This is a genomic window from Halosimplex halobium (genome assembly GCF_051414055.1).
Classification (GTDB): Archaea; Halobacteriota; Halobacteria; order Halobacteriales; family Haloarculaceae; genus Halosimplex; species Halosimplex halobium.
On the sequence record NZ_JBLKNX010000015.1, the window covers coordinates 54,455 to 110,314 of the forward strand.

At 69.9% G+C, this 55,860-nt stretch carries 51 protein-coding genes and 1 tRNA gene (2 of these 52 only partly in view); 26 read left to right on the forward strand and 26 right to left on the reverse strand.

What is annotated here, in order from left to right; genetic code table 11:
* A protein-coding gene (locus ACMGFG_RS16100; RefSeq protein WP_436931343.1) for an MBL fold metallo-hydrolase crosses the window boundary here: on the reverse strand, positions 1-856 show its 5' portion. 95 nt of this gene lie to the left of the window's left edge; only the first 856 of its 951 coding nucleotides appear in the window; it begins with the start codon at positions 854-856; its stop codon lies beyond the left edge, outside the window.
* Between the two features lie 232 nt (positions 857-1,088).
* On the opposite strand from ACMGFG_RS16100, the gene ACMGFG_RS16105 reads away from it, so the two are divergent.
* Positions 1,089-1,358, forward strand: a complete 270-nt coding sequence (locus ACMGFG_RS16105) for a DUF7553 family protein (RefSeq protein WP_436931344.1) — start codon at positions 1,089-1,091, stop codon at positions 1,356-1,358.
* A 51-nt stretch (positions 1,359-1,409) separates the two neighbouring features.
* Positions 1,410-1,484: transfer RNA gene (locus ACMGFG_RS16110), tRNA-Val, on the forward strand.
* 300 nt (positions 1,485-1,784) lie between these two features.
* Here the strand turns inward: ACMGFG_RS16110 and ACMGFG_RS16115 are convergent.
* Entirely contained in the window at positions 1,785-1,961 is a 177-nt protein-coding gene (locus ACMGFG_RS16115; RefSeq protein ID WP_167837428.1) for a hypothetical protein, read from the reverse strand.
* A gap of 326 nt (positions 1,962-2,287) precedes the next feature.
* Complete coding sequence (locus ACMGFG_RS16120) at positions 2,288-3,508, reverse strand: MFS transporter (protein ID WP_436931345.1); 1,221 nt, start codon at positions 3,506-3,508, stop codon at positions 2,288-2,290.
* A 194-nt stretch (positions 3,509-3,702) separates the two neighbouring features.
* Between ACMGFG_RS16120 and ACMGFG_RS16125 the strand changes: the two genes are divergently transcribed.
* Positions 3,703-4,842 (forward strand): pyridoxal-phosphate-dependent aminotransferase family protein, encoded by a 1,140-nt coding sequence (locus tag ACMGFG_RS16125; RefSeq protein ID WP_436931442.1) that lies wholly within the window; start codon positions 3,703-3,705, stop codon positions 4,840-4,842.
* 421 nt (positions 4,843-5,263) lie between these two features.
* Here ACMGFG_RS16125 and ACMGFG_RS16130 read toward each other — a convergent pair whose 3' ends face one another.
* On the reverse strand, positions 5,264-5,614 hold the full coding sequence (locus tag ACMGFG_RS16130; RefSeq protein WP_436931346.1) for a hypothetical protein: 351 nt from the start codon (positions 5,612-5,614) through the stop codon (positions 5,264-5,266).
* A gap of 225 nt (positions 5,615-5,839) precedes the next feature.
* Here ACMGFG_RS16130 and ACMGFG_RS16135 point away from each other — a divergent pair, with 225 nt between their 5' ends.
* On the forward strand, positions 5,840-6,961 hold the full coding sequence (locus ACMGFG_RS16135; protein ID WP_436931347.1) for a DUF7350 domain-containing protein: 1,122 nt from the start codon (positions 5,840-5,842) through the stop codon (positions 6,959-6,961).
* Position 6,962: 1 nt separating this feature from the next.
* Positions 6,963-8,012 (forward strand): DUF7282 domain-containing protein, encoded by a 1,050-nt coding sequence (locus ACMGFG_RS16140; protein WP_436931348.1) that lies wholly within the window; start codon positions 6,963-6,965, stop codon positions 8,010-8,012.
* Here the strand turns inward: ACMGFG_RS16140 and ACMGFG_RS16145 are convergent.
* A complete protein-coding gene (locus ACMGFG_RS16145) occupies positions 8,003-10,231 on the reverse strand; it encodes a glycoside hydrolase family 3 N-terminal domain-containing protein (protein ID WP_436931349.1) in 2,229 nt (742 codons plus the stop codon). The two genes, ACMGFG_RS16140 and ACMGFG_RS16145, sit on opposite strands and share 10 nt — an antisense overlap.
* A 133-nt stretch (positions 10,232-10,364) precedes the next feature.
* On the opposite strand from ACMGFG_RS16145, the gene ACMGFG_RS16150 reads away from it, so the two are divergent.
* Positions 10,365-11,276, forward strand: coding sequence for a HEAT repeat domain-containing protein (locus tag ACMGFG_RS16150; RefSeq protein WP_436931350.1), 912 nt, complete (start codon positions 10,365-10,367; stop codon positions 11,274-11,276).
* Between the two features lie 45 nt (positions 11,277-11,321).
* On the opposite strand, the gene ACMGFG_RS16155 is transcribed toward ACMGFG_RS16150, so the two are convergent.
* The 5 genes from ACMGFG_RS16155 to ACMGFG_RS16175 form a co-directional block, all read right to left on the reverse strand.
* Positions 11,322-11,555, reverse strand: coding sequence for a hypothetical protein (locus tag ACMGFG_RS16155; RefSeq protein ID WP_436931351.1), 234 nt, complete (start codon positions 11,553-11,555; stop codon positions 11,322-11,324).
* A 167-nt stretch (positions 11,556-11,722) separates the two neighbouring features.
* Positions 11,723-13,963 (reverse strand): ABC transporter ATP-binding protein, encoded by a 2,241-nt coding sequence (locus ACMGFG_RS16160; protein ID WP_436931352.1) that lies wholly within the window; start codon positions 13,961-13,963, stop codon positions 11,723-11,725.
* A complete protein-coding gene (locus tag ACMGFG_RS16165) occupies positions 13,964-14,992 on the reverse strand; it encodes an ABC transporter permease (protein ID WP_436931353.1) in 1,029 nt (342 codons plus the stop codon).
* Complete coding sequence (locus ACMGFG_RS16170) at positions 14,970-15,974, reverse strand: ABC transporter permease (RefSeq protein WP_436931354.1); 1,005 nt, start codon at positions 15,972-15,974, stop codon at positions 14,970-14,972. The genes ACMGFG_RS16165 and ACMGFG_RS16170 overlap by 23 nt, the downstream gene beginning before the upstream one ends.
* Positions 15,975-16,095: 121 nt before the next feature.
* Complete coding sequence (locus ACMGFG_RS16175) at positions 16,096-17,934, reverse strand: ABC transporter substrate-binding protein (RefSeq protein ID WP_436931355.1); 1,839 nt, start codon at positions 17,932-17,934, stop codon at positions 16,096-16,098.
* A gap of 549 nt (positions 17,935-18,483) precedes the next feature.
* Between ACMGFG_RS16175 and ACMGFG_RS16180 the strand changes: the two genes are divergently transcribed.
* Positions 18,484-19,842, forward strand: a complete 1,359-nt coding sequence (locus tag ACMGFG_RS16180; protein ID WP_436931356.1) for a DUF7405 family protein — start codon at positions 18,484-18,486, stop codon at positions 19,840-19,842.
* On the forward strand, positions 19,839-21,560 hold the full coding sequence (locus ACMGFG_RS16185) for a CRTAC1 family protein (protein WP_436931357.1): 1,722 nt from the start codon (positions 19,839-19,841) through the stop codon (positions 21,558-21,560). Before ACMGFG_RS16180 ends, ACMGFG_RS16185 begins: the two co-directional genes overlap by 4 nt.
* Positions 21,561-21,571: 11 nt before the next feature.
* Here ACMGFG_RS16185 and ACMGFG_RS16190 read toward each other — a convergent pair whose 3' ends face one another.
* The 3 genes from ACMGFG_RS16190 to ACMGFG_RS16200 form a co-directional block, all read right to left on the reverse strand.
* Complete coding sequence (locus ACMGFG_RS16190; protein WP_436931358.1) at positions 21,572-21,934, reverse strand: hypothetical protein; 363 nt, start codon at positions 21,932-21,934, stop codon at positions 21,572-21,574.
* A gap of 70 nt (positions 21,935-22,004) precedes the next feature.
* Positions 22,005-22,286 (reverse strand): type II toxin-antitoxin system RelE family toxin, encoded by a 282-nt coding sequence (locus ACMGFG_RS16195; protein WP_436931359.1) that lies wholly within the window; start codon positions 22,284-22,286, stop codon positions 22,005-22,007.
* Positions 22,279-22,566 (reverse strand): ribbon-helix-helix domain-containing protein, encoded by a 288-nt coding sequence (locus tag ACMGFG_RS16200; protein ID WP_135365610.1) that lies wholly within the window; start codon positions 22,564-22,566, stop codon positions 22,279-22,281. The genes ACMGFG_RS16195 and ACMGFG_RS16200 overlap by 8 nt, the downstream gene beginning before the upstream one ends.
* A gap of 151 nt (positions 22,567-22,717) precedes the next feature.
* Here ACMGFG_RS16200 and ACMGFG_RS16205 point away from each other — a divergent pair, with 151 nt between their 5' ends.
* The 5 genes from ACMGFG_RS16205 to ACMGFG_RS16225 all read left to right on the forward strand — a co-directional run bounded on the left by ACMGFG_RS16205 (position 22,718) and on the right by ACMGFG_RS16225 (position 26,980).
* Positions 22,718-23,671: a M48 family metallopeptidase gene (locus ACMGFG_RS16205; protein WP_436931360.1), complete on the forward strand. Its 954-nt coding sequence runs from the start codon at positions 22,718-22,720 to the stop codon at positions 23,669-23,671.
* A gap of 151 nt (positions 23,672-23,822) precedes the next feature.
* Positions 23,823-24,842, forward strand: coding sequence for a type I glyceraldehyde-3-phosphate dehydrogenase (gene gap / locus ACMGFG_RS16210; protein WP_436931361.1), 1,020 nt, complete (start codon positions 23,823-23,825; stop codon positions 24,840-24,842).
* A gap of 56 nt (positions 24,843-24,898) precedes the next feature.
* A complete protein-coding gene (locus ACMGFG_RS16215) occupies positions 24,899-25,117 on the forward strand; it encodes a hypothetical protein (RefSeq protein WP_436931362.1) in 219 nt (72 codons plus the stop codon).
* Positions 25,118-25,233: 116 nt separating this feature from the next.
* Positions 25,234-25,476 carry a hypothetical protein gene (locus ACMGFG_RS16220; RefSeq protein ID WP_436931363.1) on the forward strand — a complete coding sequence of 81 codons (243 nt, stop codon included), beginning with the start codon at positions 25,234-25,236 and terminating at the stop codon, positions 25,474-25,476.
* Between the two features lie 289 nt (positions 25,477-25,765).
* The gene (locus tag ACMGFG_RS16225; RefSeq protein WP_436931364.1) at positions 25,766-26,980 is read left to right on the forward strand and encodes a phosphoglycerate kinase; all 1,215 of its coding nucleotides are present in this window, start codon (positions 25,766-25,768) and stop codon (positions 26,978-26,980) included.
* 6 nt (positions 26,981-26,986) lie between these two features.
* On the opposite strand, the gene ACMGFG_RS16230 is transcribed toward ACMGFG_RS16225, so the two are convergent.
* Positions 26,987-27,157 carry a hypothetical protein gene (locus ACMGFG_RS16230; protein WP_436931365.1) on the reverse strand — a complete coding sequence of 57 codons (171 nt, stop codon included), beginning with the start codon at positions 27,155-27,157 and terminating at the stop codon, positions 26,987-26,989.
* A gap of 481 nt (positions 27,158-27,638) precedes the next feature.
* Here ACMGFG_RS16230 and ACMGFG_RS16235 point away from each other — a divergent pair, with 481 nt between their 5' ends.
* Positions 27,639-28,142: a metallophosphoesterase gene (locus tag ACMGFG_RS16235; protein WP_436931366.1), complete on the forward strand. Its 504-nt coding sequence runs from the start codon at positions 27,639-27,641 to the stop codon at positions 28,140-28,142.
* A gap of 21 nt (positions 28,143-28,163) precedes the next feature.
* Here ACMGFG_RS16235 and ACMGFG_RS16240 read toward each other — a convergent pair whose 3' ends face one another.
* The 3 genes from ACMGFG_RS16240 to ACMGFG_RS16250 all read right to left on the reverse strand — a co-directional run bounded on the left by ACMGFG_RS16240 (position 28,164) and on the right by ACMGFG_RS16250 (position 31,276).
* The gene (locus ACMGFG_RS16240) at positions 28,164-29,246 is read right to left on the reverse strand and encodes a type II glyceraldehyde-3-phosphate dehydrogenase (protein ID WP_436931367.1); all 1,083 of its coding nucleotides are present in this window, start codon (positions 29,244-29,246) and stop codon (positions 28,164-28,166) included.
* A 144-nt stretch (positions 29,247-29,390) separates the two neighbouring features.
* Positions 29,391-30,395 (reverse strand): hypothetical protein, encoded by a 1,005-nt coding sequence (locus tag ACMGFG_RS16245; RefSeq protein WP_436931368.1) that lies wholly within the window; start codon positions 30,393-30,395, stop codon positions 29,391-29,393.
* Entirely contained in the window at positions 30,392-31,276 is an 885-nt protein-coding gene (locus ACMGFG_RS16250) for a DUF7537 family lipoprotein (protein WP_436931369.1), read from the reverse strand. Before ACMGFG_RS16250 ends, ACMGFG_RS16245 begins: the two co-directional genes overlap by 4 nt.
* A 142-nt stretch (positions 31,277-31,418) precedes the next feature.
* Between ACMGFG_RS16250 and ACMGFG_RS16255 the strand changes: the two genes are divergently transcribed.
* Together ACMGFG_RS16255 and ACMGFG_RS16260 are read left to right on the forward strand one after the other, a co-directional pair.
* Entirely contained in the window at positions 31,419-32,162 is a 744-nt protein-coding gene (locus ACMGFG_RS16255; RefSeq protein WP_436931370.1) for a ribonuclease H-like domain-containing protein, read from the forward strand.
* A gap of 133 nt (positions 32,163-32,295) precedes the next feature.
* Entirely contained in the window at positions 32,296-33,942 is a 1,647-nt protein-coding gene (locus ACMGFG_RS16260) for an aryl-sulfate sulfotransferase (protein ID WP_436931371.1), read from the forward strand.
* 578 nt (positions 33,943-34,520) lie between these two features.
* On the opposite strand, the gene ACMGFG_RS16265 is transcribed toward ACMGFG_RS16260, so the two are convergent.
* The 4 genes from ACMGFG_RS16265 to ACMGFG_RS16280 all read right to left on the reverse strand — a co-directional run bounded on the left by ACMGFG_RS16265 (position 34,521) and on the right by ACMGFG_RS16280 (position 40,532).
* Complete coding sequence (locus ACMGFG_RS16265) at positions 34,521-36,464, reverse strand: archaea-specific SMC-related protein (RefSeq protein WP_436931372.1); 1,944 nt, start codon at positions 36,462-36,464, stop codon at positions 34,521-34,523.
* A gap of 125 nt (positions 36,465-36,589) precedes the next feature.
* Positions 36,590-37,210: a rod-determining factor RdfA gene (gene rdfA, locus ACMGFG_RS16270; RefSeq protein WP_436931373.1), complete on the reverse strand. Its 621-nt coding sequence runs from the start codon at positions 37,208-37,210 to the stop codon at positions 36,590-36,592.
* Between the two features lie 479 nt (positions 37,211-37,689).
* Complete coding sequence (locus tag ACMGFG_RS16275) at positions 37,690-40,182, reverse strand: heavy metal translocating P-type ATPase (protein WP_436931374.1); 2,493 nt, start codon at positions 40,180-40,182, stop codon at positions 37,690-37,692.
* A gap of 101 nt (positions 40,183-40,283) precedes the next feature.
* On the reverse strand, positions 40,284-40,532 hold the full coding sequence (locus tag ACMGFG_RS16280) for a DUF7996 family protein (RefSeq protein WP_436931375.1): 249 nt from the start codon (positions 40,530-40,532) through the stop codon (positions 40,284-40,286).
* Positions 40,533-40,644: 112 nt separating this feature from the next.
* Here ACMGFG_RS16280 and ACMGFG_RS16285 point away from each other — a divergent pair, with 112 nt between their 5' ends.
* The 3 genes from ACMGFG_RS16285 to ACMGFG_RS16295 all read left to right on the forward strand — a co-directional run bounded on the left by ACMGFG_RS16285 (position 40,645) and on the right by ACMGFG_RS16295 (position 43,748).
* Positions 40,645-41,886 (forward strand): ornithine cyclodeaminase, nickel-pincer nucleotide-dependent, encoded by a 1,242-nt coding sequence (locus ACMGFG_RS16285; protein ID WP_436931376.1) that lies wholly within the window; start codon positions 40,645-40,647, stop codon positions 41,884-41,886.
* Between the two features lie 86 nt (positions 41,887-41,972).
* Positions 41,973-42,413, forward strand: a complete 441-nt coding sequence (locus ACMGFG_RS16290; RefSeq protein ID WP_436931377.1) for a hypothetical protein — start codon at positions 41,973-41,975, stop codon at positions 42,411-42,413.
* A gap of 198 nt (positions 42,414-42,611) precedes the next feature.
* Positions 42,612-43,748 (forward strand): BGTF surface domain-containing protein, encoded by a 1,137-nt coding sequence (locus ACMGFG_RS16295; protein ID WP_436931378.1) that lies wholly within the window; start codon positions 42,612-42,614, stop codon positions 43,746-43,748.
* Positions 43,749-44,470: 722 nt separating this feature from the next.
* On the opposite strand, the gene dnaJ is transcribed toward ACMGFG_RS16295, so the two are convergent.
* The 3 genes from dnaJ to ACMGFG_RS16310 all read right to left on the reverse strand — a co-directional run bounded on the left by dnaJ (position 44,471) and on the right by ACMGFG_RS16310 (position 47,181).
* Positions 44,471-45,646, reverse strand: a complete 1,176-nt coding sequence (gene dnaJ / locus ACMGFG_RS16300) for a molecular chaperone DnaJ (RefSeq protein WP_436931379.1) — start codon at positions 45,644-45,646, stop codon at positions 44,471-44,473.
* 245 nt (positions 45,647-45,891) lie between these two features.
* Positions 45,892-46,509 carry a cupin domain-containing protein gene (locus ACMGFG_RS16305; RefSeq protein WP_436931380.1) on the reverse strand — a complete coding sequence of 206 codons (618 nt, stop codon included), beginning with the start codon at positions 46,507-46,509 and terminating at the stop codon, positions 45,892-45,894.
* A 72-nt stretch (positions 46,510-46,581) separates the two neighbouring features.
* Positions 46,582-47,181, reverse strand: coding sequence for a DUF5789 family protein (locus ACMGFG_RS16310; RefSeq protein WP_436931381.1), 600 nt, complete (start codon positions 47,179-47,181; stop codon positions 46,582-46,584).
* Positions 47,182-47,346: 165 nt separating this feature from the next.
* On the opposite strand from ACMGFG_RS16310, the gene ACMGFG_RS16315 reads away from it, so the two are divergent.
* Both ACMGFG_RS16315 and ACMGFG_RS16320 read left to right on the forward strand, forming a co-directional pair.
* A complete protein-coding gene (locus tag ACMGFG_RS16315; RefSeq protein ID WP_436931382.1) occupies positions 47,347-49,110 on the forward strand; it encodes a Rieske (2Fe-2S) protein in 1,764 nt (587 codons plus the stop codon).
* 96 nt (positions 49,111-49,206) lie between these two features.
* Positions 49,207-49,731 (forward strand): hypothetical protein, encoded by a 525-nt coding sequence (locus ACMGFG_RS16320; protein WP_436931383.1) that lies wholly within the window; start codon positions 49,207-49,209, stop codon positions 49,729-49,731.
* Between the two features lie 471 nt (positions 49,732-50,202).
* Here ACMGFG_RS16320 and ACMGFG_RS16325 read toward each other — a convergent pair whose 3' ends face one another.
* Positions 50,203-51,396 (reverse strand): threonine synthase, encoded by a 1,194-nt coding sequence (locus ACMGFG_RS16325; RefSeq protein WP_436931384.1) that lies wholly within the window; start codon positions 51,394-51,396, stop codon positions 50,203-50,205.
* Positions 51,397-51,410: 14 nt separating this feature from the next.
* On the opposite strand from ACMGFG_RS16325, the gene ACMGFG_RS16330 reads away from it, so the two are divergent.
* The 3 genes from ACMGFG_RS16330 to ACMGFG_RS16340 all read left to right on the forward strand — a co-directional run bounded on the left by ACMGFG_RS16330 (position 51,411) and on the right by ACMGFG_RS16340 (position 53,538).
* The gene (locus ACMGFG_RS16330; RefSeq protein WP_436931385.1) at positions 51,411-52,832 is read left to right on the forward strand and encodes an NAD(P)/FAD-dependent oxidoreductase; all 1,422 of its coding nucleotides are present in this window, start codon (positions 51,411-51,413) and stop codon (positions 52,830-52,832) included.
* Between the two features lie 92 nt (positions 52,833-52,924).
* The gene (locus ACMGFG_RS16335) at positions 52,925-53,059 is read left to right on the forward strand and encodes a hypothetical protein (protein WP_436931386.1); all 135 of its coding nucleotides are present in this window, start codon (positions 52,925-52,927) and stop codon (positions 53,057-53,059) included.
* Positions 53,060-53,100: 41 nt separating this feature from the next.
* Positions 53,101-53,538 carry an SRPBCC family protein gene (locus tag ACMGFG_RS16340; RefSeq protein WP_436931387.1) on the forward strand — a complete coding sequence of 146 codons (438 nt, stop codon included), beginning with the start codon at positions 53,101-53,103 and terminating at the stop codon, positions 53,536-53,538.
* A 6-nt stretch (positions 53,539-53,544) separates the two neighbouring features.
* Here the strand turns inward: ACMGFG_RS16340 and ACMGFG_RS16345 are convergent, their stop codons facing one another.
* Positions 53,545-53,742, reverse strand: coding sequence for a DUF5800 family protein (locus ACMGFG_RS16345; protein ID WP_436931388.1), 198 nt, complete (start codon positions 53,740-53,742; stop codon positions 53,545-53,547).
* Between the two features lie 174 nt (positions 53,743-53,916).
* Between ACMGFG_RS16345 and ACMGFG_RS16350 the strand changes: the two genes are divergently transcribed.
* Together ACMGFG_RS16350 and ACMGFG_RS16355 are read left to right on the forward strand one after the other, a co-directional pair.
* On the forward strand, positions 53,917-55,128 hold the full coding sequence (locus tag ACMGFG_RS16350) for a polymer-forming cytoskeletal protein (protein ID WP_436931389.1): 1,212 nt from the start codon (positions 53,917-53,919) through the stop codon (positions 55,126-55,128).
* A 56-nt stretch (positions 55,129-55,184) separates the two neighbouring features.
* Positions 55,185-55,860 carry the 5' portion of a redox-regulated ATPase YchF gene (locus tag ACMGFG_RS16355; protein ID WP_436931390.1) on the forward strand. The gene runs 506 nt beyond the window's last position, so 676 of the gene's 1,182 nt are visible here — the first part of the coding sequence; it begins with the start codon at positions 55,185-55,187; the stop codon falls past the right edge of the window.

Here is a 55,860-nt window from a genome sequence, read left to right on the forward strand (position 1 = left end):
TCATGCCCGGGAACTGCTCGGTGACCGGCAGATCGTCGAACAGTTCGTGCATGACCGCGACCGGCGTCGTGGGCTCGTCCAGCAGGTCGGCGACACGCTCCGTGCGGTCGTCGTGCTCGGCGAGGATGTCGTCGATCCGCCCGGCGGGGTCGTCGATCCGGCTCCGGTGGCCGGGGTGGAGGCGGTCGTACCCCGCCTCGCGCAGGTCGGCGAGACAGTCGTTGTACGCCGGGAGGACGCGCGGGCGGTCGGCGCCGGGGCGGGGCGGCGGCTGGAGGAACGGGTTGGGCGTGATCTCCGCGAGGACGTTGTCACCGACGAGCGCCTCCCGGCCCGCGGGGCCGTCGAAGGCGAAGAGCACCTCGCCGGTGGCGTGGCCCGCCAGGTCGTCGACCAGCAGCTCGACGCCGTCGACGGTGACGGTATCGCCCGGGGCGACCTCGCGGTCGACCGGCACGCTGGGCGCGTAGTGGACGAACGCACCCGGGAGCTCGGTGACCGTGTCGGCCGTCGAGGGCGCCATCCCGCAACGCTCGAAGAAGTCGCGGAAGAAGGCCTGCTCGGCGTCGAGCCGGCCGGGGAAGTCCGCCACGATCGACGCCGCGTCGGGGTGGGCGACGACCGTCGCGCCGCGCTCGCGGAACCGTTTCGCGAGCCCGAAGTGGTCGGGGTGGGGATGGGTGATCAGCAACTGCTCGATATCGTCGGGGGCGAGGTCGCGCTCGGCCAGCGCGTCCGTGAGGTGCGACCAGGCCTCCTCGCTGTCGGGGCCGGGGTCGACCAGCGTCCGGCCGGCGAGGTAGGCGTTGACCGGACCGACCTGGAACGGCGTCGGCACCGACACCTGTTCGAACATGGCCGCCGCTACAGGGCGCGAGTGTAAGGGTGTGGCGGGTGGACGCCCCCGTTCGACCCCAACCGGCCGCACACGGCGATGCCCACCGTCGCGTGCAAGCCTGACAGTATGGGACAGACAGCGGCGCGGGCCGGAACGGCCCTGCGCCGACGTGTTTTAGGTTGACCTAAATCAATATAAACGTTGCGATGGGGGGAGAAGGCATATATCCGTTGGACGCGAAAGGACAGATATGAACAGGCACTTCGAGGACACCCTGTACTACCTGAAGCGAGCGGGCCGGACGGCCCGAGACGGCGTCCGAGAGGCCCTTTCCCCCGCGGAGGAGCGGGTCAGGGAGCTGGTCGGCCGCGAGCGCGAGCCGGAACCCGGGCGGGTCGAGTCCCTCCGGTCGAAGCTGGAGGCGGTCCCCGCTCGGGTCCGGAGCGAAGCCGGGGACGCCCTGGCGGCGGCGCGCGAGGCGGTGGACTCGTTCCGGCGCCGCGGGACCGGGTCACAGTAGCGCCGCGGAAAGCAATTCTTAAGGGCGGTGCTGGATTAGCGACGAGTGGCCGGGTTGGTGATCTAGTCCGGTTATGATACCTCCTTCACACGGAGGAAGTCGGCGGTTCAAATCCGCCCCAACCCACTTCTACTGACGCACGTTCGCGAGCGGCTGCCCTGCCGCTCGCCACGGCTTCAGTCGGACTGGCCCGGCGGATTGGAACCCTGGCAGTCGCGCGCAGCGGGGCGAGCACGTTTGCATCCGGTTCAGATCCGCGCCAACCTGTCCGCTCACCTCGTTCGCTAAAGCAACCTTCTGCCAGCAGTCGCTACAGTGAGTGAGGCGGGAGAGCAGGTCCGCATTTCGGACCGAACGGTATCGACAGTGCGGTCGACACGGCCGCTCCTCGGGAGCACTCGCCTATCGAAACTGGCGGGAAGGTAGTTACCGCATCTGGTCGAGCGCGACGACCGTATCGGACATCAGATAGGCCGTGTCGCTGTCCTCGCGCTCGATGCTCAGCGCGTAGAACGAATCACGGCCGCCGTCGACGGTGACGTGGTAGGCGGCAGTCGTCAGCGGATCCAGCTCCGCCGGATCCTCGGTTTCGGTGGAGGTCACACCCACTCTCACCGATGGCCACTGATAACCGACTCGATCTCCGATCCTCGGTCGAGTCGACAGACATATCTGTTTTTATCTCATACTTTGAATACGTATACAACGAAATACCGGTTCGAGAAACTCGAAAACCGGCCAGAAAGCGCTATATTACCGAATTCCAAAACCGTAGATAGTGCGGCCTTGTCGAGCCCGATCGATATACTTCGGCAAGACGCCGTCAAAAGACCAGATACACCAATTTCGGTCTTGAGTGGCAATTCATATAAGATATAATCTACTATCGACTAAATATACGAATTAGATACTGTATTTTTGGATTCCATTTAATCGTCGGAGATGGTCGCAGTCCGGGGGTTGAGGGTCCCGGTGAGAGAGTAGACGCCGCCGACGAGCAGGCCGCCGGCGACGAGGGGGATCAGGGCGCAGGCGGCGTAGACGGGGGCGAAGCCGACCGCCTCGACGACCGGGAGCGAGACCATCGGGCCGAGGCCGCCGCCGAGGTCGCCGAGGACGTTGTTGGTGGCCATCGCCCGGCCGGTGCGTTCGTTCGGCGTGAGGTCGGCGAGCAGCGCCATCAGCGGGCCGTTGGTGCCGCCCTGGCCGGTCCCGATGAGGACGCAGGCGACGACGAGTCGCTCCAGCGACGCGGCCGTCGAGAGGGCGAGGAAGCCGAGGAAGGAGACGACGAGGAAGCCCAGCAGGGTGGGGACGCGCGCGCCGAGGTCGTCGCTGAGTTTGCCGCCCGCGAGGGTGAACACGGCCGCAGCGAGGACGGTCACGGCCATCAGCAGGCCGGACATGCCCTGCGGGCCGTAGCCCCAGACGCCGATTCCCTCCGCCTCGACGAAGAGGACGAGCGTGGCGAAGAGGGCGCCGAGGTAGGCGAAGAAGAGGCCGAAGTTGACGAAGCCGACGGTCAGCGTGGGGAGCGCGGTGTCGATCTCCCAGGGCTTGACGGCGGTGCGTTCCTCGTCGACGTGCGTTTCGGGGATGGTGCGGTAGGCGACGGCGCTGGCCAGCAGCGCGAAGCCGGCGGCGACGGCGAAGGCGGCGAACACGGAGTAGGCGTCGCTGACGACCCCGCCCATGACGAGACCGGCGGGGAACCCCAGCGTGATGCCGCCGCGGACGACACCCATGTTCGTGCCGCGGTCGCCGCCGTCACTCACGTCGGCGGCGATGGTGTAGGCGGTGGCGAACACCAGCGCGCTGCCGATCCCCCAGAGGACCCGCGCGAGGAGGAACCACGCCTCCGGGAGCGGGGCGCGCAGCGCGACGACGTAGCCGGCCGTCGCCAGCCCCTCGACGAACAGGCCGACGACGAAGGGGGTCCGGGTGCCGACACGGTCGACCAGCGAGCCGGCGGGCGCGTTGGCGAGGATGCGCGTGAAGCGGTTCGCACTGAGGATGAACCCGACGAGGAACGGCGAGATGCCGAGGACGGCGCCGAGGTTCGGCAGGATGGGGAAGACGACGCCGCCGCCGAGGCCGACGAGGAACGTGCTGACGATGACCGACCCGACGACCGTCCGGCGGCGTTCCATGACCCCAGTGTGGCCGCCGGGCGAATAAGGACTGGGAGTCCGCCCGGGCGGACGCGGAACCTGTTGCGCTCGCGAACCGTCCGCAGCGGCGTCGAACGGTCGGTTCCGTCGCAGTCTTTTTGTCCGTCGGCGCGGTGCGTCCACGCATGACACCACCCGAGGTCGGCGAACTCACGGTCCCGGACCGGACGCTGATGGGCCCCGGCCCGAGCGACGTGCACCCCCGGGTGCTCCGGGCGATGAGCACGCCGCTGGTCGGGCACCTCGACCCCTCGTTCGTCGAGATCATGGACGAGGTCCAGGAGCTGCTGCGGTACACCTTCCGGACGGACAACGAGTGGACCATCCCCGTCTCCGGGACGGGCTCGGCGTCGATGGAGGCGGCCATCGGCAACCTCGTCGAACCCGGCGAGACCGTGCTCGTGCCGACGAACGGCTACTTCGGCGGCCGCATGGAGTCGATGGCCGAACGCGCCGGCGGCGAGGTCGTCCACGTCGACGCGCCGTGGGGCGAGCCGCTCGACCCCGCCGACGTGGAAGCGGCCTTCGCCGAGTACCAGCCCGACGTGTTCGGCTTCGTCCACGCCGAGACTTCCACGGGCGTCCGCCAGCCCGACGTGCCGGAACTGACGAGCATCGCCCACGAGCACGACGCCTACGTGATCGCCGACTGCGTCACCTCGCTGGGCGGCGTGGAGCTGCGCGTCGACGAGTGGGACATCGACGCCGCCTACTCCGGACCCCAGAAGTGTCTCTCCTGTCCGCCGGGCGCGAGCCCGCTGACGCTGAACGACCGGGCGATGGACAAGGTGCTCTCCCGCGAGGAGCCCGCGCGGTCGTGGTACCTCGATCTGTCCCTGCTGGAGGGGTACTGGGGCGACGAGCGGGCCTACCACCACACCGCGCCGATCACGAACGTCTACGCGCTCCGGGAGGCGCTGCGCCTCGTCGCCGAGGAGGGCATCGAACGGCGGTGGGCGCGCCACCGGCGGGTCGCGGCCGCGCTGAAGGACTCGCTGTCGGCGATGGGGCTCGCGCTGAACCCCGACGAGGCCTACTGGCTCCCGAGTCTCAACGCGATGGAGGTCCCCGCGGGCGTCGACGACGCCGCGGTCTGCGAGTACCTGCTCGACCGCTACGACCTGGAGATCGCCACCGGGCTGGGCGACCTGGAGGGGGAGATCTTCCGGATCGGCTGCATGGGCCACTCGGCGCGGCCGGCGAACGTGACGCTGCTCGTCCCGGCGCTGGCGGAGGCCCTGGAGGCACAGGGCGCCGACATCGACCCCGACGCCGGGCTATCCGTGCTCCGGGACCGGCTGGGAGAGGTATAGGGAACGGCGAACTGTCGGTCGGACGGCAGCGTCGGACCGGGGACGAAAGGAAATGGGTGTCCGGGTCCGCGGGCGACGGGCCCGGACGGGCGAACGGGACCGCCCCGCGGGCGACGGGGCGGTCCGGAACGGGCGGCGGGCGGCCGCCCGCGTCGGGTCGCGGGTGGGGTTGTCGGGTACGCGGTTGGCCCGCCAGGTGGAGGGCGCGCCGACCGCATTCGACGTGTGGGGTCCCGCCACAATAACACCACCTGTGACTAAAATAACGATTTAACTTTCGACAGAACTCGCGGGAACGAGCCGGTTCCGGCGACCGGGTCTCGAAGCGGCGAGTCGTCGCCGGACTGCCGACGGGTCGTCGCCCCGTTCCCTGCGAGTCGTCATCGTGTCGCTGCCGGGTCGCCGCGACGTGGTCGCCGACTCACTCGTCGTCCGGCGTCGGCGTCGAGACCGGTTCGTCGGCGTGGTCCGGCTCGCCCGTCGCCGACTCGTCGACCCCGCGGTCCGTTTCGAGGCCGACCGCGACGGAGTCGTCGCCGCCCGCGACCCGCCGCGCGACGAGCGTCGCGGCCACTGAGACGACGACGCTCGCGACCGCTAGCTTGACGAACCTGCCGCGGCCGCCCGACGAGTCGGCCGTCTCGCGGTCGTCGTCGGAGTCGGGCTCGGGGAGCGCAACGTCGGCGTCTCGCTCGTCGGAGCGACCGGCGTCGGTGCCGAACTGCGCGTCGTCGAGGTGCACCTCGAACAGTGTGAGGTTCTCGAATACCATGAGATACCTACCACCGCTGACGGCTTAACTCCCCACTGAGCCGTGCTGACAGGGCGGCCGCGAGTGGCAGGCCGGCGGGGAGCGTGGCTGTCGAGGGGACGTGGCCGACGAGCGACTGGCGTGACCGCCCGGGCGACCGCGAACCTATCGACGGACCGACCAGAATCGGACCTATCGACGGATCTACCAGAACGGTTAACCGCGAGATGGCCCAACTCCCGGGCGATGAACCGACGGAGATTCCTCCACTCCGCGACGGGCGCCGCGGCGGTTTCGGTCGGCCTCGCCGGCTGTCTCGGCGGGGGGGACGCGACCGAGACCGCCCCGTCCGACCCCGAACCGACGACCGAGCCGCCCCGGTCCCCGACCGACAGCCCGACGCCGACCGCCACGCCCGACGGCCCCGGCGGCGTCTACGTCCAGTCGTTCCGCGAGACGATGGTGATGTCCGGAACGGCGACGGCCGGCGACTACCGGGTCGCCCTGCTGCTCGCGGTCCCCCACCGCTTCTGGACGGTCACCCTCGACGAGCGCTCGGTCACCGAGATCGAGGACGGCGACGACGTCCACCTGATGGCGACGGTCTGGGACCCCGAGACCCGGACGGTCCTCCCGGGCGCGAACCTCTCGGTCGAGGTCACCCGCGACGGCGACCTGGTCACCCAGGAGGTCATCTACCGGATGCTCTCCCAGCGGATGGGGTTTCACTACGGCGGCAACTTCCGGCTCGACGGCGACGGGACCTACACCGCACGGCTCGGCGTCGGCGGCGTGAGCGCGCGCACGACCGGCGCCTTCGCGGGCCGGTTCGACGAGAACGCGACGATACCCGTCGAGTTCGAGTGGTCCAAGCGGGTGCGCGAACAGCTCAAGACCGAACAGCTGGACCAGGCGGGCCAGCGCGGCGCGCTCCGCCCGATGGAGATGGGCGATCTCCCCCAGCCGCGCGCGCCGAAGCCCGCCGACCTCCCCGGGACCGTCCTCGGCACCGGCCGCAGCGACGACGCGAAGCTCGTGACGCTCCAGCTCCCCGCGGCCGACGCCGGCCGGTTCACCGACGGACAGCCGTACCTCGCCGTCTCGGCGCGGACGCCGTTCAACCGGCTGGTCCTCCCCGCGATGGGGCTGTCGGCGTCGGTCGCCCGCGACGGCGAGACGGTCGTCGAGGGGTCGCTCGACGCCACGCTCGACCCACGGCTGGGCCACCACTACGGCGCGGCGCTGCCCGAGCGGGTCCGGTCGGGCGACGAAGTGACCCTCTCCGTGGGGACGCCGCCGCAACTGGCCCGCCACGAGGGCTACGAGCGCGCGTTCCTGCAGATGGAGCCCGCGACGATCACCGCCTGAGATGTCGGGGATCGCATCGCGTCGGGTCGTCGCCGCCCTGGTGATCGCACTCGCACTCGCCACGCCGGTGGCCGTCGCGACCGTCCAGGCCCACGGCAACCACGTCGCCGCGGACTCGCAGGTGACCGACGACGGCACCGTCCTCGTCGAGGCGGTGTCGTCGATCCGACCGGGGTTCGTCGTCCTCCGCGCGGACGCCGGGGGCCGACCCGGCGAGCCGCTCGGCTCGGTCTACGTCGGCCGGACGCCGGACCTGACCTACCGGACGAGCGTCCCGGTCCCGCTCGACGAGTCCGTCTGGACCGGGTGGGAGGGCAACCGGACGATATGGGCGGTACTCCACGGCGACGCCAACGGCAACGAGGAGTTCGACTACGGGACCGACCTCGCGGTGACGAACATCAACCCCGCGGCGAGCACGCGGGTTACGGTCCGCAGGAGCGAGTCCGGCCGGGCCAGCGTGCTCGCGGCCGGGTTCGACCCCCAGCCGATAGACGACGGGACGATCACGGTCCGCCGGGCCGACCTGCCGACGGCGGGCCACCTCGTCGTCTACCCCACGGGAGGCAACCGGTCCGTCGGCTCGCGGTCGCTCCCGGCGGGGACCCACCGGAACGTCACCGTCCCGCTGAACGAGTCGTTCCTCGCCGAGCAGACCCGCGACTTCCGGGTCCGGGTCGCCGCCCACCGCGACCGCGGCGACGGCGTCTTCGGCCCGTCGGACCCGCCGGTCACCGCCGGCGACCGGGTCGTCGACACCTACTTCGCCGTCGCGCCGGAGAACGCGACCGACGACCGGCCGCTCGTCAACACCCCGACGGTGACGACCGCGCCCGAACGGTCGGCGACGGACGGACCGACCGCGGAGGGCGCCGCTCCCGGAACTGGTACGGACGCCCCGACGAGCGCGCCGGCCGGCGGACCGACTGACTCGGCGCCCACGACGGACGGCACCGCAGGTTCGGGGACAGGCTTCGGCGCCGCGCTCGCCGCGCTCGCGGTCGGGTTCGCTGCGCTGGTCGCGGTCGTTCGGTCAGCGAGTCAGAGGTAGTCGCCCTCGACGGTCACCGTGACGGCCTCGCCGTCGACCACCAGGTCGTAGTCGCCGGCCTCGACGCGGTGGCCGTCGCCGGGCGCGTAGACGCCAAGCCCCTCGACGGGAACCTCGACGGTGACGGTCGCCCGCTCGCCGGCGTCCAGCTCGACCCGCTCGAACGCCTGGAGGCGCCGCTCGGGCATGACGAGCGTCTTCGACTCCGTCCGGCTGTACACCTGGACGACCTCCGTCCCGCGGCGGTCGCCGACGTTCTCGACGGCCACGTCGAGTTCGACGGTGTCGCCCGGCCCGACGACCTCCTCGTCGACCGAGAGCTCGCCCGTCTCGAACTCGGTGTAGGAGAGGCCGTGCCCGAACGGGTAGAGCGGGTCGTAGGAGTCGGGGTGTTCGGAATCGCCGATGGGACGGGGCTGGTGGAGGTGGTCGTGGTGGGCGTCGACCTGGGTGCCCGAGCGCGGGACCGTCACCGCCAGCCGGCCGCTGGGGTTGTTCTCGCCGACGAGCGTCTCGGCGACGGCCTTGCCGCCCATCGTCCCGGGGAAGTAGGCCATCAGCACGGCGTCGGCCCGCTCGTCGAGGTGCTCGACCGCCAGCGGGCGCCCGGTGACGAGCACGCCGACGACGGGCGTGCCCGTCTCGACGACCGCCTCGACCAGTTCCTGCTGGGCCTCGGCCAGCGCGATCCGCTCGCGGGTGGGGAACTCGCCCGTCTCGGTGCGGGGGTCGCCCGCGCCGAACTCGTGGAGGTACCACCCCTCGCCGAGCGCGAGGACGGCCACGTCGGCGTCGGCGGCCTTCCGGGCGGCCGCGTCCACGTCGAGAGTCTCGTTGTGCGTCGCCCCCTGTTCGTGGGTCACCTCGCCGTCGACGTGGGCGCCGACCTCCTCGCGGATCGTCGTCCCGTCGACGTGCTCCTCGGACTCGACCGACCAGCCGCCGACCTGACTCACCAGGTCGTCGGCGTTCGGGCCGCCGACGAACACGTCCTCGTCGCCCGAGAGCGGGAGGACCCCGTCGTTCTTCAGGAGCGTCATCGCCTCCCGGGCGGTGTCCAGCGCGGCCGCCTGGTGGTCGTCGGACCCGACCGTCGCCAGGGCCTCGTCTTTCTCGACGTAGGGGTCCTCGAACAGCCCCATGCGGAACTTGCGTTCGAGGACGCGCTCGACGCTCGCGTCGAGCACCGACTCGGCCAGGTCGCCCGACTCGACGAGGTCGACCAGCTCCTCCTGTTCGAGGTCGTTGCCCACGGAGGCCACGTCGAGGCCCGCCGTGCGGGCGTCGTAGGTCGCCTCCCGGAGGTCCGCCGCCGTCTTGTGGTCGTCGGTGAGGTGGCGGACGCCGCCCCAGTCCGAGACGACCGTGCCGTCGAAGCCCAGGTCGCCCCGGAGCAGGTCCGTCAGCCAGCGCTCGGAGCCGTGGACGGGCTCGCCGTTGATGGAGTTGTAGCAGGGCATCACCGACTCGACGCCCGCCTCGAGGGCGGCCTCGAACGGCGGAACGAACGTGTTGCGGAGCTTGTACTCGGAGACGTCGACCGGCGCGGCGTCCTCGCCGCGCTCGGGCTCGCTGTAGGCCGGGAAGTGTTTCGCCGTCGCGACGACGGTGTCGTCGGCCTCGATCCCGTCGCCCTGGTAGCCCCGCACCTTCGCGGCGGCCAGCTCGGCGACCAGCCGCGGGCTCTCGCCGAACGTCTCGAACACGCGGCCCCACCGGGGGTCCCGCCCCACGTCGCAGGTCGGCCCGTAGTTCTGGTGGGCGCCCGTGGCCGCGACCTCCGTCGCGGTGACCCGCGCGCCGGCCTCGACCAGGTCGGGGTCCCAGGTCGCCGCCGCGCCCAGCCCGTTGGGGAACACCGCCGAGCCGGCGACGTAGGCGTGGCCGTGGACCGCGTCGACGTTGAAAAAGAGGGGGATCCCGAGCCGCGTCTCCTCGGTGGCGACCTCCTGGAGCTCGTTGACGATGTCGACGATCTCGCCGACCTCGGTCCCCGCCGACCCGCCCCACCCGAAGGGCGCCGCGCAGCCGATGTGGTGCTCGCGGACCAGGTCTTTGACCTCGGCCACGTCGACCTCGCGGTGCATCTCGCCGGCCCACGTTCCGACTAGCTGACCGGCCTTCTCCTCGACAGTCATCCGATCGAGCAGATCCGAGACCCGCCGGGGTACCGGGAGATCCGGGCGTTGATACTCGGGATCCGCCTCGTTCGATGGCATGTTCGGACTGATTTCCGTTGCCCACATAAACATTGCGAGGCGAATGTCGGCCCGGCTCGTCCGTGTGAGCCGAACGACCGTCCGTGGTATCGATATCCACACGTATTTGTCGCTCGGCGGGCTGGACTCCTGTATGACCGACGAGGACCAGGTGTCCACGCCGCTGGAGGGGGTCGACATCGAATCGGGAGAGCTCGACGACACGGAACGCGAACGGGTCCGCGAGGCGCTGACTTCGGAGACGAACATCAGGCGAAACGAGGGCGTCCAGACGGTTGCGCGCCTCTCCGAGGAGGATCCGTCGGCGGTGCGCCCGTTGGTCGACGACCTCCTGGCGCTGCTCGACGACGAGCGGACCACGATCGCACAGCAGGCGGGGACGGCGCTGCTGGCCGTCGCCCGCGACCACCCCGAGACGCTGGCCGACGACGTGTCGCCGGTGTTCGCGCTGGTCGAGCACGAGGCCAACGCGCTGGAGCTGCTGGGGACGCAGATCCTCGTCCAGGTCGTGCTGGAACGCCCGGAGGCGGTGGCGCCCCACCTCGACCGCATCGCGGGGGTCCTGAAGGGTCGGTCGCCTGCCTACGAGCGTGGCGAGGGCATCGACATGGTCGACGACGAGGAGGCCCGACAGACGATGCTCGAACACGACAAACAGGAACACCAGCTGCTCATCCAGTCGCAGGGCCGGCTGGCGAACGTGATAACCGCCGCCGCCGAGGGCGCCCCCGAGGCGGCCGCCGACCACGTCGACGCGCTCGTCGCCCTGTTCGACACGCCCGACGTGACGGTCGTCGGCGCGGCGGTCGACGCCGTCGGCGAGATCGCCCAGGCCGACCCCGACGCCGCCGGCGGCGCCTACGACGCGCTGGTCGCCTGTCTCAACCACGACCGCGAGACCGTGCGGGCCCGGGCGGTCCGCGCGCTGGGCCACCTCGGCGACGACCGCGCGGTCGACCCGCTCGAGGACCTCGCCCGCGTCGAGGACGACGAGGACCTCGCCGACCTCGCCGCCGAGACAGCCGCGTTCCTCGACGAGCAGTAGGGCCGGTGCAGTCGGGTTCCGCGACCCGACCCGCCGCGCGTCGTTCTAGTCGTCCATCGCGCGCTTCGTGCAGTAGTAGTACGTCACGAGAAAGAAGGCCGTCGACCCGACGATCAGCACCGCGTCCATGACGAGGATCGGGAACGACTCGTCCGCCGGTGAGATGAATACCAGCGAGAACAGCAGCAGGAACCCCATCGAGATCATAACCGCCAGCGCTATCGGGATCTGGTCGCGCTGGCTGCAGACGAAGTCGACCGCCGTCTTTCCACCGGACACGTTCGGAACTGTCGACCGACGGTATTCAAGCCCCCGGTTGTCGCCCGGGGCGTACACCGCGGTGTGGATCGGGGGACGTATCCGGTGCCCGAACCCGCGAGCGCGGACCGGGACCCGGAACCCGCCGGGAACGCCCTCCGTTCGTCAGCCGTAACGCGCCGGCGGGGTCAGTCGCCGGCGCTCCCGGCGCCGAACTCGCCGGTGGTCTGGCTGGTGTCGAACTCCTCGTCGGGGCCGACCCGTTCGGCGCCCTCGAGGGGCTCGCTATCCCAGTACTCGTGGTCGGGGTCCTCGCGGAAGCAGGCCGCGCCACTGCCCTCGCCCTCGATGTCGTACAGCGGCGGCTGCTCCTCCGTGCAGGCCTCCCTGGCGACGGGGCATCGCGTGTGGAACCGACAGCCCGACGGCGGGTCGACCGGGTCCGGCACGTCGATAGAGCGCATCGGCGGCTCGCCCGCTTCTACCGCGTCCAGCTGGAGCGACGGGGTCGCCCAGCGAAGCACCTTCGTGTAGGGGTGGCGCGGGTCCTGGATGAGCCGCTCGGCGCTGCCGATCTCGACGATCTCGCCGAGGTACATCACCGCGATGCGGCCGTCGCCGTGCTCGGTGAAATAGCGGGCGTTCGAGAGGTCGTGGCTGATGAACAGGAAGGAGGTGTCGAACACGTCCTGCAGTTCGAGCATCAGGTCCATCAGCTCGACGCGCAGACTCACGTCGACGGCGCTGATGGCCTCGTCGGCGAGGATCGCGTCGGGGTTCATCAGCAGGGCCCGCGTCAGCGCGACCCGCTGTTTCTCCCCGCCGGAAAGCTGGTGGGGATACCGGTCGGCGAAGTCGCCCGGCGGGTTCATACCGACGCGGTCGAGCAGCGAGTAGATCCGGTCGCGCCGTTCGTTGGGACTGATGTTCGGGTGGGTGTGGTGCAGCGGTTCCGAGAGGATGTCGATGATCCGCCGGTTCGGGTTGAGCGAACTCCCCGGGTCCTGGTGGATGATCTGCAGCGCCTGGCGGATCTCGTCGTAGTCGATGTCGCCGTTGCCGTCCTTGGCCTCCCAGATGTCCTGGCCGCGATACTTGACGCTGCCGCCAGTCGGCCGCTGGAGGCCGATGGCGGTCTTGCCCAGCGTGGTCTTGCCACAGCCCGACTCGCCCAGCAGCGCGACCACGTCGTTCTCGTAGATGTCCAGATCGACGCCGTCGACCGCCTTGACGATCTCGGGGTCGTCGCCGAAGATGTCGAACAGCCCCTGTTCCTCCTCGAAGTGGACCTCGACGTCGTCCAGCGAGAGGACGGGCTCCTCGCCGGTCCGCGCTGCCACGTCGCGGTCCAGGTTCGACCCGACCTCGGGGTCGGCCGTGCTCTCGCCGTAGTTGAGGCCGATCTCCTCTTGGGCCTGCTCCCAGTGGTGGCAGGCCGTCACGTGGTCCTCGCCGATCCCTTCGAGGGGCGGGTCGTCGCTGACACACTCCTCGGTCGCGAGCGGACACCGCGGGTGGAAGCTACATCCCTCCGGGACGTTGACCGGCGCGGGGCCCTCGCCCTCGATGGGTTGCATCTCCGACAGCGGCGCGTCGAGGTTGGGAGTCGCGTTCAGCAGTTTCCGCGTGTAGGGGTGGCCCGCGTCCGCGATGATCTGGTCGCGGGGCCCCACCTCGACGAACTGGAACGCGTAGATGATGCTCATCCGGTCGGCCAGCGCCGTGATCAGCGGCAGGTCGTGGGTGATAAAGGCGAGCGTCAGGTCGTAGCTCTCCTGCAGGTCGTTGAGCAACATCAGGATCGACCGCTGCATGAGCAGGTCGAGCGCCGCCGTCGGCTCGTCCATCACGAGCACCTCGGGTTCGAGCACCAGCGACAGGGCGATCAGCGCGCGCTGTTGCATCCCGCCGGACAGCTCGTGGGGGTAGGCGTCGAGCACGCGCTCCGGTTCGAGATACAGGTCCTCGAGCAGCTCGCGCGCGAACGCCATCCCCTCGTCGACGTTCGCGTCGTGGGCCTTCAGGGTCTCCTCGAAGTGGGCCCCGACCTTCATCGTCGGGTTGAACGAGGACATCGCCCCCTGGAAGACCATCGAGATCTCCTCCCAGCGGAACTGTCGCAGTTCCTCGTCGCTCTGTTCGAGCACGTCGACCGTCCCGCCGTCCTCGGGGTGGTAGAGGATCTCGCCGGTGAGCACGCCGGGGTCTGGGATCGAGTCCAGAAGCGCCGATGCGAACATCGACTTGCCCGAGCCGGACTCGCCGACGATCCCAAGTACCTCGTCGCGCTCGATGTCGAGGCTCACGTCGTCGAGGACGTACGTGTCGCCGCCGTCGAAGGTCACCTTCGCGTCGGTGACCTCGACGATGGGGTCCTCGACGTTCGACTGTGCCGCCGCGTTCGCAGTAGATCGTTGGTCGGTCGCCATCTAGATCATCCCCTTGGTCGTCGGCTCGTCGCCTTCGACGGTCGATTCGGACTCGCCGGCCATCCGGGTGCGGACCCGCGGGTTGAACACCCGGTCGAGGCCCTGACCCATGAGGATCAGCGCCAGCGCCAGACCGACGATGAAGATCATCGGCGCGATCAGCCAGTGGGCCGCCTCGGGTACGAACAGCGCGCCGTTAGCCTGGGCCCGCGCCAGCGTCACACCCCAGGTCGGCTGACTGTAGGGCAACACGCCCAGGAAGTACAGCCCGACCGACGCGAAGATGGTGTAGCGGGCGGCGAACACGAAGTTCACCGTCACGTACGGCATCAGATTCGGGATCACGTCCTTCCGGAGGATCCGGAAGGTGTTGGTGCCCATCGTCCGGGAGGCCTCGACGTAGCTGTCCTCGCGGATGGTCAGCACCTGCGAGCGCAGCGACCGACCCAGCCCGGCCCAGTAGTTGATCGTCAGGATGACGCCGACGAAGACCGGGTTCTCCGGGCTGAACGTGATCGCGAGGATGATCACCAGCGGGAGTCCCGGGATGGCCATGAAGAAGTCCGAGATGGACATCAACACGGTGTCGACCCGGCCGCCCTTGTACCCCGCGAGGGTCCCGACGAGGACGGCGAGGCCGGTCGCCCAGATGCCTCCTGCGAACACCATTATCAGGATGTCCGGCGTCGCGTAGACGAGCTCGGCCGTCAGGTCGACGCCCGCAGACGTCGTCCCGAGCGGATACGACCAGTTCTCGAACATCCCGATCAGCCGGGGCGCCTGGCTCGACGACGGTTCGCGCCAGAGGCCCAAGAGGGCGACTCCCGCGATCGCCAGGTAGATCGAGAGCAACAGGAGCCCGAGACGGGTCCGCATGTCGGCCCACGCGACGACCGCGGGCTCGTAGATGCTCCGCTCGTAGAACTCGCGGAGCCGGTCCCCTCGGGTCATGTCCGCGCCGCTACTTTCGCTCTGCCAGTCGAGCCCCTCCGTGGGGGAGTCGGATTCAGTATGTTTCACTGGAATCACCCGAACTGATCCGCGGGTCGATCTTGCCGTAGGTCAGGTCGGCGACGTACACGCCGAGGACCAGCGCCACCGTAATGACGAGGAAGGTACCCATCATCAGCGGGTAGTCGTTGGAGTTGACGGCGTCCAGCAGGTACAGGCCCAGCCCCGAGTAGTTGAAGATCTGCTCGAGGATCACGGTGCCGCCCAGCCGGAAGCCGAGCAGCAGCAGGAACCCGGTGTACATCGGCAGGATGGCGTTGCGCGCGACGTACCGGGTCGCGATCCGGCCGTCCGAGAGCCCCCGCAGCCGGGCGACCTCGACGAAGTCCTCGCCGAGCACCTGGATGCTGTTGCCCCGCATCGCCAGCGCCTGCCCGCCGATACCCACGATCGTGTACGACAGGACCGGCAGGGTCGCGTAGCGGACGACACTGACCGCGTATTCAAGGCTCCAGTGGTCCTGGATGTTGGGGTTGGCCGTCCCCCCCGGGGGGAACAGTCCCCAGCGGTACGACATGAACAGCACGAGCAGGATCGCGGCCACGTAGAAGGGGATCGACATCCCGACGATCGACAGCGACGAGGCGATGGTGTCGAACCGCGACCCCTCCCAGTAGGCCTGGATCGCCCCCAGCAGGATCCCCACCGCGAACATCAGTATCGTCGAGACGACGACGATGAGTATCGTCCACGGCGCCGCCTCGGCGACGATCTCGGCGACGGGACGGCTGTACTTGATCGACGTCCCCAGGTCGAGCTGGAGCGCCGATATCATGTAGTCGATGTACTGTTGCCACAGCGGCGCGTCCGGCCGGACGTTCTGCAGGTTCGCGATCTGCTGGTTGACCTGCTCCGGCGGGACACCCTGCCGGAGTAACTGCGTCCGCAGTTGCGTGAACGGTCCTCCCGGGAGCAGACGGATCAGCCCGAAGGTGAGCGACATGACCCCGAAGATCGTGACGAACACCCGTGCTGTCCGCCGCACGTAATAGTTAACCATGCGTCTTATGAGCGGTATTCACAGCCAGCACTCTAAGGTCTAACGACTCGCGTCCCCAGAAACGGTTCGGTGCGATACCGGACGATGCTCCCCACATCGAGACGTGTGGTGGGCGAGTCCGCTACTCCTTGGCGGACAGCTTGCCCTGACGCGGCCACCAGAACGGGGGCCACTTGATACCGCGGGCGGGGTCGCCCTCCTCGATGTCGACGTTCCACTCGTCGGTGGTGACCCACGACTGCTCGAACTTCGAGACCAGCGAGAGCATCGGCAGGTCGTAGTTGTTGTGCCAGGCCGCCTCCTGGACGAGCGGCTTGGCCTCCTCGGTGGTGGGCTTGGTCCCGATCTCGTTGACCTTCTCGAGCGGGTTGAACGACATCTCGCCGTCGCCGCTCATGGCCGGGATGGTCTGCTCGGACTCGGTGTCGTACTGGTGACCGCCGCTGAGCGCGTTCAGCGCGAGCTGGTGACGCAGCGGGAAGTACGGGAACGACGACCGGGCCTGGCCGGGCAGCCAGTAGAACGCGCCGACGCGGAAGTTACTGTCGATGAACGCGCCCTGCCAGTCGGAGGTGGGGCGGCTCGCGATCGACAGGTCGAAGCCGAACTCGCTGAGCCGGTCGACGACCGTTTCGGTCATCGTCGTCCAGTCGGTCCACCCGCCGGGCGTCAGGTAGTTGGCGCTGATGGGTTCGCCCTCGGGAGTCGTCCACGTGCCGTTCTGCTTCGAGTAGCCGGCGTCCTCGAGGATCTGGGTCGCCTTCTCGGTGTTGGTCGAGCCGACGCCGTAGTCCTCGAAGTTGCTCTTGGTGTCGCCGAGCCAGTTGTCGATGTCCCGGGGCGCGATCCCGCAGGGGACCGACGCCGGGAACTTCGTGCGCGGGCCCGCGTTCGCGACGAGCTCCTCGCGGTTGATGACGTGGGCGATCGCCTGCCGGACCGCGCGGTCGCCGAAGACGGGGTCCTCGTGGTTGAAGATCATCCCGTAACCCCACTTGGCCGGGATGGACCGGACCTCCATGACGTAGTCCTGGAAGGCGTTGACCGTCTCCGGGGCGGCGAACATGCTCCAGACGCTGTCGAAGCGCTTGCCGCCGGTGGTGAAGTCCTGCTGGGGCGCGGTGGCTTCCTGGTAGGCGTCGAACCGGAAGGTGTCGAAGTTGACGTTGTCGATGCTGTGCCACTCTTCGTTGCGCTCGAAGTTCCACTGCTGCTGGTTCTTGTCGACGTACGCCCACGCGCCGCTCGTGATGACCTCGGTGTCGCTGGACTCCCACTGCCAGGTCTGGACCTCGGCGGCGTCGGCGTCGACGAACTGCTCGAAGGCCGCCGCCGGCGTGTCGATCCACATGTTCGCCAGCTGGTGTTTGACCATCACCGGGTTGGTCGGGCCGGTGAGGTTCAGCTGGTAGGTGTAGTCGTCGACGACCTCGGTGCTCTCGACGTAGCCCCAGATGGCGCTGCCGGTCTTCTCGAGGATCTGGAACTGCACGTCGATGTCCTCGGTGGTCACGTCGCTGCCGTCGGACCACGTGAGGTCCTCGCGGAAGTGCAGTGTGACCGTGTCCTCCTCGAACTCCCAGTCGTCCAGCGCCGCGAGCTGGAACTCCCGGGTCTCGAAGGAGTACGCCGCGAAGCGGTCGAACGCCAGCCGGCGTGCCGGCTCCGAGGAGATCTGCGTGTTGTGCGCGTTCAGCGTGCGGTTGGTCGGGTCGGCCTGGAGACCGCTCGCGTGGGTCTGGTCGACGACGTTCGTACTTCCGCCGTCGCCACCGTCGCCGCCGTCTCCACCGTCGCCGCCGTCTCCACCGTCGCCGCCGTCGGATCCGGACCCGTCGTCGGTCGGTGTTCCGCCCCCGCCACCACACCCTGCGAGTGCAGCGGCACCGGACGCTCCTGCGAGTGTCAGGAACTTCCGGCGGTCTACGACATCGCTGTACTCATTGGTACTGTCAGACATGCCTCTGGTTGGTATACGATAACGGGTAATAAACGTTTTGGAAGAGGGCGGACCTGTCCGGCCGATTTCAGTCTCCGGCCGATCGGAGAAACGGACACGTGATGCTTCAAAACCCCCGGAATCGGGGGAACGACGTCCCAGTACTCGACGCCGCCGGGACCGCTGTCCGCAGAACCCGTTTCACCACCCCCCGTCGCCCCTGTTTCGGATAACGGAACCGTATCGACCCCACCCCCGCGCTCCCGGCCCCAGTCCTACACCGACGATCATCGGAATTCCGCGTCGCGAGGGCCGTCAGTCCGTGACTGGCCGGCCCGGCCGACACCACCGATCACAGAACGATCGTTCACCATAACTGAACAAGGGTGTGTTCCCAGGTAATGAAAGTTTCGCCGACGCGCTCGCGCGCGGGCGCTCTCGGAGCCAGAAGTACGGGCCGAACTGGCATCCGACAGTTCGACTCGAACTCGCGTCGTCCCCGGCGGACGTGCCAGCGGGCGCGACCGTTCGTGGAAGGGTTTTTCACCCGGAGCGACTAACCTCGTGCAAATGTCACCGGACAGCGAGCGCGGCATCGGCCGCCGCGAGTTCGTCGCGACGGCCGTCGCCATCGGTGGGGTGAGCGCGCTCTCGGCGTGTCAGGAACGGGAACGGGAGCTAGTGGGGACCGCCTCCGACTCAGCCGGGGCGGACGGGAGCGGCGACGGGACGCCGACCGGGACGGAGACGGAGTTCGACCTGTCGGTCCCGTCGGGCAACCCCGACGCGCTCTCCGAGCGCCAGCACGCCTGGAACTACGCGGTCGTCCACGACGCCCACGGCAACACCGTCATCCCGCAGCAACAGCTGATCCTCGGGCTCTCCTACGAGGGGTCGACGCCGCCGACCGAGGCCGAGCGCGAGCAGGTCGAGGGCGCCCTGCGGACGCTCGAGTCCGCCTTCCAGTGGGGAACCGGCGGGAACCCCTCGGCGTCGTTCGCCCAGGGGCTGCTCTTCATGATCGGCTACTCCGCGTCCTACTTCGAGCGGACCGGCGCCGTCCCCGAACAGCTGGTCCCGGCCGAGAACGTGCTCCGCGAGGTCGGCGAGGACCCCGCGAAGGCCGACGACTTCGACGCCGTCGTCCTGCTGAACAGCGACATCGGCTCGGTCGTCATGGCCGCCGAGGCGGCGCTGTTCGGCGAGATCGAGCGGGTCAACGGCGTCGAAGTGACCGACACTTTCGAGGGCGTCTTCTCGAAGAGAGCCCGGCGAACGGGGATGGTCGGCAAGGGCATCCCCGCCGACGTGCTCGACAACGAGGAGATCCCGGAGTCGGCCCCGCTGTCGATGGGGTTCAAGTCCGGCTACCGCGACAGCCAGCCCTCCGAGGACCGGATCACCATCCGCGAGGGCCCGTTCGCCGGCGGGACGACGATGGCCGTCTCCCGGCTCGGCATCGCCCTCGACCGCTGGTACGACCAGCCCCACGAGGAGCGGGCCGCCGAGATGTTCTGCCCCGCCCACGACACCGACGAGATCGGCGAGATCGGTGAGAAGCTCGGCGCCACGAGCGGGATCACCGAGGAGAACGCCCACAGCGTCGAGGAGTTCGCCGAGGAGTACGGCCGCGTCGGCCACACGCAGAAGGTCGCACGCGCACGCGACGACGAGTTCGTCCCGACGATCCTCCGGCGCTCGGAGGGGGTCGCCACCGACACCGACCGGACGGAGTTCAACTTCACCGGCCTCCAGCGCCACATCGACGACTTCGTCGAGACCCGCAAGGCGATGAACCCCGACCAGTACGACGACGACCTGCCGGCCGACGACCACGGCATCGTCGACTACCTGGAGACGCTCAACCGCGCGACGCTGCTCGTCCCGCCCCGTCCCCAGCGCGCGCTCCCAACGGGGATCGACGCATGACAGGGGACTCGCTCCGGCGGGTTCTCCTCACCGTCGCCGTCGCGGCGGCGCTGGTTGTCTCCGGCTGTTCGGCCGCCCCCGGTATCCTCGACGGCGGGAACGACGGGCCGGCGAGCGCCGATATCGGGTTCGTCGACGCCACCGACGAGGCCGGCCTCACGTACAACGGGACCGGCACCGGCGCCGCCGGCAACGGCAACAACGGCGTCTTCGTCGCCGACATCGACAACGACGGCTGGCAGGACCTGCTCGCCGTCGGCGGCGAGCGCCCCGCCCTCTTCCGCAACACCGGCGGCGCCTTCGAGCGCACTGGCGAACTCTCCGGGCTCGACCGCGAGTTCAAGAGCGCCGCGTTCGTCGACTACGACGGCGACGGCTGGCGCGACCTGGTCCTGCTCGCCAAGGACGGCCCCGCGGTCGCCTTCCACAACGACGGGGGGCGCTTCGAGCGGACCGAGGTCGGCCTCGGCAACTTCACGCACCCGCTCGGCGCGGCGGTCGCCGACTACGACGGCGACGGCGACCGCGATCTCTTCGTCTACCAGTCGGGCGACTGGGCCGACGAGCGCCCCGCCGGCTACTTCTCGACCAACAGGTCCGTCGAGGACGACAACGGCAACCCCAACGTCCTCTTCGAGAACACCGGCGAGTCCGGCGACGACCGCTTCGAGCGCGTCGACGACGCGGGCATCACGGGCGACCGCTGGAGCCTCGCGGCCAGCTTCGTCGACCTGACCGGCGACGGCCGCCCCGACATCCACGTCGCCAACGACTACAACAACGACACCGTCTACCTCAACCAGGGCGACGGCACCTTCCGGCAGATCCAGCTCGGCGGCGCCACCGCCCGCAACGGGATGGCCTCGGAGATCAACGACGTGAACCGCGACGGCCGGCCGGACGTGTTCGTCACCAACATCGACATCCCGGCCTCCCGGGAGACGCTCTCGCCGGAGCGCTACGAGCGGCTCAAGCGGTTCCTCCAGTACGTCATCCACTCCGGGCGGACGAAGGGCAACACGATGCTCGTCAACCAGGGCGACGGCGAGTTCGTCGACCGCGCCGACGCCTACGGCGTCCGCGAGGGCGGCTGGGCCTGGGCAGCCAGTATGACCGACCTCGACAACGACGGCGACCGCGACCTGTTCCACACCACCCAGGCGGTCGTCGCACTCAACCAGTCCGACCCGGTCTTCACGCTCCCGATGGTCTGGGAGCGCGACGGCGACAACTTCACCCGTCTCGATGCCTCCGAGCGGGGCCTCCGCGAGCAGGACGGCCGCGGGATGGTCACCGTCGACTACGACCGCGACGGCGACCAGGACGTGATCATCGCCGACTACCACGGCCCCTACGCCGTCTACGAGAACACCGTCCGGTCGCCCGACGGCGAGGGGCGGGCCGGCGAGTCGGCCCCCGCCGGCGCCGTCCAGTTCGAGATCGTCGACGACGAGGGCGCGGTCGCGATCGGTGCCAACGCCACGGTCACCGTCGACGGCCGGGAGACGGCCGTCTGGCAGAACTCCCGGACCGACTTCATCTCGCAGGGCTCACCGGTCACCCACGTCGGGCTCGGCGACGCCGACGCGGCGACCGTCGACGTGACCTGGCCCGACGGGACCGGGCGGACGGTCGAGCTCGACGCCGACCGCCGCTACCGGATCGGCCCCGACGGCGTGGAAGTGGTCGCCAACTTCACGGCCGCCGATACGAACTGAGAGCGGCCGACTCAGACCCGCTCGCTGTGCATGATCACGTCGTCGCCCCGCCCCGGACTCCACACGATCCGGACGATCGATCCTTCGCTCGCCTGGACGACCGTGCTCTCCGATTCGGTCACGGGGTCGCTCCAGTCGGTCGCCCGCCGGTAGCTCTCGACGCGCACGGTGAGGTCGTCGGTCCGCACCGGCTCGCCGCCGGCGTGGGTGATCCGGACCGCCGTGTCGTTGACCCGCTCGACCGTCCAGTTCACCTCCGGCGCCTCGGTCCCCCCGCTCCCGCCCGCGATGTTGAGCCCGACCACCACCAGCCCGCCGACCACGGCCACCACGATGGCCGCCCCGACCAGGTTCAGCATCGTGTCCCCGTCCATGCGCGCTACGTGGACGCCGAGCGGTATGAGCGTGTGGGCTCCCGGAGCGTCCTGTTCGGTTTTTGGCCGATCAATCGTCGTCACCGCGATACGCGTCGTCACCGCGTTTTCGGATCCGCAGGACGTAGAGGATATCTTCGGTGCGGTCAGCCCGACATCCGAGCCGAAACGGGCCGACGCGGAGCTTCTGGTGGGGCGCGCCCTGGAGCGGTTCGAGATGTTCGGGCGGTTCTCGCCACTGATCCGTCACGATCTCGTCGAGTTTGCTGGCGACCCGGTCGCGCGCGTGCTCGTCGAGCGCGTCGAAGTCCCGCCGTGCCGTGTCGGTGAGTTCCCAGTCCCACTCACTCATCGCTGTCGCGCGTCGTCCCGTCGAGACCGTACTCGGCCTTCACCTCGTCGCTGCTGTGCGTTCGCCCCTCACGGATCTCCGCTTCGCTGGTGAGCATCGCTTTCAGGTCGGCGCGGTTGAACTCGGGATGTTTGAGCGCGTCGCGGAGCACGGACCGGACGAACTCGCTTCGGCTGTTGAAGCCGTGTTCCTCCCACGTCGCGTCGACGTCCTCCAGAAACGTCTCCGTCATCCGGATGTTCACGGTCTTCTTCTCGGGCGAGGATTCCGCTTCTGCCATACTTCGTGTTGAATTTGTGTGTAGATAAGCGTTACGTCGGTGTCGTTCTCCCGTACCGAGCGTCGCAATTCGGGGCAACAGACGCGTCGTTCGCACCGGATCGGCCCCGTCGCTGGCAAGCGTTTTGGGGGACCCGCACCGACGATCAGGTATGCGCTGGGTGCTCCGCGGGCTGATGGTCGTCGTCGGCGTGCTGACGCTGGCGGTGTACCTGGCCGGGGCCTACCTCGTCTACGAGCTGGCGCGGGCCGTCTGGGCGGTCAGGCCGCCGCTGTCGACGCTGGCGCTGTACCTGGCGGCCCTGACGGTCGTGTTCGCGTTCGTCAGCTACCGGGTCGGCACCGCCCAGATCCTCCGGAGCCTCCGGGTGTGGGAACTGCCGGAGGGGCGGGCGCCGACCCTCTACCGGCGGCTGGCCGGGTTCAGCGACGAGATGGGCATCGAGCGACCGGACGTGCTGGTCGCGGAGATGGGCAAGCCCAACGCCCTGGCGCTGGGCGGTGGGTTCGGCCGCGGGCACGTCGTCGTCGACCGGCGGCTGTTCTCGCTGCTGACCTTCGACGAGCTGTCGGCGATCCTCGCGCACGAACTGGCCCACATCGAGCGCAAAGACAGCCTCGTCCAGACGTTCGGCTACAGCGTGTTGCAGACGCTGTCGGGGGTGGCGGTCCTGGCGCTCGCGCCGGTGCTGGTCGTCGTCGCGGGGCTGGCCCGCGGCGTGGCGTGGATCCGCGGGCGGCCGGAGGCGTGGACGCGGACGGTCCCCGGCAAGCTCCAGCGGGCGGTCGTCGGGGCGGTGTCGCTGGTCTTCTTCGCGCTGACGCTGGCGCTGCTGGCCCACTCCCGGCGCCGGGAGTTCGCGGCGGACGACCGCGCGGCGGCGGTGACCGGCGACCCGCTGGCGCTGGCGCGGGCGCTCCGGAAGATCGAACGCGCGAGCGAGGGGCCGTGGTCGCTGCTCTCCCCGCTGTACGTCAACGGCGAGGAGGAGGGGCCGCTGACGCGGATGCTGTCGACTCACCCCGCCACCGACGAGCGAGTCGAACGACTCCGCGAACGCGCCGAACGCGACCGGCGGGTCCGGGTCGAACGCGGCCGGCCCTGACGAGTACGTCGCGGCCGGCTCCGACCGGGCCCGTCGCGACCGTTCGGGGCGGCTGTGGCGACCGGGACCGCGGCGTTCGCCGGTGAACGGACGCGCCGCGTGTTCCGTATTCGAAAACCCTATACTCGTCTCGGGCGACAGTGCATTCAGCATGAGTGAATCCGACGAGGGGACCGTACGTATCGGTCTGAACGGCTTCGGCCGCATCGGGCGCAACGTCTTCCGCGCGTCGCTCGAGGACCCGCGCGTGGAGGTCGTCGGCATCAACGACGTGATGGACGACGACGACATGGAGTATCTCGCGAAGTACGACACGGTGATGGGGACGCTCGACGGCGTGACCCTCGACGAGGGCGTCATGACCGTCGACGGCACCGACTTCGGCGCCTCTATCCACGGGGAGACCGACCCCGCCGAACTCCCGTGGGATGACCTCGACGTGGACGTGGCCTTCGAGGCGACCGGCATCTTCCGCAACTACGACGACGCGAGCAAGCACCTCGACGCCGGCGCCGACAAGGTCGTCATCTCCGCGCCGCCGAAGGGCGAGAAACCGGTCAAACAGATCGTCTACGGCGTCAACCACGACGAGTACGACGGCGAGGACGTGGTCTCGAACGCCTCCTGTACGACCAACTCTATCACGCCCGTGGCGAAGGTGCTCCACGAGCGGTTCGGCATCGAGGCCGGCCAGCTGACGACGGTCCACGCCTACACCGGCTCGCAGAACCTCGTCGACGGCCCCAAGTCGAAGACCCGCCGCGGCCGCGCGGCTGCCGAGAACATCGTCCCGACCTCGACCGGCGCCGCCCAGGCCGCCACCGAGGTCCTGCCCGAACTAGAGGGGCGGCTCGACGGCATGGCCATCCGCGTCCCGGTCCCCAACGGCTCGATCACCGAGTTCGTCGTCGACCTGAACGAGGATGTCGACGAAACCGACGTGAACGACGCCTTCCGCGAGGCCGCCGCGGGCGAACTGGAGGGCGTGCTCGGCGTCACCGACGACGAGGTCGTCTCGACGGACATCCAGGGGACGCCCTACTCCTCGCAGGTCGACCTCCAGTCGACCAACGTTGTGAATGGCATGACGAAGATCCTCACCTGGTACGACAACGAGTTCGGCTTCTCGAACCGGATGCTCGACGTGGCGGAGTTCGTCACCGACTACTGAGCCGTCCTGTCGAACACCCGATCGTTTTTGCCGTCCGGTTCTAACTGCCGACAGCGATGTCCCTCCGAGCGAAACTCGGCGAGCGGCTCGAAGCGTGGAACAGCGCGGGACGGCTGCAGTGGGCGGTCCCCGGCGCCGGGGGCCTCGGCGGCGTCGCCGGCGCCCTGCTCGCGCTCGCCGTCGAACCGTGGGCGCTCTCCGGCGCGGTGACGGCCGGGCTGGGCGCCGGACTGGGCGCCGCCCTCGCGATCGTCCTCGCCGCCGCGCTGGACTGATCGCGGTCGGTCGCGACCGGTTCCTGTGGAACCGGCCGACCGGGCTTCGGTCCTGAGTCGTGTGACGATGTGACTCAATACCACACCTTATTCGGACGCAGCGTCTAGATCACGTAGTGCGACACCCGACCAGTCCTGACGAATCGACCGGCGATGCGGTGAGGCGAGCGGTGGGGGCATCCGAAGACCACCCCGTGGCGTCGGCCCCACTGCCGGGAGAAACGACCGACACGGGGTCCGTCGACGGGGCCGCCGGAAACGGACCGAACGCGGACCCGCTCCCCTCTCCCGGCACGGCTGTCTCGCTCGGCACCGACGACCCCGACACGGCAGCCGAGTTCGACAGCGAACCGAACTGAGGGTGTTCTCGGATGCCAACGCGCGACGGTTCGACGATCGCTCGGTGCGCCGACTGCGGTCGGGTGTACGCCTCGTACTACTTCGACGGCACGCTGAACACCCCCGCCGGAGACAGTTGCCCGAACTGCGGGGGGCGGAAACTGGTCGACGTCGGGGAAAGCGAGACGTGACCCGCCACGGTGCGCACCCGGTGCGCGAGCGGGCCCGCCGGGCCGAAATCGGGTGAACGCCGCCTCGCGAGCGAGCGGACGTTTTTTCTCGCCGCCGGGCGACGGATCGAACGACACCATGGCCTCGTTCAAGACGCTCGACGACCTGGCGGACGGACAGCGCGTGCTCGTGCGGCTCGACCTGAACTCCCCCGTAGAGGACGGCGAGGTACAGGACAACCGCCGGTTCTCCCGCCACGCCGAGACGGTCCGGGAACTCGCCGAGCGCGACTTCCGTGTCGTACTGATGGCCCACCAGGGCCGTCCCGGCCGCGACACGTTCGTCTCGCTCGAACAGCACGCCGATATCCTGGGACGGCACGTCGGGCACCCCGTCGAGTTCGTCCCAGATACCTTCGGCGACCGCGCGATCTCGGCGATCAACGACCTCGAAGGTGGGGAGGTCCTCCTGCTGGAGAACACGCGGATGTGCGACGAGGAACTGCCCGAGGAGGAGCCGACGGAGAAGGCCGAGACGGAGTTCGTGCGCGCGCTGGCGCCGGAGTTCGACGCCTACGTCAACGACGCCTACTCGGCGGCCCACCGCAGCCACGCCTCGCTCGTGGGGTTCCCGCTGGCGCTGCCCGCGTACGCGGGTCGGGTCATGGAGACCGAGTACGAGGCCAACACGGCCATCGCCGAGCGGGAGTTCGACGGCGAGGTGACCATGGTCGTCGGGGGGACGAAAGCCTCCGACGTGATCGACGTGATGACCGCCCTGGAGGACAAGGTCGACACCTTCCTCCTCGGCGGTATCGCGGGCGAGCTCTTCCTCCGCGCGACCGACGTGCCCGTCGGGCGCGACATCGAGGGGATGGACCTCTTCGACGACCAGTGGGCGGAAAACGAGGAGACGATCCGCAGTCTCCTCGACGACTACGGCGACCAGATCCGGCTGGCCCTCGACCTGGCGTTCGAGGACGAGGACGGCGAGCGGTCGGAGATCGAGGTGCGCGACATCGAGGAGAAAGACCGGGCGTTCCTCGACGTGGGGTCGAACACGGTCTCGGAGTACGCCGCGACGATCGAAGACTCGGAGGCCGTCTTCGTCAAGGGGGCGCTCGGCCTGTTCGAGGACGAGCGGTTCGCCGACGGGACCGTGGGCGTCCTCGAAGCGATCGCCGGGACGGACTGTTTCTCGGTCGTGGGCGGCGGCGACACCTCGCGGGCCATCGAGATGTACGGGATGAGCGAGGACGACTTCGGCCACGTCTCGATCGCCGGCGGCGCGTACATCCGCGCGCTGACGGGCGAGCGGCTGGTCGGCGTCGAGGTCCTGCGCGAAGGGGAGTGACCGGCGTCAGGCCCGGCGACACCAGGCGTGGCGCGCGGTCCAGTCGTCGGCGGGCGGGTCCGCGCGGACGACCCGCCCACCCGAACCCCCGTTCGCTTCCGGTGGCGTGCCATCCCGTTGACCCTCCCCGGTGAGCCGTGCGTGCCGCCGCGTCCAGTCGCCGCCGATCTCTCCCATGTGCCCTGCTTGGCCCGCGATAATAAATTTCTTTCTCAAAACCGTGAAATAAAGTAACTCGGCGGCGAGTTAATCTCTCGGAGGAGCGGTCACGGGAACGGCGATTCCGGCGGTGGGTCAGGACGGCGGGGCGTTCTACTCCTCGGCGGAGTCCCGGGGGTCGTAGCCGAACACGTCGCGGGCGTGGTCGATGCCGAACTATCGATTCTCGTCGTCGCTGACGCCGTAGAACACGTCGAATTCGACGGCGTCGTCGGCGAGACAGGGCTCGACCATCTGGGCGATGTCGCGGCGGGACTGCCACATGCAGCGCATCCGGGCGACCTGCTCGTCGTAGCCTCGGAGTCGTGCTCGAAGCGCCCCTAGTCGACCCCACGCTGGGCGTCGCCGTAGAGGTGGTCGTACCCGGCGTCGCGGACCGCACAGACCGGACGCGGCGCCGAGGGACACGTTGATTGTCCGTCCGCGGGAACGACCAGGCATGCGACTCGGTATCGTCTCAGACACACACGACGACCTCGAGGCCGTCGAGGCGGCCGTCGGGACCTTCGAGCGCGAGGACTGCGACGCCGTCGTCCACTGCGGCGACATCGTCGCTCCGTTCTCGGCGACGCCGTTCGACGCGGAGTTCGAGTTCCACGCCGTCCGGGGCAACAACGACGGCGAGTGGGCGCTGGCCGAGACGGTCGACGACTTCGGAACCTACCACGGCGAGACGGCCGAACTGACGTTCGACGGCCGGGCGTTCGTCGTCTACCACGGCACGAGCGGGACCGTCGTCGACGCGCTCGTCGAGTGTGGCCGCTACGACTACGTGCTGCACGGACACACCCACGAGTTCGCCCGCGAGAAACGGTCGGGAACCGTCCGGATCAACCCCGGCGGCATCCCCTTCGAGGGTGCGCCCGGGCCGCACTACGCCGTCGTCCTCGACACCGACTCCGGGAAGTTCGAGCGACACGCGCTGTCGGAGGGGATCGAGTAAGGGAGCGGAAAGAGAGCGGCGTCAGTCGTCGTCGAGTGCGCCGTCGGCGACGGCGGGCGAGCGGACGGGGTCGCGGAGCGACCCGCCGATCCCCCCGTCGAGGCCGAGCGCGTCCTCGGTGAGCGTCGTGCTCTCCTCGCGGTCGGCGGTGTCGGCGGCGGCGCGGACGGCGTCGACGTTCTCCGGCACCACGTCGGCCTCCTGGTGGATGGCCTGGAAGAGGTAGAGGTCCCGGCCCTCGACGGTCACGGAGTCGCCCCAGATGCAGTTCTCCCAGCAGTCACCGCGCGGGCGGCCGGCGTCCTGGGCGAACTCCTTGAGCTTGCCCGCGCCGTCGATGTCCAGCTCCGGCGGGACGAGGACCAGCCGCGACTCCGCGTCGAGCAGCTCGCGGACGGACTCCGCGTCGGCGGGGTCGTCGAGCGTCACGTTGACCGAGTGGGTGTGCATCAGCGTCGCGGGCACCTTCATACCCATCGTGTCCACGTCCAGGTCCGGGAAGACCGTGTTCAGGTCGGGGCCGTGGTGGGAGGGGATCTCCACGGGGTCGGGCAGGGTGTCGTTGATCGGCCCGCGGTCTGTCTGGCCGGGGTCGCCGCCGCGGCGGACGAGCGTGACGCGGGCCTTCTCGATCCCGAACTCCTCGGCGATAGGCGCGAACAGCCGCGAGAGCCCTGTCGTGTTGCAGGAGACGACGCGGACGGTGTCGGCGCCGCGGGCGGCCTCGTAGCTGGCGCGGGCGTTGAAGCTCACCTCGGCCACGTCGGCGTCCTCGCCGCCCTGGAAGATAGCGGGCGTGTCGTGCTCGCGGTACAGGTCGGCGTTCTCGGCGCCGACCCCGGCGGGCGTGGCGTCGATCATCACGTCGCTCTCGGCGACGAGTTCGTCGACGGTGCCCGCCGTGTCGAAGCCGGCGGCGGCGAAGGCGTCGCTCCGGTCGCCGTCGGCCGCGTAGAGGGGGTAGCCCCGTTCGAGCGCGACCTTCGCCTCGAAGTTCGGGGTGGTCTTGGCGACGCCGGCGACCGCCATGTCCGGCTGGGCCCGTATCGCGTCCGCCACGCGCTTGCCGATCGTCCCGTACCCGTTGACGCCGACCTGTATCATACCTCCGGGTTCACCGGCGACGGGCATAATTCTTTTCACGTTAATTCTCGAGAAATTAACTCGGAAGCGAAAAAGGGATTCCGAGCGGAGCGCCGCTAAAGCCGTCATTGAGAGGGGGTATCACGGTAATCGATCGCGATCCGCTCAGCCGTCGTCGGAGGCGTTGGCGACCGTTTCCGGAGGGACCCTGGCGGGGTCGGCAGTGGGCGTCGGCGAGGGGTTGGCTGTCGGCGGCGGTCCGGCCGTCCCCGAGGGGGTGACGGTCGACGACGGGGCGGCCGTCCCCCGCCGGTCGGTCGCGGCGTCGGGGACCCACCCGGGGCGGTCGACGGTCGTCTCGCCGACACGGTCGTAGGTGTAGCGCCACTCGACGGCGATCCGCTCGTCGACGTTGCGGAGGACGAACTCGTAGTGGACAGCGCGGACGTACCCCTCGGGGGCGACCCACAGCGTCGCCCGGAAGTCGTGGACGGCGTAGGCGCTGTAGGTCTCGGGGATCGCCGGCGGGACGTGGTCGGAGACGATCCGCGCGTAGGGGCGGCCGTCCCTGGTGACCACGTCGACGGAGTCGTACCCCGTCTCGACGAACATGAGCACCTCGAAGGAGACGGCCTCGGCGTAGCGCTGGCCGGCCGGGCCGGTCACCGGCATCGTCACGGGCGAGACCGCGGTCCCGTTCGGGGAGACGACCCGCCGGTAGGCGCCCTCGCGGTCGCCGTAGGTGAGCGTCAGGTTCGTGCCGCCGTCCTCGTTGCGGACCAGGAAGCGTCCGTCGGCTCCCACGGCGATCCGACGGTCGTATTCGCGGGTGATCACCCCGTCGCCGCCCGCGGTGCGCCGCTCCCACGACAGCGTGTACGAGTGCGACGACAGGTAGTCGACGTGTGCGGCGTACAGTCCGCTGGCGTTGACCGTCCCGCCGGCCGAGATGGCCGGGAACGCCCCCAGTCGCTCCCTGGGCGTCGACGGTGCGGGCGTGTCGGTCGACCCCAGCTCCGGGACGGGCGCGGGCGTCACGGTGTCGGCGGGCGTCGGCTCGCCGCCGCCCGCGAGCGCGCTACAGCCCGCGAGCACGACGAGGAGGGCCGTGGCGACCAGCAGCGCGCTCGTGGGCACCCCACCGCGGTCCGGTCCGGCCGTCGCGCTCATCGCTCGCTCCCTCCGCCGGTCGCGGTCGCCGGCGATGCGCTCGTGGTCGGCACCGACGCGGTCGCGGTCGCCGTCCCGCCGTCGGGCCGCTCGGCGACCCAGTCGGGCCGGGACACGTCCGTCTCGCCGACGCCCCGGTACGCCGAGCGCAGCGACACCGTGACCTCGTCGCCCCGGAGCGCGTACTCGTACTCGACGACCACCGCCCGCACGAGCCCCCCGGTGGTCACGTACGCGGTCGCGGTGTAGTCGGTAATCGTCTGTTTCGCGTGGCCGTCGGTGATGGTCGACGGCGGGGCCGTCACGTGGACGCGGTAGTAGGTCCGGCCGTCCCGCTCGACCGGCGAGACCGAGGCGCCGTCGACCGGGAAGTAGCGGCCGAGCGTCTGGCCGGTCCGCAGGTAGTGTCTGTGGTCGGGGTCGCCGCCGCCGACGCGGTACCCCGAGCCGTTCGCCAGCGAACTCCGGACGTAGCGGCCGGTGTCGTCGGCGTAGACGGCGCCGCCCGCCGTCCCGGTCATCCGCCGGGTGAGCAGATAGGAGCCGTCCGCGTCGACCCGCAGCCGCCGCGCGGCGATGTCGACGGTCGCGTCGGCCGTCCCGTCGCCCGGCGCGCGGACGGTGCGGCTGTAGTTCAGCCGCCATTCGAACGACCGGCCGTCGAGGGCCGCGAAGTGGGCCCGCGCCAGCGTGCCGGGCGAGACGCTCCCGTTCGGGGCGATCCCGGGCGGGGGCGTCGGCGTCGTCGCGGGCGTGTCGGTCTGGACCGGCATCGGCGTCACGGTCTCGGGGGGCGCCGGCCCGGCGTCCCCGGGTGCGAGGGCGCTACACCCCGCCAGCGTCACCGCGAGCGCCGCGACCAGCGCGAGCCGTCGGACCATTGGCGGACGTTAGGACGAGACGCACATAAGGGGCGCGACGAGGTGCGGGTCGGCCGGCCAGCCGCGCCGCGAGCGCGGACCGCCCGCAGGGTCGCCGGTCGCTCCCGAAAGGGACAAGACGGCCGGGACGAACCTGTGGGATGTGCGAATCGAGAACAGCTTCATCCCGGTCGACGGCGTGGGCGAGCGGACCGAGCGGTCGCTGTGGGAGTCGGGGGTCACCCACTGGGACGCGTTCGACCCGTCGGCCGTCGGCGCCCGGCAGGCCGAGAACATCGAGTCGTTCGTCGCGACGGCCGCCGAGCGCCTCGACGACGACGACGCCGCGTTCTTCCGCGAGCGGTTCCCCTCCGGGAGCCACTGGCGGTGTTACGAGAACTTCCGCGAGGACGCCTGCTTCCTCGACATCGAGACGACGGGGCTCGACCAGCAACGCGACGACGTGACGGTCGTCGGCCTGCACACCCCCGGCGAGACAGAGACGCTCGTCGCCGGCCGGGACCTGACCGCCGACCGCCTCCAGCGCCGGCTCGACGACGCGAACCTGCTCGTGACGTTCAACGGCAAGCGCTTCGACGTGCCCTTCCTCGAGTCGGCGTTCGGCGTGGACGTGGACGCCCCCCACGTCGACCTGATGTACCCCTGCCGGCGGCTGGGGCTGACCGGCGGGCTGAAGGCCATCGAGCGGGAGACGGGTATCGACCGCGACCGGCCGGACCTGTCCGGCGAGGACGCCGTCCGGCTGTGGCGCGAGTACGAGCGGGGCGACGAGTCGGCGCTGGAGACGCTGGTGTCGTACAACCGCGACGACACCGAGAACCTCCGCGCGCTCGCCGACCGCGTGACCGACCGCCTCGACAGCGACGTGTTCGTCACGCCGGAGTGAGCGGCGAGTCGCTCCCGGGGCGAGCCGGTCCGCCGCGCGAGCCCCGTGGCCGCTCCGGCCACTCTCGACGGACGCGACGGGCTCGCAAGCGGGATCTAAAGAAACTTAACGGTTCATTACACACGTGTGGGACATGGACGGGCCCTCCAAACGACTCGCCCGCGCGCTGTTCGCCGCCGTGCTGGTCCTCGCGGCGGGAGCGGTCGCGAGCAGCTACGCGACGGCGGAGCCGAACGTCGCGCGCACACACGGGTCGCTCGCCGGCGCCGACGGATCCCCCGCGCCCGGCGCGACCGGCGTCGCGAGCCCCGACACGTCGCCCACCGGGGTCGCCGCCGGTCCCGACGACATCAGGCTCACCGACACCGGCGAATCGCCGGACGGCGCGGCAAGCGACGCCGACGGCCCCGTGCTCGTCGACCCCGCCGAACACGACCACGACGACCTGACCGTCGTCGGCACGCAGGGGTTCTACGCCTCCGACGAGCAGGCCGAGCTGGTCGCGTTCGACCGCTCGGGCGAGGTGGCCTACTACGAGGACGACTACCGCGTGTACTTCGACGTCGACCCCGTCGAGGGGAAGCCCTACACCGTCGAGTACCTCGCCGCCGAACACCGCGACGGCGCGGCGTGTGCGGCGGTCCGCACCGAGCGGTGCACGTACAACGTCTTCGAGCGGGTGAACATGACCACCGGCGAGACCCGGACCGTCTACGGCGAGCTCACGCCGAAGATCTACTCCGGGCGCTGGCACGACGTGGACCGGATCAACGACACCCACGTCGCCGTCGCGGACATCCTCCGGGACAGTGTCCGCGTGGTGAACGCGACGACCGACGAGACGGTCTACGAGTGGAACGCCTCCTCGTACTTCGCCCCCGACGTGGGCGGCGCGGCCGGCGACTGGAGCCACATCAACGACGTGGAGGTGCTGGCCGACGGCCGGCTGATGGTCAGCGTCCGCAACATGGACCGGGTCGTGTTCGTCGACCCCGGCGAGGGTGTCGACCCCGACTGGACGCTCGGCGAGGAGGACAACTACGACATTCTCTACGAGCAGCACAACCCCGACTACATCCCGCCCGAGCGGGGCGGGCCCGCCATCGTCGTCGCCGACTCCGAGAACAACCGGGTGCTGGAGTACCAGCGGGTCGACCCGGAGACGGGCGAGGCAACGACGGCGGCGGACGGCGAGTGGCGCCGCTCGTGGGGCTGGCGGGACAGCCGCGTCCAGTGGCCCCGCGACGCCGACCGGCTCCCGAACGACAACACGCTGGTCGTCGACACGCACGGCGACCGGGTCGCCGAGGTCGCGCCCAACGGGAGCGTGGTCTGGACGGTTACCGTCGGGATGCCCTACGACGTCGAGCGGCTGGGTACCGGCGACGAGAGCACGGGCGGATACAGCATGCGGTCGATCCGCGACGACCGCGGCACGACCGCCGGCGGGTCGGGCGCGCGGTCGGGCGTCGGCGTCCCCCTGTTCCAGCCGGCCAGCGGGGACGTAGAGCCCGGCGCCGTCCCGCCCGCGGGCCGGATCACCCACCCCGACCGCGGCCCCGCCGAGACCGTCTGGGTCGCGCTCAAGGAACTGACGCCGAGCCTCGTGGTCAACGGGATGCTGTACGCCGCCCCCTCCTGGGTCCGGTTCACCGACCTGGCGTTCGGCGCCCTCGCCCTCCTGACCGCCCTCACCTGGGCGGGGACCGAACTCTACTGGTCGCGGTACGCCCCGTTCGCAGCCCTCCGTCGGCGGCTCCGGCGCGGTCGCCGGTCCTGACGCCGCACCGTTTCTCCCTCCGTTCGACGTGACGCCCGAGAGCCTGACACCCCATCCTCCGACCGCCAGGCGTGACACTCGTGTCCACACCCGCTCTCCGACCTCGACCGCGATTCGGAACGCTCCGTGGCGCACGTTCCGCCGGTCGTATCCGTCTTACAGAATACTACGCGATCTGTTCGTTCGGGTGAAGTACGCATTCTTCGCTTTCTTCGAAATAGTCGTTCATCCATCCGGAACGATAGTTCGAAGGCCGCACACCGCGCTGTACGGCGGTTTCCGATTTCGGAACGGTCGGCGGGACCGCTGACAGGTCGGTCGGCGAGGATAGTTCAGATGCCGAAATTTCGCTCCTGTGTACCTCTTTCGTATGATATCGACGGATCGGACCCCGTCCCCCGTGCCGACGTTTCGTGGTCCCGTATCGTATCAGAACCAGTATATAACGGCAGAAGTCTATGATCGCAAATATTCACTACGGTTCGAGTAAACATCTCCGTCCGCGGTCCGGAGGGTCCCGGCGAGCCGTCGTCGGGCGGAAACGGGGCGGAAAAGTGGAGCGACCGGGCGAATCCGGTTCAGACCTCGGTGACGCGCTGGTAGCTGTCGTCGAGCGCCTGGGCGTCCTCCTCGAGGAGGGCGACGACGACGTACTCGGCGTACTCGGCGACGTAGTCGACGAGGCGGGCGATGCGGTCGGAGTCGATCGCCTCGATGGAGTCCAGCAGGAGGAACGGACAGGTCTCGTACACGTCGTGGGTGAGATACCCCGCCAGGGCGAAGATGAGTCCGGTCACCTCGCGCTCGGACTCGCTGAGGTGGTCGATCGAGTCCTCGTAGGTCGTCCCGTCCTCGGTGCTCCGGACGACGTGGAGGTCGAAGACCGACTTCTCGACGCGCCGGCGGCCCTCCTTGACCCGCTCCTGTTTGCGCTCGATCCAGATCCGCTCGAGGTTCTCGTAGCCGAGCATCTCCAGCACCGACTCCATGTGTTCGTTGAACTGCTCGACCGCCTCCGTCTCGATGCGGTCGATCCGGGTGCGCAGGTCCTCGATCCGGTCCTGGATCTCCTCGCGTTCGGCCTTCAGGTCCTCCCGGCGGTCCAGCTCCGCCTCGATGCGCTCGATCTCCTCGGAGACCTCCTCCAGTTCGTCCTGCCGGCGGCCGATCTCGAACTCAAGTTCGTTGGCCTCGCGGTGGAGGTCCAGCAGGTCGCTCTGGGTCTCGTCCTGGAGCTCGTTGACCTCCGCCTCCAGCTCGTCGATGCGCTCCTCCAGCCGGTCGCGCTCGTCCTCGAGGTCATCGATGCGCTCGCGGCGCTGGGCGAGCTCCGACTCTGCGCGCTGGCGGCGGTCCTCGAGCTGGGAGCGCTGGCGCTGCTGTTCCTGGTAGGTCGCCTTCTCGGTCTTCAGGTCGTCGATCTCCGACTGGAGGTCCTGGCGCTCGGAGAGCTTCGACTGGCGCAGCTCGCGGATGCGGTCGAGGGTCTCCTCGACGTCCGACTGGTCGACCTCGCTCCCGCAGGTCCAGCAGACCACCTGGTCGTCGACGAGGCGCTCGGTCAGCTCCTCGGCGTCGTCCTCGCCCCGCAGCGCGGCGACCACGTCCGAGCTCGTCCCCTCCAGCATCTCCTCGTTGAACTGGATCACCTTCTGGAGCTCGTTGACCGTCGAGTCCAGCGTCTGGCGCTGGTCGCGCAGCCGGTCGATGCGGTCCTCGACCTCGCTCACGTCGCCCGACACCTCCTCGGGGAGGTCGTCGAGCTCCGCCTCGGCCTCCTCGATCTCCGACTCCAGCGCGTCGACGCTCTCGCGTTCGCTGTCGAGGTTGTAGCGCACGTCCTCCAGGTCCGAGCGGGCCTCGCGGAACGACTCCAGCGCGTCCTCGAGTTCGGCCTTCTGGTCGCGGGTCGTCCCGAGGTCCTGGTCGGCGTCGTCGATCTGCTCTTTCTTCTCGGCGAGCTCCTCGCGCTTGTCCTCGATCTCCGCCTCCAGCTCCTGGCGGCGCTCCTCCAGCTCCGGCAGGGAACTGCGCAGCGACTGGAGGTCGTCGAGCCGCTGTTCGAGTTCGTCGCGCTCGCTCTGCAGCTCGTCGATCTCCGATTCGATGGCGGCCGTGTCCACCGGCCGCATGATGAGCTCGCGCAGGTTCTCCGTGCGCTCGACGGCCCGGCGGGCCTCGTTGGACTCCAGCAGGAAGACGAAGAGGTCGGCGATCTCGGAGTCGTCCAGGTAGGGGTCGCCGTCCGTGACCACGGCCCCGTTCTGCCGGGTGAGGGTCCGAGTGTACGTCTCGTCGCCGACGGTCAACTCGACGTGGCCCTCGTCGGCGTCCCCCTTGAGCGAGACGTTGTCGCTCCCCAGCCCCGCCATGATAGCCTGCAACAGCGATGTGCGGTTCGTCGCGTTGCGACCCGTGAGGATCGTCACCCCCGCCGAGAACGACACCTCGGTCCTGTCGATCCCGCCCACGTTCTCCACGGCAACGTCTACCGGCTTCGCCTTGCTATCAGTCGCTCCCATGTGTACCGGTGGCCCTCACCGCCGGATAAAAGTATTGCATCGCCGCTCCCGATCGAACCCCCAGGCGCCGAGACCGCCCGGTCCCGGCGCCCTCGCGGCGGATTACACACATACGAGTGTAATGGCTACTCGTCGACACGGCACCGGCAGCCGCCCCGCTCGATGAGGTCGATCGGGTCCTCCTGGCGGCCACACTCCTGGCAGACGACCTGCACGTCCGCGAGCACGTCGACGGGGCCGATGTCCAGCCGGTCGGTCGAGCGGAGGTTCTCGACGTTGCGCCGCGTGACCGCGTTCAGCCGGCTGGTGAGCCGCTGGATCGTCTCGACCGACTTCTCGCGCTGGTCGCCGTCGTCGCCGGGCTCGTACTCGGCGTCCCGGTAGTCCCGCAGATAGGTGTGGACGGCGTAGTGGCTCACGAAGTCGTTCCGGAGGTCGTCGACGTCGATCCCTTCCCGTTCGAGCCGGTTGCGGGCCTGCGTGCGGGCCCCCTCGGTCACGTCGTCGCCGGTGAGCAGCTCGTAGATGTTCTCCAGCTCCCCCTGCAGCGTCACGACGCCCGCCTCGTCCATCGCGCTCTCCAGCACCCGCCGGTTGAAGAAGTCCGCCAGGTCGCGCAGGCTCTGCCGTTCGCGCCCCTCGCCCGTCCACCGCCGCTCCAGTTCCCGGCCCAGATCCCCCAGGTCGTACTTGCGCACGACCCGCTCTACCTTGTTGTCCGGGCGCTCGTCCTGTCGATTCGTCATGCACACTGGCTACCACGGACTCGCTGATAGGTCTTCCGCTCGCCGCTCCGTCCGACGGCCGCGACACCCCGGCGGAACGCCAGGCTACGGCATCTGTCACCGAAACGACCCATCGCACGACCACCCCAGTCGCGGCCCGACCGTCACCCCCGATCCGGGACCAGATACTCCGTAAGTGTCTGTTTCAAATTACTAGCGTATTTTTTATATTACTAAATACGCCCGATTCGATCGATATATCGTATCAGCCGGCGAGACGAGCCTTCGACCGCATTTTGCCCCGTTATATTCGATCGCAGTGAGTTGCCGGAATTGACGCCGTCCCCTATCCAGAACTGGCTATTGATCCACATTCAGTCCATTTCCGGGCACATCTGGAAGAGATGGCGGGAGATATCGCAGTCATACCACTTTGATGTCTGTTCTTCAATTCTCTTCGAATTCGTATATTTCGGCGGCGTCGACCCGGCGGACCGCGCTCAGGCGGTCGCGGCGTCGGGGCGGAGGCGGGCGAGGCGCATCGCGTTGCCGGTGACGGCGGTGGTCATGCCCACGTCGCCGGCGAGGACGACGAACCAGAGGGGGACGGCGACGAACGGCAGGGGGATGGCGACGGCCAGCGCGGCCTTGACGAGGAGGCTCCCCCAGACGTTCTGTCGGATGATCCCGTTGCCGGTGCGGGCGAGCCGGTGGAGGTAGGGGAGCTTCGAGAGGTCGTCGCCCATCAGCGCCACGTCGGCGGTCTCCAGCGCGGTGTCGGTCCCCGCGGCGCCCATCGCGATCCCGACGGTGGCCGTCGCCAGCGCGGGCGCGTCGTTGATGCCGTCGCCGACCATCGCGACGGTGTCGTACTCCTCGCCCAGCGCCTCGACGCGCGCGACCTTCTCGTCGGGGAGCAGGTCGGCGTGGAACGCGTCGACACCGACCTGCTCGGCCACCGCGCGGGCGGTCCGCTCGTTGTCGCCGGTGAGCATGGCGAGGTGGTCGACGCCCTGCTCGCGCAGTCGTTCGACCGTCCGGCGGGCCTCCGGGCGCACCTCGTCGGCGATGGCGACCAGCCCCTCGATCTCCTCGTCGGTGCCGACGAGGACGACCGTCTTCCCCTCCGACTGGAGTCGCGGGACCGTCTCGCCCAGATCGACGCAGTCGTCGCGGTCCGGGCAGGGCCGTTTCGCGCGCTCGACTGCAACCCCTCCATCCGTGACGGGGTCGGCGTCGCCGCTCAGGTGGACGTGGTCCTGGTCGAAGCCGAGGTCCTCGAAGAGGCCGGGCTTGCCGGCGTAGTGGGTCCGGCCGTCCAGGTCCGCGCGGACGCCTTTGCCGGTGATCGACTCGAAGTCGGTCACCTCGCGGTCGGCGACCCCCCGTTCGTCGGCGTGGGCGACGATGGCGTCGCCGATGGGGTGTTCGCTCCGGCGCTCGATGGCGCGGGCGCACTGCAGCACGTCGGCCTCGTCGTTGCCGTTCAGCCCCATCACGTCGGTCACCGACAGTTCGCCCGTGGTGAGCGTCCCCGTCTTGTCGAAGGCGACGGCGTCCACGTCGCCCATTGCTTCCAGGTGGTTGCCGCCCTTGATCAGCACGCCGTTTTTCGCCGCGCTCGTGACGCCCGAGACCACCGTCACGGGCGTCGAGATGACGAACGCACAGGGGCAGGCGATCACGAGCAGGGAGATGCCGCGGACGAACCACGTCGCCCAGCCGCCGCCGAAGACCAGCGGGGCGACGAACGTGGCCAGCAGGGCGGCGACGACCACCGCGGGCGTGTAGTAGTCGGCGAAGCGCTCGACGAACTGCTCGCGCTCGGTCTTGTTCGCCTGGGCGTCCTCGACGAGTTCGACGATCCGGTCGATGGTCGTGTCGCCCGCCGCGGCCGTCGTCTCCACCGCCAGGAACCCCTGCTCGTTGATCGTCCCCGCGAACACCTCGTCGCCGGGCTCCTTGTCGACGGGGACGCTCTCGCCGGTGATCGGCGCCTGGTTGACCGCGCTCGATCCCTCCGTCACGGTGCCGTCTATCGGGATCTTCTCGCCCGGCTCCACGAGGACGGTCTCGCCGACGGCCACGTCCTCGACGGGTACCTCGACCCGCTCGGTCTCGCCGTCGGGGCCGCTCGCCCGGCGCACGGTAGCGATGTCGGGCGAGAGCGTCAGCAGCTCCTCCAGGGAGTTGCGGGCGCGGTCGACGGAGTACCGCTCCAGTAGCTCGGCGACGTTGAACAGGAAGGCCAGCGACGCCGCCTCGACGTAGAAGTGCAGGCCGGGGACGGCCAGCGAGATGCCCGCCGCGCTCAGGATGGCGACCGACATCAGGAAGTCGATGTCGAGGCTGAGATTCCGCGCCGAGTAGTAGCCGTTGCGGACGATCACCTGCCCGCCCGCGAGGACCGCCAGCAGGTACAGCGCGTCCGCGACCAGCAACTCCCGCCCCGCGGCCGCGACGAGCGAGCCGTTCAGCCCGGGGAGTCCGAACTGGACGAGCAGGCCGAGCCCGAGGGCGAGGCCGCTGAGCGCGGTCTTCTTCGCGCGGACGGTCCGGAAGACGCTCCCGGTCCCGCCCGCGGCGTCGTCCGCGTCGCCGCCGCTCCCGCTCCCGTCGTCTGCGACCGGATAGCCGGCGCTCTCGACCGCCGCGACGAGGTCCGAGCGGGCGGTCCGCTCGGGGTCGAAGGTGATTTTCGCGGTCCCGGTCGTCGGTTGCAGGTCCGTCGCGACGACCCCCTCGCGGTCGGCCAGCGCCGCGTCGACCTTGCTCGCACACGACGAGCAGTCCATCTCCGGGACCGAGAACCGCACCTCCGTCCCCTCGGCGACCCTGCCGTCGTCCGCGCCGACAGCCGGGGCGGCCGACCCCTCGCAGCCGCCGGACTCGCAGCACGCCTCCCCGGTGTCGTCGGCGTCGCCACCGACAGCGTCGGTATCGGCACTCTCGGGGCCGCCGCGTTCGTCGGACCGGTTCGGGTCGTCCGTCATTACTCGGAGCTAGACCGCCGGGACGTATTAACCCCGCTGCTACGAACCGGGGGTAAATTGCTTCGATTTGCTAAAACGATCGCGTTCAGTTAACAATTCCGCTACCGGTCGGCGTCGGTCGGCTCCTCGTCGGCCTCCCAGAGGTCGGTGCCGTCGGGGTCGCGGGCGCCCAGGTCCATCGGGCGGATCCAGACGTACCACGCGGCGAGGACGACGCTCCCGTAGCCGACCGGCCAGACGACGCTGCCCAGCCCCTCGAAGCCCGCCGACTCGACGAGGCCCGCGACCTGGCCGGTCAGCGCGATCCCGACGAGCAGTGCGAGCGCGAGCGCGATGTCTCCGTAGTCCATCGTCCGGAGTTGGAGCGGGCCGGACGTAAGCGGATCGATGCGGGCGGGAACTCGGCGGTCGCGGCCGGCGCCCATCCAAAACGACTTACTCGCCCCCGCCGTGGCTCCGGGCATGACTGCCGCACGCGAGGTCGAGCTGGAGGGCCACATCATCGACTCGGGGATGATGCAGGCCTGTTTCGGTATCATCATGGACATGGGCGGCTCCTTCGAGGTCGAGGAGTTCGCCATCGGCCGCGAGAAGACCGAGGAGTCCTACGCCCGGCTGCTCGTCGAGGCCGACGACGAGGAGACGCTCCAGTCCATCGTCCACGAGCTCCATCAGAACGGCGCCAACCCCTCCGACCCGAAGGACGCCACGCTCCAGCGCGCCCCGAAGGACAGGGTCGTCCCCTACGGCTTCTACTCCACCACGAACCACCCTACCGAGGTCCGCATCGACGGCGAGTGGGTCGAGGTCGAGGACATCGAGATGGACTGTGCGGTGATCGTCGAGGACCGCGAGGGCGAGGACGGCGGCCCGCGCGCCTATACCAAGGTCCTCAGCGGCGTCGAGGAGGGCGACGCCGTCGTCACCGGCGAGACGGGCATCCGCGTGAGCCCGCCCGAGCGCCCCCGGGATCGGGAGGGCGCCTTCGGGTTCATGCAGGGCGGCGTCTCCTCCGAACGGCCCTCCGAGTCGACCATCCGCCAGGTCGGCGACGCCATCGAGGAGACCAAGCGCGAGGGCGGCGACGTGCTCGCGGTCTGTGGCCCCGCGCTCATCCACTCGGGCGCCCGCGAGGACCTGGCCCGACTCGTCCGCGAGGGATTCGTCGACATGCTCTCCATCGGCAACGGCTTCGCCGTCCACGACCTCGAACGCGATCTGTACGGCACCTCGCTCGGCATGGACACCGAGAGCCTCGACCACCCGCGCAAGGGCCACAAACACCACATCTACACCATCTCGGAGATCATCCGCGAGGGCGGCATCGAGGAAGCCGTCGAGAGCGGCACCGTCGAGTCGGGGGTCATGTACGAGTGCGTCGAGAACGACGTGCCGTTCGTCATCGCCGGCTCCATCCGCGACGACGGCCCCCTGCCGGACACCATCACCGACTCGATGGAGGCCCAGAACGCCATCCGCGAGCAGGCCCACGAGGCCGACCTCGTGCTCATGCTCTCGACGATGCTGCACTCCGTGGCGGTCGGCAACTGCCTGCCCTCGACGACCCGGACCGTCTGCGTCGACATCAACCCCGCCACCGTCACCCAGCTGCTCGACCGCGGCAGCGACCAGGCGGTCGGGATGGTCACCGATATCGGCACCTTCGTGCCCATTCTGGCGGACCATCTGCTGGGCGAGGGGTAGTCCGGCGACCGTCTCGGTATCGTCCGGCCCGCTCTATATAGCCGTCATAGCGCCTTTTAACAGCCCGGCGACGCCCGATCCGGGCGATGCCCTCCCTGGATCGCCGGTCGTTTCTCGCGAGTTCGACGGCGGCGCTGGTCGCCGCCGGCGGCTGCAGCGCGGTCGAATCGTCCCCGCAGCTCGCCCACTGGGTGACGGTCTACCTCGGCGACCGCGACGAGACGCACGAGGTGTCGGTCACGGTCACCGACGAGGCGGGCGAGACCGTCTTCGAGAGGGAGTACAGCCTCTCGGACGACAACGAGGCCGACGAGGACGCGCCGTTCTCCGACTCGGCCGAGCCCGAGACCGTCGTCGTGACCGTCGACGGGACCCGGTTCGAGCGCGACTGGCCGGGGTTCGAGCAGCCGGAACTCCCCTGCGACGACCCGAACCGGTCGGGGATCGAGGTCTGGATAGAGAACGACGCGGACGGGTCCCCGGGGATCCGGGTCGAGGCGGACTGTCAGCACGTCACGATGGAGTGAGTCCGGCGCCCGCATCCACTGGAGAACGTCTGACGCGATTCAAAACGAGATTTTAGCATCCGCCGGGGATACTTACCGGTCGGCTGTAGTCGGGAGCGGGATGCACGCAGACCGCCCACCCCGCGACCGTACCGAGGCGGACGGACCATCCGGGTTCGCCCGCAGAGAGCCCTCCCGCGTCACAACGGGGGTGATCCGGTGAACCGAACCTACGGCACCGTCGGCGCCGTCGCGGTGGTCCTCGTGGCCGCCGTCGCCGCTGTGTCGGCCGGCGGCGTCCCGCTCGGGGACGGCCCCGTGGACGCGACCGATACACCCGGCGCGACGGATGCACCGGTCGCCAGCGGGACGACCGTCGCCCACGACGGCGCCCACCTCTCGCTGAAGGGGGCGCCCCGCCAGACCATCGCCGGCGAGACCGACCTGTCGCCCGGGACCGAACTCGCGGTGCGGATCGTCTCCGACGGAGACAGTCCGTTCCTCCGCTCCGAGTCGACGGCCGTCGGCGAGGACGGCGGGTTCTCGGCGACCGTCGACCTCTCCGGCGTCTCCGAGGACGCCCCGGCGCGGGTGACGGTCGTCCGCGACGGGACCGAACTGGCGAACGTGAGTGCCCGCGTCAGCGCCGTCGCCGGCGTCACGCCGACCGACGATTCCGACGGCACCGAGTCGGGGACGGCCTTCGACCACGAGGGCGACCGGCTCACGCTCGCGGCGCTGGAAAACGCCACCGTGCGCGGCGAGACGGACCTGGCGCCCGGGAGCGAGGTGACCGTCCGGCTGACTTCGACGGCGGGCGCGTCGCCGTTCCTCGTCCAGCGGACGGCGACTGTCGCCGACGACGGCACGTTCGCCGCCGAGATCGACCTCGTCGGCGTCGCCAACGGGACCACCTTCGAGGCCGTCGTCCGCCACGACGGCGCGGACATCGCGTCCGCCGAGGGAGTCGTGATCGGCGGCAAGAACGACGTGTCGACGACCGACACGAGCGACGAGAACTGGACGAAACAGCCGGTCAACGACACCAGCCCGGTCGCCGCGGAGAACCACAGCACCAGCCTCGACTACGACGGGGACGCGCTGACGGTCGAATCGGCGCCGGACCAGTCGATCGCCGGCGAGACGGACCTGCCGGCCGGGACCGAGGTGACCCTCCGGCTCACGTCCACGGGCTCCAGTCCGTTCCTGAAGGGTGCCACGGCGACCGTGACTGAAGACGGCCGGTTCAGCGCCGCGGTGAACATGAGCGCGGTCGCGCCCGGTTCGACCTTCGAGGTCACGGTTCGCCACGACCACGACACGATCGCCATCGCCGACGGCGAGGTGGTCGAGTAAGTTCGATCGCCCGCTCCGCGTACTGTCAGGCTTCCACGCTTCCGTGCTTCTTCCCCACCGGGTGTCAGTTCCCCGATGCCCGTTTCCGCCCGTTCTGTTTGTCGCGCATCCGAATCCCCGTCTGTGATTCGCTCAGTCGAGCTGTGAGTGTATCAGTTATTTTTCTCTGTAGTGTCGTGAAACGAAGTCCTATCGGGGTGACCGCACTCGATAGCGAGCGCTGAACGCCCTCGGCGCGCTCGCGGTCGCTGAGCGACATACCCTCGCGACCTGCGGCCGCTTCGGGTAGGGGTCGCTCAGGCGACTACACGAGCGCGAGCGCGCCTTGACCGTTCAGTCCGCCAGGAACGCACCGCAGACAGCCACGAACCTCCCCAGCCGATTCGCTCCTGGCGTCGCTCATCCACCGTCGGAGCAAGCTCCGAGGAGCCTTCACACAGTTCACGAAGACCTCGCGCGGTTCCGTCGCACGCATGAACGCGCGCCAACGTCAGAGCAAGCTCTGACGGCCTTCGGAATCGCAAGCGATTCCGAGACGACAGCGCGCGCCAACCGCACCGCGACTACCGCGTGTAGTTAGCATCCGGCGCGCAGCGCCGGTTCACCGGACGCGAGCGACCGAAGGGAGCGAGTCGTCCGGCTTTTTCACCCATGTTTTTGCTGCCCGGGTTCCCCCCAGCGCACCTCCGGCGCGCGAGGAAACCCGGGCGGCAAAAAGATGGTCAGAAACTGTCCTTGATCTTCTCGAAGAAGCCCTGGCCCACGTCGACCTCCTCGCCGCCGGCCTCGGCGAAGGCTTCGAGGGCTTCCTTCTGTTCCGTGTTGAGGTCGTCGGGGGTGACGACCTGGACCTGGACGTAGAGGTCGCCGTCGCCGCGCCGGCGCAAGCGGGGCATCCCCTTGCCGGAGAGGCGGAACGTTTCCCCGCTCTGGGTGCCGGCGGGCACGTCGAGTTCGACGGCGCCGTCGAGCGTCGAGACCTCGATGGTGTCGCCGAAGACCGCCTGCGGGAAGGAGATGGGCTCCTGGTGGTGGAGATCCGCGCCGTCGCGCTCGAAGTCGGGGTGGTCCCGCACCGAGACCTCGATGAGCAGGTCGCCCTTGGGGCCGCCGCGTTCGCCGGGGGCGCCCTCGCGTTCCATGCGGAGGGTCTGGCCGTCCTCGATACCGGCGGGGACCTCGACGGAGAGGGAGGCGTCCTCGCGGACGACGCCGTCGCCGCGGCAAGTCGAACAGGTCTCCTCGTAGACGGTGCCCTCGCCCTCGCAGTGGCGGCAGGTCTGGCGCTGCTGGACGCGACCCATCGGCGTCTGCTGGGTAGTCGTGGTCTGGCCGCGGCCGTTGCACTCGGGGCACTGCCGGGAGTCGGTGCCCGGCGGGTGACCCTTCCCGTTGCAGTCCGGGCAGGTGTCGGGCCGGGTGACGTTGAGTTCCTTCTCGACGCCGTGGTAGGCGTCCTCGAGGTCGATCTCCAGGGTGGTGCGCAGGTCGCGGCCCTGGCGGGGTCGGTTGGAGTCGCCGCGCCCCCCGCCGCCGCCGAAGAACGTCTCGAAGATGTCGGACATGTCGCCGAAGGGGCCCTGGCCGCCTCCGCCGCCCATGCCGCCCATGCCGCCCATGCCCCCCATGCCGCCGGCGCCGGCGCCGCCATCGTCGGTGGCGCCGTGTTTGTCGGCCTCGACGTAGCGGTCGTGGCCGAGCTGGTCGTACATCTGGCGCTGTTCCTCGTCGGTGAGGACCTCCTTGGCCTTCTTGACCTTCTTGAACTTCTCCTCGGCGTCGTCCTCGTCGCTCACGTCGGGGTGATACTCCCGGGCTTTCTCCCGGTAGGCCTGCTGGATCTCCTCCTCGCTGGCGTCCCGGGAGACCCCCAGCACCTCGTAGAAGTCCTCGCTCATCGCTTGTCGCGGTGTAGACGATTGAGGTACTTCAATAGAACGGGTCTGGACTCGCGACGGCCGGGCAACCGGACGGCCGCGGCCCTGCTCAGTCCTCGGTTCCGACAGAGCGTCGGAACGCTCGTCCTTCGCGGGAAGGGCGGGATTCTCTCGCTGAATCAAGATAGTCGACCCCTTCCACCCCCCGCTCGCTTGCAAGTTCCGCGGGCGGCGACTCGCCCCGCGGCTGTCGACGGATCGCCCGCTCAGTCGCGGAACGGCGGCGAGTCGAACGTCGCGCCGCAGCCGTCGCAGGCCGCGACGAGCGCGTCGTCGCCGTCCAGCCGGAGCGTCAGCTCGTCGCTCCCGCAGTCGGGGCACGGCGCGGGGACGCGCTCGGCGTCGCAGGCGGGACACCGGAACGACAGCGCGTCGCCCGCGGCGTCGAGGGCGAAGTCGGCCTCCCCGCAGTCGGGACAGCGGACGGGCACGCGAACGTCGGTGGTCTCCCGGGGCGCGCCGATGGCGAGGGCGACCAGGTCGTCGTCGCCGCGGTTGTGTCCCGACTGGTACTCGCCGGGGGCAAACCTGACCGCTTCGCCCGCGGGGACGGTGACTTCGCGGCCGCTCCGGGCGGTATTCGACCCGTCCGGCTCGTCGGGGTCGCGACCGGGGAGCGTCTCGAAGGTCGCGGTTCCGTCGAGGACGACGAACACTTCCTCCTGGTCGGCGTGGGTGTGGAGGCCGCTGGGGAACCCCTCGCCGGGCGGGATCCGGTAGCGGTTGATCGCGACGCCGTCGGTGGCCAGCGGGCCGGAGAGCCCGCGGCGGTCGACGCCGGCGGTCGGTCCGTCGGTCGGCTCGTCGAACGCGACGCGTTCCATGTCGGCCACTCGCGGCCGAGCGAGAAATCTCTGTGGGCGGCTACGCGGGCGATCCGACCACCGGTCGCGCGCTCACACCCCGAGCCACTCGTCGTTGCGGACCTCGTAGCCGTTCGACCGGCAGAACTTCGCCGCCCGCCGCCGCACGTCCCGGGACCCCGGAAGCTTCTCTTTCTCGCGGATCCGCTCGACGACCCAGTCGGCGACGACCGGGATCCCCTCGTCGTCGTCGACGGCGTCGATGGCCTGGAGTTCCCGGAACGTCCGCTCGTACCCCTCGCGCTGTGAACTCCCGAACTCGACGCCCCCGAGTTCGTCGGCCGCCTCGACGATGCGCCGCATCGCGGCGGCGACCGTCGGCCGCCGGACGCGCGCGCGGACCGCTTCCGGCGAGTCGTACGCCTCGCGCTCGGACCGCGGGAGCAACTCCGCCAGGTCGTAGGTCTCATCCCCGGCCTCGACCTCGTGGTAGCCGACCGCCTCGACGAGTTCCAGCCCCGTCGCCGGGAACTCGACGGTTTCGAGCTCCGCGTCGAGGTCGTCGAGCGCCCCCTCCTCGACCGGCGGCTCGGCCTCGTCGCCGCGTTCGAGCTCCTCCAGCATCGCCCGCATTCGCTGTCGGTTCTCCTCGTCCCGTGCTTGCTTGTCTCTCCCCGATCTGTCGTCTGGCATTCCCTGTGCTTGGAGCGGGCGGCGGATAACCCTGTGGTCGGGCCCCGGGCGACCCGACGGCCCGCCGCGCAGTCGACCCGGTCGACCGCCGCGCCCACCTGCCAGTTCGGTTTCAAAAACGGGCTTCAGCGAACGCCTTTACCGACGGCGCTCGGACTGTGTGCTATGGCAACGGAGTCCACGGACGGACCGGACGGCTACAGGGCGGCGGCCGACCTCGACGCGCTCCGCGAGGACGGGCGGGCGGTGACGACGGTCGGCGGCCACAGCGTCGCCCTCTTTCACCACGAGGGGGAGGTCTACGGCGTCGACAACCGCTGTCCGCACATGGGGTTCCCCCTGTCGAAAGGGACCGTCGAGGACGGGCTGCTCACCTGTCACTGGCACCACGCGCGGTTCGAGCTGTCCTGCGGGGACACGTTCGATATCTGGGCCGACGACGTGCAGACGTTCCCGACCGAAATGCGGGACGGGACCGTGTACGTCGACCCCGACCCCGAGACGGACGTGGCACCGGCGGTCCACTGGCGCAACCGCTTGGTCGACGGCATGGCCGAGAACCTCTCGCTCGTGCTCGCCAAGAGCGCGATCCACCTCGACGGCCTCGGCGAGGGCTTTTCGACGCCGCTGGAGACGGCGGTCGACTTCGGGACGAAGTACCGCGCCGACGGCTGGGGGCGCGGGCTGACGACGCTGGGCGCGATGGCGAACCTCTACCACCAGGTCGACCACGACGAGAAACAGCGGGCGATGTTCGTCGGCGTCCGCGAGGTGGCGAGCAACTGCGCGGGCGAACCCCCCAGGTTCGACCAGTACGCGCTGGACAACGAGGACCTCGGCAAGGACCGCCTGAAGTCGTGGTTCCGCGAGACCTGCGAGGTCCGCGACGCGGACGGCGCCGAGCGCTGCCTGCGGGCGGCGACCGCCACGCTCCCGCCCGAGGATCTGGCCGAGATCCTCGTCGCCGCGGCGACCGACCATCTCTACATGAACAGCAGCCACACGGTCGACTTCATCAACAAAGCGTTCGAGACGCTCGACCACGTCGGCTGGGAGCAGGCGCCGGACGTGCTCGCGTCGACGGTCGACACGATCACCGACGGCTCCCGCGCCGAGGAGACGAGTGCCTGGCGCCAGCCGGTCGACGTGGCCGCACTCTGTTTCGACGCCGCCGACGACATCTCCGACCTCTCGGCGGCGGGCGCCGGGGAAGACTGGGAGCGACCGGACGACTTCGTCGACCGCCTGCTCGGCGACGACCCCCACGCCATCGACGAGGCGCTCCGGGACGCGGTCCGGAACGGTGCGACGACCGAGCAGCTGGCCCACGCGGTCGCCCTGGCGGCGCTCCGGCGGGTCGCCCACTTCGCCACCAGCAACGAGTTCGGCGACTGGAACACGGTCCATCACACCTTCTCGTTCGCCAACGCGGTCGAGCAACTGGCGGGCCGCACCGACGCCGACGACCTCTACCGGGCCTGCTGGCAGGGCGCGATGTCGGTCTACCTGGACCGCTTCCTCAACCAGCCGAAGGCGCCGCTCCCGGAGGTCGGTGCCGGCGAGGGCGACGACCCCGCGGAGTTGCGCGAGCGCCTGCTGGAGACGTTCGACGAGCAGGGCCGCGTCGACGAGGCCGGGCGGATCGTCTCCCGGCACTTCGACGCCGGCGGCGACCCCGACCGGCTGAAGCGGACGATGGGGGAGGGGCTGCTGCGGGAGGACGCCGGCTTCCACACCCTCCAGAACGTCGAGGGCGGGTTCGCGCAGTTCGAGGCCGCCGGGAGCGACCGCGAGCGGCGACTGGCGCTTATCGCGCCCGCCAGGTACATGGCCGCCCATTTCCCGACCCGCCGCGAGGCCGAGCAGACGTTCACCATCGCCGAACGGCTGCATCGCGGCGAGGCGATCCACGAGGAAGCGGGGGACTGAGCGCGAACCGAACGCTGTGTGAGGGCGGCGGTCGCGCCGGTCGTGACGGGGGCCGGACCCCGACACCTAACTACCCGGCGCGAGTGCTGTCGGGTAATGACGAGGGCGCCAGGACTGGTCGGCGACGAGCGCGGCGGCGTCGAGCGGTGGGTGGTCTGGCTGGTCGCCGTCGCGGTCGTCGTCGGGCTCGTCGGCTCGGTCGTCTACCTCGACGACGAGCTCCGCCGCGACAGCCCGGGCGCCGACTTCTCGGTGTCGTTCGACGCCGAGGCCGGGTCGATGACCGTCGAACACGCGGGCGGCGACGCGATAGCCGACCGCACGACCGACCGGCTGTCCGTCGTCGTCCGCGACAGTTCGGCCGGGAGGAGCGCGGACGTGGTGTGGGTCAGCGACTCGCCCGGACTGTCCAAGCGAGGGGTGGGGTATCCGGTCGCCCCCGGCGACTCGCTGACGGTCGACGACCCGAGCGTGGACGCCGACGGGGACGGGAACTACCTGGACGCCGAGCGGAGCGTGGGGTTCTACCTGGAGGCCGGCGACTCGGTGCGCGTGGTCTGGACCGGTTCGATGCGCGGGACCGAACGGACAGTGACCCTCGCGAACGCGACCCTGGAGTGAGCGGGTTCGTTCTCGATGTCTGTGAGAGGACTGCACTCCGCGGTGAGCGCCGAAAGCCCTCGACGCGCTCGCTCTGAATCGGATCGACCGCACTCGACAGCAGACGATGAAAGCCCTCGACGCGCTCGCTCTGAATCGGATCGACCGCACTCGACAGCAGACGATGAAAGCCCTCGACGCGCTCGCGGTCGCTGAGCGACATATCCGCGCTCTCCGCACCGCCCGCGCGGATAGGGGTCGCTCAGACGACTACATAAACGCGAGCGCGCCTCGCCCTTTCAGTCCGCCAGGAGTATCTCGTCGCGGTCGTCTAAAGACGGCGGCTGGTCGAACAGGCGTGAGCCTCACGCCTCCCCAGCCTCTTGCGCTTCTCGGCCTCCGGCCTGCGATGCTCATCCCTCGCACGGTGCTGTCGCGCGACGAGACGCGCGACAGCGCGCGCCGTTCGGAAGGCCGGCCGCTCCGAGCGGGTCAGACGCCCTTGCGCATCAGGTGGCTGCGGAGCACGTCGTTTTCCTTGGTGCCGGCGACGGGGTTGACGAGCACGACCACGTCGTCGCTCCCGAGGTGGCCGCCGTCGGCGAGTTCTTGCGCGGCGGCGGCACCGACGCCGCCGGTCGCGCTGGCCTCGATGCCCTCGGCGTTGAGCCGGACCGCTGCTTCGAGCGCGTCGTCGTCGCTGGCGCCGACCGCCCAGCCGCCGGTGTCGCGGACGGCCTGCAGGGCGAGCGCGCCGCCGGCGGGGTCGGGGACCTCCAGGGAGCCGATCAGGGTGTCCGGCCGCTCCCACGCTTCGGTGTCGTCGTCGCCCGCGTCGTCGGCGGCGACGACCGGGGCGCAGTCCTCGGGCTGGGCGGCGTGGAGTGCGGGCGCGTCGTCGACGAGGCCCGCGGCCTGCAACTGCTCGGCGGCGAGGTGGCTCCCGACGACGCCGAGGCCGTGGCCGGTCGGGTGCACGACCGCGTCGGGGACCTCCCAGTCGAGTTGCTCGACGACCTCGAACAGCAGCGTCTTCGCGCCCTCGTGGCGGTAGGGCGTGTCGAACGGCGCCAGCGAGTGCCAGTCGTTGTCCTCGTCGCTCATCGCGCCCTCGAAGGCGTCGACGGCGTCCGGGTAGCGCCCCTCGACGACGCTCATATCGCCGCCGTGGACGTTGGTCATCGCCTTGGCGACGAACGTCGAGCGCGTCGGGACGAACGCTTCCGACTCCAGGCCCGCGCGGGCGGCGTAGGCGGCGGCGCTCTGGCCGGCATCACCGGTCGTCGGGAGCGCGACTTTCTCCGCGCCGTGGTCGCGGGCGGCGGTCACGGCGAGCGCGGTTCCGCGGTCGGCGGTGGTGCCGGTGGGGTTCGCGCCCTCGTCTTTGACGTAGACGGCGCCGACGCCGAGCTCCTCGGCGAACTCGGGCGCTGGGATCAGCGGCGTCGTCCCCTCGTCGAGCGTCACGAGCGAGTCGGCGGGGAACGGCAGCAGGTCGGCGAAGCGGCCGACGCCGTCGAAGCGCGCCCCGGCGAGCGACTCGCGGCTCACCTCGGCGGCGTCATGGTCGTAGCTCGCGCGGAGGACGCCGCCGCAGTCGGGACAGCGCCGCGGGGCCGCCGCGGGGTCGTGGGTCGCCGCGCAGTCGGCGCAGACGAGGCCGTCGAGCGACGTGGTCGTGTCCATATCCGGAGCGCGGGATGCCATCGACTAAGCACTGTCCGTTCGCGGCCGTCGCGAGGGCGAACACGTTCACGAGCGGCGACGGGCGCCGCCCGGGAGCGGCCCGAGACAGGGGGCGTTTAGTGGGTCGGGCCGAAGGGACCGGTATGAGCGAGGTCGTCATCGTCGGCGGCGGACTGGCGGGCCTGGTCGCGGCGCGGCGCCTGGCCCGGGACGGGGCGGACGTGACGCTGTTCGAGCGGCGCGCGGAACCCGGCGGGCGCGTCCGCTCGCGCGAGGTCGACGGCTTCACCCTCGACCGCGGCTTCCAGGTCCTCTTCTCGGCGTACCCGGCCGTCCGCGAGGAACTCGACCTGGACGCCCTCGACCTCCGGACGTTCGCCCCCGGGGCGACTATCGCCCGCCCGGACCACCGCTCGACGCTCGCCGACCCCTTCCGGGCGCCGCTGGCCGCCGTCGAATCCGCGATGAACCCCGACGTGACCCTGCTGGACAAGCTCCGCGTGCTCAAACTCCGCCGTGAACTCGGCAGCGCCGACCCCGACGCGCTCCTCGACGGCCCGACCGAGAGCATCCGCGAGTACCTCGACGGGAAGGGGTTCTCCGAGAAGTTCGTCGAGAACTTCGCCGCGCCGTTCTACGGCGGCATCACGCTCGACCGCTCGCTGTCGACCGACGCGGGCGTCTTCCGCTACACCTTCTCGATGCTCTCGCGGGGGAAGACCGCCGTCCCCGCCGACGGGATGGGCGCCATCCCCGAACAACTCGCCGCCCGCGCCCGCGACGCCGGCGTCGCCATCGAGACCGACACCGAGGTCACCGCGGTCGAAGGAGCGGCGGTCGACGGGGCCGCGAGCGAAGGGAGTGTCGGCGGGACGACCGTCGAGGCCGGCGGCGAGACGGTCGACGCCGACGCCGTCGTCGTGGCGACCGACCCGCGGACGGCCCGCGAGCTGACCGGTGTCGAGTCGATCCCGACCGACGCGCGGGGCTGTGTCACCCAGTACTTCCGGACGCGCGAACACCGCTCGCTCGACACCGGCCACCGGCTCGTCCTCAACGCGGTCGACAGCTGTCCAAACACCGTCGCGCCCCTCTCGACGGTCGCGCCGGAGTACGCCCCCGACGGCCACGCCCTGCTCTCGGCGACGACGCTCGGCGTCCCCGACCGGTCCGACGAGGAACTGGCCACCGCGGTCCGGGACGCCCTGGTCACCTGGTACCCCGAACACCGCTTCGACGACCTCGAACTGCTCGCGACCGACCGCGTCGAGTTCGCACAGTTCGACCAGCCGCCGGGCTTCCGCGAGGCTCTCCCCGCCGCCGACGCGCCCGAGGGGCCCGTCTACCTCGCCGGCGACTACACGGAGTGGTCCGCCATCCAGGGTGCGCTGGAGAGCGGCCGCGTCGCCGCCGAAACGGTCTCGGACGACATCTGAGCCGACGCCGTTCGGAACCCTCGGGGGGTTCCGGCATCGCCCGGCCGGTGTGCGACCGAATGCCTAAGTCCTCCCCCGCCGCACTTTCACCCGTGAACACGCTCGACAGCCTGGAGCCCGCGTGGACGACGGCCGCGGCGACGCTGGTCAGCTACGGCCTGATCCTCCTCCTGCTGTTCGCCGTGCTGTTCGTCGTCCCCTACCTCGCGTTCTCGGGACTGGCCTGAGGCGGTCCACGTTTTTCCGTCGCGCGTCCGAACGGCCGGTCGTGATCGAGGTCAGCCGATCCGTCGTGATCGACGCGCCCGTCGAGCGCGTGTTCGCGTTCATGGACGACCCGCACAACCACGTGACCGTGACGCCCAGCCTCGCCGAGGTCCGCAACGTCGAGTCGCTTGAGGGCGGCGGCAAGCGCCTCGACTACACCTTCCGGATGGCCGGTGTCGGGCTGGACGGCGACCTCGTCGAGACGACCCGCGCGGCGGACGAGCGCATGGTCTTCGAGATGCGCGGCCAGCTCGAAGGCGAGATCGAGCTCGCGTTCGCGCCCGCGGAGGACGGAACGGAACTCACCTACACCGGCCGCTACGAACTCCCGGGGCGCGTGCTGTCGGCCGTGGCCGAGCCGTTCGTCCGGCGGTACAACGAGCGGGAACTGGAGACGACGCTGGCGAACGTGAAGACCCACGTCGAGACCGGGGCGTAAGGGTCGTCAGTCGACGATGTCGGCGATCCGGCGGGGCTCGCCCGACAGCGAGGGGTCGCTCTCGACGAGCTTCAGCACCTCGTGGTCCGTGACCTCCGGGTAGGACTTCTGGGTCGCGTCCTCGATGAGCGACTTCTCCAGGCGGAAGTCGTGGCCCTCGTACACCACGTCGACCCCCTGCTCGTCGAACGAAAGTACGGTCATGCCCGCCGGTAGGCCGCCGCCGAATAAATATCTGGAGATCCGCGCCGCTCCGTGGGGGTCGCCCGCCGGCCACGCGCCGGCCGACCCGGCGACCGCCGGCCCCGTCAGACAGGCGTCAGACGCCCGTCGTGCGCGGTGTGGGGGTTTATTACGACTGAAATCGCTATGTCGGGTGTGCCGATCCGCTCGGACCCGCTCGACGAACTCGCGATCCCCGACGGGACCACGGTCGAGGAGCACGACCTGGTGACCGACGGGGACGTGATCGTCGGCGGGCAGAGCACCGTCGAGTTCGGCGTCCGCGGCGACGACGTCATGGCGGGCGAGCGGGTCACCTTCGAGGGCCACATCGAGGCCGCGGGGGACTGCCGGCTGGACATGTGGAGCGAGGTCGACGAGGACGTACTCGTCGGCGGCGACGCCTACCTCGGCGAGCGGACGCGCGTCGGCGGCGAGCTCAAGGTCGCCGGCAACGTCGACATCGGCGACGACGTGGACATCGAGGAGAGCTTCGAGGCCAGCGGCCACATCGTCATCCGCAACCCCATGCCGACGGTCGTCTTCCTCGTCGTCTACCTCTCGCAGCTGCTGCGCATCGGCGAGGAGGAGGCCGCCGAGGACCTCGCCTCCCAACTCGTTGACGCCGAGGACGACGAGGACCAGCCGGTCGTCATCCCGCGCGGTGCGCGCGTCAGCGACGACGCCTGGCGCGTCTCGACGCCGGCCACCGTCGGCGACGACTGCCGGCTCCACGGCAACATCCGCGCCGAGTCGCTCGACGTGGGCGAGGACAACACGATCTTCGGCAGCCTCCGCGCCCGCGGCGACGTGGTCGTCGGCCCCCACACCGAGATCAAGGGCGACGTGACCACCCGCGGCGGCGACGTGTACGTCGCCGAGGGCGCGACCGTCTGGGGCGACATCTCCGCCGAGGACGTGGAACTCCACGAACACGCCGTCGTCGAGGGGAAGATCCGCGTCAGCGGCGAACTCACGCAGGTCCGCGACGCGCTCGGGCCGACGCCCGCCGCCGACGAGGAAGCCCCGGCCGGCGACGACGTGGCGACCGACGAGGAAGCGGCGACCGACGACGGGGCCGACGAACGGGTCGACGCCGACGCGGACGACCCGCCGGAATCCGACGACGGGACCGACGCCGACGCGGACGAGGACACGGACACTGTCGACGACGCCGAACCTGGCGACGACGAAGCGGATTCCGGCGACGAACCCGGGACCGACCCGGACGAGGAGCCGCCCGCCGTCGAGAGTCGCGAGGCCGTCGAGGCGGAGCTGGACGGCGTCGTCCCGATGATGGGCGGCGACGCGGGCCACAGCGAGAACGGCCACGACGAGGACGCCGAGATCGCTCCCGACGCGGACTGACCGCGGCGGAGTGACGGGACCGAAAGCGGCTTTTCGCGGCCCCGGGAAGTAGGGGTATGCTCTCTATCGCGCTTGCCGGCAAGCCCAACGCCGGCAAGTCGACCTTCTACAAGGCGGCGACGATGGCCGACGTGGACGTGGGTAACTACCCGTTCACGACCATCGACGCCAACCGCGGCGTCACCCACGTCCGCACGGACTGCCCCTGTCTCGACCGCGACGAGCGCTGCGGCCAGGAGAACTGCCACGACGGCAAGCGATTCGTTCCCGTCGAACTCCTGGACGTGGCCGGGCTCGTCCCCGGCGCCCACGAGGGCCGCGGGCTGGGCAACCAGTTCCTCGACGAACTCTCGAACGCCGACGCCATCCTCCACGTCGTCGACGCTTCTGGAGGTACGGACGAGGAGGGCGAACCCGTCGAGGTCGGCGAGCACGACCCCGTCGAGGACCTGCAGTTCATCGAGGAGGAGATGGACCTGTGGCTGGCGAGCATCGTCGACCGCAACTGGGAGGGGGTCGAGCGAGCCTCCCGCTCGCCGGACTTCGACATCGACGAGGAGCTGACCGAGCTGCTGACCGGCGTCGGCGCGACCGAACTGGACGTGGCCCGCACCCTGCGGGACCTCGATTACCCCGACGACCCGATCCAGTGGACCGACGACCACCGCGAGGCGCTCGCGAGCGAGATCCGCGAGCGGACCAAACCCATCGTCGTCGTCGCGAACAAGGCCG

What these genes read in the sequence shown, in the direction of transcription:
- ACMGFG_RS16320 (WP_436931383.1), top strand. Translation starts at nt 49,207, where the DNA reads ATGACGAGGGCGCCAGGACTGGTCGGCGACGAGCGCGGCGGCGTCGAG.
- ACMGFG_RS16315 (WP_436931382.1), top strand. Translation starts at nt 47,347, where the DNA reads ATGGCAACGGAGTCCACGGACGGACCGGACGGCTACAGGGCGGCGGCC.
- ACMGFG_RS16250 (WP_436931369.1), bottom strand. Translation starts at nt 31,276, where the DNA reads ATGGTCCGACGGCTCGCGCTGGTCGCGGCGCTCGCGGTGACGCTGGCG.
- ACMGFG_RS16170 (WP_436931354.1), bottom strand. Translation starts at nt 15,974, where the DNA reads ATGGTTAACTATTACGTGCGGCGGACAGCACGGGTGTTCGTCACGATC.
- gap (WP_436931361.1), top strand. Translation starts at nt 23,823, where the DNA reads ATGAGTGAATCCGACGAGGGGACCGTACGTATCGGTCTGAACGGCTTC.
- ACMGFG_RS16215 (WP_436931362.1), top strand. Translation starts at nt 24,899, where the DNA reads ATGTCCCTCCGAGCGAAACTCGGCGAGCGGCTCGAAGCGTGGAACAGC.
- ACMGFG_RS16260 (WP_436931371.1), top strand. Translation starts at nt 32,296, where the DNA reads ATGGACGGGCCCTCCAAACGACTCGCCCGCGCGCTGTTCGCCGCCGTG.
- dnaJ (WP_436931379.1), bottom strand. Translation starts at nt 45,646, where the DNA reads ATGAGCGAGGACTTCTACGAGGTGCTGGGGGTCTCCCGGGACGCCAGC.
- ACMGFG_RS16150 (WP_436931350.1), top strand. Translation starts at nt 10,365, where the DNA reads ATGACCGACGAGGACCAGGTGTCCACGCCGCTGGAGGGGGTCGACATC.
- ACMGFG_RS16205 (WP_436931360.1), top strand. Translation starts at nt 22,718, where the DNA reads ATGCGCTGGGTGCTCCGCGGGCTGATGGTCGTCGTCGGCGTGCTGACG.
- ACMGFG_RS16305 (WP_436931380.1), bottom strand. Translation starts at nt 46,509, where the DNA reads ATGGAACGCGTCGCGTTCGACGAGCCGACCGACGGACCGACCGCCGGC.
- ACMGFG_RS16190 (WP_436931358.1), bottom strand. Translation starts at nt 21,934, where the DNA reads ATGGACGGGGACACGATGCTGAACCTGGTCGGGGCGGCCATCGTGGTG.
- rdfA (WP_436931373.1), bottom strand. Translation starts at nt 37,210, where the DNA reads ATGACGAATCGACAGGACGAGCGCCCGGACAACAAGGTAGAGCGGGTC.
- ACMGFG_RS16275 (WP_436931374.1), bottom strand. Translation starts at nt 40,182, where the DNA reads ATGACGGACGACCCGAACCGGTCCGACGAACGCGGCGGCCCCGAGAGT.
- ACMGFG_RS16135 (WP_436931347.1), top strand. Translation starts at nt 5,840, where the DNA reads ATGAACCGACGGAGATTCCTCCACTCCGCGACGGGCGCCGCGGCGGTT.
- ACMGFG_RS16105 (WP_436931344.1), top strand. Translation starts at nt 1,089, where the DNA reads ATGAACAGGCACTTCGAGGACACCCTGTACTACCTGAAGCGAGCGGGC.
- ACMGFG_RS16235 (WP_436931366.1), top strand. Translation starts at nt 27,639, where the DNA reads ATGCGACTCGGTATCGTCTCAGACACACACGACGACCTCGAGGCCGTC.
- ACMGFG_RS16120 (WP_436931345.1), bottom strand. Translation starts at nt 3,508, where the DNA reads ATGGAACGCCGCCGGACGGTCGTCGGGTCGGTCATCGTCAGCACGTTC.
- ACMGFG_RS16200 (WP_135365610.1), bottom strand. Translation starts at nt 22,566, where the DNA reads ATGGCAGAAGCGGAATCCTCGCCCGAGAAGAAGACCGTGAACATCCGG.
- ACMGFG_RS16185 (WP_436931357.1), top strand. Translation starts at nt 19,839, where the DNA reads ATGACAGGGGACTCGCTCCGGCGGGTTCTCCTCACCGTCGCCGTCGCG.
- ACMGFG_RS16145 (WP_436931349.1), bottom strand. Translation starts at nt 10,231, where the DNA reads ATGCCATCGAACGAGGCGGATCCCGAGTATCAACGCCCGGATCTCCCG.
- ACMGFG_RS16175 (WP_436931355.1), bottom strand. Translation starts at nt 17,934, where the DNA reads ATGTCTGACAGTACCAATGAGTACAGCGATGTCGTAGACCGCCGGAAG.
- ACMGFG_RS16180 (WP_436931356.1), top strand. Translation starts at nt 18,484, where the DNA reads ATGTCACCGGACAGCGAGCGCGGCATCGGCCGCCGCGAGTTCGTCGCG.
- ACMGFG_RS16330 (WP_436931385.1), top strand. Translation starts at nt 51,411, where the DNA reads ATGCCATCGACTAAGCACTGTCCGTTCGCGGCCGTCGCGAGGGCGAAC.
- ACMGFG_RS16125 (WP_436931442.1), top strand. Translation starts at nt 3,703, where the DNA reads ATGGGCCCCGGCCCGAGCGACGTGCACCCCCGGGTGCTCCGGGCGATG.
- ACMGFG_RS16245 (WP_436931368.1), bottom strand. Translation starts at nt 30,395, where the DNA reads ATGAGCGCGACGGCCGGACCGGACCGCGGTGGGGTGCCCACGAGCGCG.
- ACMGFG_RS16345 (WP_436931388.1), bottom strand. Translation starts at nt 53,742, where the DNA reads ATGACCGTACTTTCGTTCGACGAGCAGGGGGTCGACGTGGTGTACGAG.
- ACMGFG_RS16130 (WP_436931346.1), bottom strand. Translation starts at nt 5,614, where the DNA reads ATGGTATTCGAGAACCTCACACTGTTCGAGGTGCACCTCGACGACGCG.
- ACMGFG_RS16265 (WP_436931372.1), bottom strand. Translation starts at nt 36,464, where the DNA reads ATGGGAGCGACTGATAGCAAGGCGAAGCCGGTAGACGTTGCCGTGGAG.
- ACMGFG_RS16195 (WP_436931359.1), bottom strand. Translation starts at nt 22,286, where the DNA reads ATGAGTGAGTGGGACTGGGAACTCACCGACACGGCACGGCGGGACTTC.
- ACMGFG_RS16285 (WP_436931376.1), top strand. Translation starts at nt 40,645, where the DNA reads ATGACTGCCGCACGCGAGGTCGAGCTGGAGGGCCACATCATCGACTCG.
- ACMGFG_RS16140 (WP_436931348.1), top strand. Translation starts at nt 6,963, where the DNA reads ATGTCGGGGATCGCATCGCGTCGGGTCGTCGCCGCCCTGGTGATCGCA.
- ACMGFG_RS16290 (WP_436931377.1), top strand. Translation starts at nt 41,973, where the DNA reads ATGCCCTCCCTGGATCGCCGGTCGTTTCTCGCGAGTTCGACGGCGGCG.
- ACMGFG_RS16310 (WP_436931381.1), bottom strand. Translation starts at nt 47,181, where the DNA reads ATGCCAGACGACAGATCGGGGAGAGACAAGCAAGCACGGGACGAGGAG.
- ACMGFG_RS16280 (WP_436931375.1), bottom strand. Translation starts at nt 40,532, where the DNA reads ATGGACTACGGAGACATCGCGCTCGCGCTCGCACTGCTCGTCGGGATC.
- ACMGFG_RS16230 (WP_436931365.1), bottom strand. Translation starts at nt 27,157, where the DNA reads ATGGGAGAGATCGGCGGCGACTGGACGCGGCGGCACGCACGGCTCACC.
- ACMGFG_RS16325 (WP_436931384.1), bottom strand. Translation starts at nt 51,396, where the DNA reads ATGGACACGACCACGTCGCTCGACGGCCTCGTCTGCGCCGACTGCGCG.
- ACMGFG_RS16240 (WP_436931367.1), bottom strand. Translation starts at nt 29,246, where the DNA reads ATGATACAGGTCGGCGTCAACGGGTACGGGACGATCGGCAAGCGCGTG.
- ACMGFG_RS16160 (WP_436931352.1), bottom strand. Translation starts at nt 13,963, where the DNA reads ATGGCGACCGACCAACGATCTACTGCGAACGCGGCGGCACAGTCGAAC.
- ACMGFG_RS16225 (WP_436931364.1), top strand. Translation starts at nt 25,766, where the DNA reads ATGGCCTCGTTCAAGACGCTCGACGACCTGGCGGACGGACAGCGCGTG.